The following is a 53,400-nucleotide window of genomic DNA, read 5'->3' on the forward strand; positions in this document are numbered from 1 at the left end:
ATCGATCTTCGACCCATCCAAATTCAGACGGGACATTGCACCTATGATAAAAGCAGTCTGCGGATATCRGCCTGACCCGCTTTCGAAATACGTCCAAGGCGCTCCTTTCCGCCCGAGGAGAATTGTCGCGGGACAAGACCGAGCCAGGCCGCGAAGTCCCGCCCGCATCGGAAGCTCTCCATTGATGGRGCGAAGGCCTCGACCGCTAAGGCTGTTAAAGGGCCAACTCCCGGAATCGTCTGTAGCCGCTTGGCCGCGTCAGTTTCAGCCGCCAGCGCTTTGATCTTCTTTGTCCGTATATTGATACGCTCAGTTTTCTCAGCGATCTGTGCCARTAGATCTCGGCATTCCTCCCCGCATCAAAAACGGGGCAAAATCGCTGTTAAGCTCATCAAGAAATGTCCGCAATCCTGCAGAGCTGATTTATGCCTTGGGGGGACAACATGACCATATTCATAGAGCGCCGCCCTTACGGCATTGACCAGTTCCGTGCGTTGATGAACCAGCCGTTCTCTTCCGCGAAATAGAATCGCCCTGCTTTGCTGCTCTTCCGACTTTGGATCAACAAACCGCATCTCTGGTCGTTGAGCCGCAATTACGATCGCTTCAGCGTCAGCGGCATCATTTTTTCTGTCGCTTCACGAACGGCTTAACATAGTGTGGTGCGATAAGTTTGACCTCGTGGCCAAGCCGGATCATTTCCCGGGCCCAATAATGCGCACTGCCACATGCTTCCATCACGATCACCGCCGACGGTTGCGCTGCCATAAATGCGGCGAAGGCTGAACGCGGAAGCTTTTTCCGAAACTTGGGTTCGCCTGTCATTGACGCTGCATGAAGCTGAAACACGGACTTTGCCAAGTCCACGCCGATCATTGTATCTTTTGACACGATTGCCGTCCTTTCCGCTCAGTGGTCCTAATTCCACTATCCTGGCACATCTCAGTGCCGTCTGGGGAGGGCGGCAACCACCCCATCTCGTCAAGCAGCTGCCGAGGGTGCCCGCAGTTTTTTGAGCGCCGCAGAATGGCCTCCTCTGGCCGCCTGCCTTTTGCAAATCGCTTTCCTATGCGGGACGCATACTGAAGTTGCGCGCGCGAGTAAGGGAACCAAGGCGGTAAACTCGACACCAGCGCCTATCAGTAACGCTGAGGCTTTGGTCATCAGTAATGATAGTGGAACACCTGTCCTTACGCTTGCCCAGATCAGTCCACCGGATTCGGAAGCTGGATGGCGCAAGGTCAGCAAGGATGACACCGGCATTAGCCGGTTAAATCCCCTTTTGCAGGTGGTACCTGGCATGGCGATGGCCGTAGAGGTTGGGACCAGCAATTACATGAATGTGAGCCCGGCTGGAACCAAATTGGTGGAGAGCGTCAAACACGGTGGCCTTATCGGCACACTCCGCAAAATCGGCACGAACGAACTCGCCGGAGCCACCAAACTCGATGTCGGGAAGCTTTTGGTCCTAGCCACTTCCGGCGCGGCTCTCAATATCGCATCTGCTGTGTTGGCGCAAAAACATCTCGCCGACATCAGCGAGAAGCTCTCGGACATCAAGGAAGCCATCGAGGATGTCGCTACGTTTCAAAAAAAACGAGCGTCGATCGGTCCTGACAGGATCGATCCGCTACTTTGAACAGATTGCTGGGTCCGTGCTGTCCGGAGAGCTCTCGGATGAGGTGGTTCACGTCATTGAAATGCACGAGACCAAGCTGCTGGAGGTGCAGGACCATCTTGCCATCGACATCCGCAGCCAAACCGAAGCCCTGAAGATCCTGAAAGATGAGGAGTGGGTCCGACAGGGTAAGTATATAAAGGCGTTGTATGAGCAGCAGTCAGCACTGGACAAACTCTATCGCGAAATGCTGCTGTGCTTACGCGCGCGCGCCTGTGGCTGGCAGCTCTTCTCTGCCTTCCCCGACCGAGAACAGTGTAAATGGGATCGGCTTCAGGATATCAGAGCCTCTGTACTAGCCTTGCTGCCGCAGGGCGAGGCAGCCATTGCGCTGGACCAACTCCTCCGCGAGAAAATCAAAGCCGTCACCAGTGCTAATGAACGCTCCAAAATTTTGCGCAACGAAAACGCTGTGTTAGACCGCATCTCCGCTCAAAGCGCGATTGTGTTCGATGGCCTCCAAACAATCGGCACGGATATCTCCACTCACGACGCCCCCCTCTCGATAGATTTGAAAATTGAAGATGGGGTCATCGTAGCAACGCGTATGCGTTGAGCTGCAAGCAACTCCTCAAATTTTCTGGAGCTGAACAAGGCATCGTGAGGAGCCCGGCTGCCAGTTCTCGGAAGGAAGAACGGTAGGTGTTGGCAAGAGCCGACATTTCCAGCACTGCAACGGAACGGCCTAAGCTGGTCGCACCTGTCGCCTGCGGGAACGGCATGGCGTGGGACATCAATCCTTTCCTAACCGAACTCGCATATCGCCGCGAAGTGTTAGGACAAGAGTGCGACCGCTGGTACCGTCGGCGTTGGCGCTAAGAACGGCATCGCAACGGGGTCTATCGTACGAGTCGAAGCGAAAACCGGCGTGCAGTTCGACCGCACGTCGTGGTTGCCAGGGATCAGGCAAGTCCGTCGTTGATCCATACTCACCTGCCATCTACTCTCGAAAGATTGGCAACAGTCGAAAGTGTCTCATGCAGCGGCAGACCTATATCGTACACGGTCGTCTCGCGTCCCGTGAGATCCGTCTCGACGCCGCCCGCAACCAGCACCACGGCACCCAGGTAATGGCGTTCGAGCAACTGGCGGCACGCCTCGCCGGCGGCTTCGCGCAGCCCATTGACGCCGAATCGCTCCGCGATGCGATCCAGCGCGTGCTCCCGGAAACCGATCTGGGCGAACTCGACACCATCAAGCTGCTGCCTGGCATGGTCGGAGCCACGGCCGATACGCTGCACAAGGTCTGGCGCACCGGGATCGATCTCTCGGCACGAGCGGCCAACCATCCCCGGCTCGCCGCTATGGCGACCCTCGAGGAGGCCGTGCTGGCCGTGCTGCCGCCCGCCATGCTCCGGCCGGTCGATCTGGCCTCTCACGCAATGGACCGTCTCCAACACGCGCCTGCGTTGTTCGGCGAGATCCATATTCAGGGCATCAGCGAGCTGTCGCCGTGTTGGCGCGACCTGTTGTTCGGTCTGGCGAAAGCGGTGCCGGTTCGCTGGCACGCCGGCCCGCGCTCTGTGCCCGCTTGGCTCGACGGCTCGCCGGTCGAGATCATCCGGTCAGCGCCGAACACACCGCAGATCGAGGCAGTGAGCGCTGCCAATGGTTACCACGAAGCGATCGAGGCTTTGCGCTGGGCTCGTGAGCTGATTGCGAGTGGCACGGCCAAACCGTCCGAGATCGCGATCGCGGCAGCGGCGCCTGCAGTCTATGACGATGAATTCATGGCACTGAGGGCCGACGCCAATATCGATCTGCACTTCGTCCACAGCATTCGCGTCGTTACGACGCGTGACGGTCAGACGGCCGCCGCGCTCGCTGACATACTGGTGCGGGGCGTGTCGCAGGCGCATCTGCGTCGTCTTGCGACGTTGCTGGCCGGAAGGGGATTGTTCAAAGCTCTGCCGGATGGTTGGCAACGCGTGCTCCTACCCGATGCGCCGCTCTCCTGCGCCGACGCCTGGACGCGGCTCCTTGGCGCTTTGACGCCCGATCGCTGGCCGGACGGTATCGACCATGCACCGGCGTTGCGCGCGATCGTCGACACGCTTTCGGGCGGCATCCCGCAGGCCGAAGAGATCGGGCGCGCGTTCCTCTCGGGCGGTGCCTTGCGCATTTGGCGCAAGGCACTGCTTGCCGGAAGCCCGGCAGCCATCGATGTCACCATCGACAGCCTTCGCCAGGAAGATGCGTGCGAAGCCTGCGTTTCGGTCGTCTGGATGCCGGCGTCGGCACTGGCGGCTTCGCCGCGCAAATTCGTGCGCCTCCTTGGTCTCACCTCGACCGGCTGGCCGCGGCGGATCTCGGAAGACCCCCTGCTATCGGATCACATCGTTCCGACCAGCGAACTGGATTCGCTGCCGGTGACCGCCGCCGATCGCCGCGACTTCGAGACGATCCTTTGTACTACAGCCGCGCAGGTCGTGCTGTCCCGGCCGCGTCGTGACGGCGAGGGTCGCCTGCTTGGCAAGAGTCCGTTGCTGCGTGGCCAGCCCGTGGCCCGCTATGTCCGCCGCAACTGTCGACCGGCACACGCGATGAGCGAGACTGACCGTCTCGTCGCGCGTCCGGTCGATTTCGGTGCCTTTGCGCAGGCGCTCTCGGCGACGGCATGCTGGCAGGATTGGCAGCGCCCGACCGTCACCGCCCATGATGGCCTGGTGCGCGGCGACCATCCGGCGGTGCTGGCGGCGCTTGAACGACGGCAGTCGGCGAGCTCGCTCGCCAAACTGCTGCGCAACCCGCTCGGCTTCACCTGGACCTACGCGCTTGGGATCAGGGCACCGGAGAGCGCGGAGGAGGCGCTGGTACTGGATGCGCGGCAGAGCGGCATCTTGCTCCACGATACGCTGGATCATGCCGTGCGGTTGCTCGAGGGGGAGGGAGGACTGGCCCGCGCGCGACCGGACCAGGTCGTCGCGGCGATCGAAGCTGGTGCCGCGACGGTCACGGCACGGTGGCAGGCCGGGCAGGCCACCCCGCCGCTCGTAGTGTGGCGGCGGACACTCGAGGATGCCAAGCAGACCGCGCTGAACGCGCTGCAGCATCCCGAACCACCGCTTGCAGATCAGAAAAGCTATACCGAGGTCCCCTTCGGCGGGCAGGCAGCGAAATCTGACGGCGCGATCCCATGGGATCCCGCCACACCGGTCGCGATCGCCGACACCGGGTTTCAGATCTCGGGCTACATTGATCGCCTCGACCTTTCGGGCGATGCCGCACGGGCGCGCGTGCTCGACTATAAGGGCGGAAAGCTACCGCCAAAGCCGGTCATCCTGCAGGGCGGCAAGGAGCTCCAGCGCTGCCTCTACGCTTATGCGGTCAAGGCGCTGCTCGGCGACGATATCGAGATCGATGCGGCCTTGCTCTATCCGCGCGATACCGAGGCCCGCCATCTCGACGCGCCGGCCGATGTCCTGGAGGAGCTTGCCGGGCATCTGCGTGCGGCGCGCGCGAGCCTGCTCGCCGGGCGCGCGCTGATCGGCCCAGACAATGGCGGTGATTATGATGATCTGAGCTTCGCGCTGCCCGCGAACGCCCCCAACGGGTATTGCCTGCGCAAACTCGAACACGCGCGAGTCGCTCTCGGCGATGCGGCCATCGTATGGGAGGCGATCTGATGACCGGTACTACACCCGCCCTGCACGACGAGACCGCGCGCCTCGCTGCAATGACCGCACATGATCGCTCCGTGCTTGTCGAAGCCGGAGCCGGTTCGGGCAAGACCGCTGTCATGGCCGGCCGTCTTGCCCTGCTGCTGGCCGGCGGCACCGCCCCCAAGGCGATCGCGGCAGTCACCTTCACCGAACTCGCGGCGAGCGAATTGCTCGCTCGCGTTCGCGACTTCGTCGACGAGCTGCTCGACGGTAGAGTGCCACGCGAACTGGCCATCGCCTTGCCGAACGGTTTGTCGGCGGAACAGCAAGCGAGCCTCGAGGAGGCGGCTGCCTCGATCGACGAGATCACCTGCTCGACGATCCACGGCTTCTGCCAGCGGCTTATCAAGCCATATCCGGTCGAGGCCAATATCGATCCAGGCGCGGCGCTGATGGATCCGGCGCAGGCCGAGCTGGTGTTCGGCGATATCGTCGATCGCTGGCTGCGCGATACGCTCAATGTCGGCGACGATAGCCTTGTCGCGGAACTCGTCTTCCAGAACCCGGCGAAGGCAACCGAGCTGATCGCAACGGCCGCCGCGGCCCTGCGCGACAACCGTGTGCTCGTACCGCCGGCCTCCGGCCCAATCCAGCCGCTGGTGGCGGCGTTCCGCACCGCCACGGAGGCATATCGCACCTTCGTCGTTGGCGCGGCCGCGCAAGAAGAGGAAAGCATCGCCGGCGCTTCGGCCTATGTCGAGATGGCCGCCGGTGTCGCGTTCGCCGAGACGGACGAGACGTCGTCGGCGCTCGTCGGGCTTCTGACGTCGCTGCCGCATCCTTCGCTCTGTACCGCCAAAGGGGCGTTCAGCGTCTACAAGAAAAAGGGGAAATGGGAGGCGGCCGCAAAGGCCGCGGGCCTCGCCAAGGCGGAAGGTGGTGTGTTGAATGCGCGTGCCGAGGAGCTGCATCTCGCCTGCTGCGAGGGCTGGACGCGTTTGCGGCAGGGCGCTGCGGCGCACGTTCTGGCGGAGCTGATCTGCGCGATCCAGCCGATCGCGGACGGCTTTCGCGATTATAAGCGCTCAGCCGCCCTGCTCGATTTCGACGACCTAATCTTTGCCGCGCGCGATCTCCTGCGCGACCATGGCGATGTTCGGGGCGCCCTATCGCGCCGCTACGCCCATGTGCTGGTCGATGAATTCCAGGATACCGATCCGTTGCAGACCGAGATCTTCTGGCGGCTGTGTGGCGATCCAGCTCTCGGCGCGGATCCGCTCGACTGGGTCAGCTACCGGATCCGGCCGGGCGCACTGTTTTTGGTCGGGGATCCCAAACAGGCCATCTACCGGTTTCGCGGTGCCGACGTCGCCGCCTATGTGCGAGCGCGCGAAGCCATCCGCGCGTTCAATCCGGACGATCTGCTCTCGATCTCGACCAATTTCCGGTCCTGTGCCGCGATCCTCACTTATGTGAACGAGCGCTTCGCGCCCCATCTTACGGAGGAGAAGGGGCAGCCCGGCTTCACCGCGCTCGACAGCTTTCATCCCGATAACGAGGAAGGACTGTGCGTCGCAACGCTTCCCGTTGCCTGTGCAGACGAGGACGGCAAGGCCAAGGCGGGCGTGCAGCGCGACTGCGAGGCCGAGGCGGTCGCTGAGATGTGCAGCCGCCTGATCGGCAGCCAGATCATCGTGGATCGCAAGACTGATACGAAGAGGCCGTGCCGCCCTGGCGACATTGCATTGCTGGCCCCGGGCGGGACCGAATTGTGGCGCTACGAGGAGGCGCTCGAGAAGCGCGGAGTGCCGGTAGCGACCCAGGCAGGGAAAGGGTTCTATCGCCGGCAGGAGGTGCAGGACCTCATCGCGATCGCCCGCGTACTGGCCGACAGTCGTGATACCCTCGCGCTTGTCGCACTCCTGCGCGGGCCACTGGTCGGGTTGAGCGAAGAGCAGCTGCTCGACCTCGTTTGGAGTCAGCCGCGTGATCCCGAGCGCCCCGATGCCCGACCCAAGCTTACCATCCATCTCGCGGCGGAGGCGATCGGGGACTCGTATGCGCGCGACATCGTCGAAAAGCTGCAGGCTATCCGTCGCGGGATCAACGCGACGACCCCGCACCAGCTTCTCGCCGAAGCCGTCGACCTGCTCCGCGTGCGTCCTATTCTGCTCCAACGACACGGCGGGCAGGCAGAGCGGCCGTTGGCAAATGTTGATCTCTTCCTGAGTCTCGCGCAGCCGTATGGCGTGCGCGGCATCAGGGCGTTCGCCGACGCGATGACCGCTGCCTGGGAGGGGAAGACCCGCTCGGCGGAAGGCAGGCCCGATGCGCAGGAAGAGGCGGTATCGCTAGTGACGATGCATGCGTCCAAGGGATTGGAATGGCCTATCGTCGTACCAATCAACACGATGACCTCGGGCAACGAAGTGCGCGATCCGATCATCGACGGCGAGACCAAGACAATCTTTCTGCCGATCTTCGGCGTCGCGCCCGCGGGCTATGAGGACGCCAAGACCGCCGAGGTCGCCGAGCGCGAGCGCGAGCGCCTGCGTCTCTGGTATGTCGCAGCGACCCGAGCGCGCGAGCTTCTCGTGCTGCCCAAGCTCGACGTGGCGCCGGCGCGAAGCAGCTGGAACGCCTGATGGACTTCGATCTCGACGGATTGCCGTTGATCGCGATCGATCACCACCCGCCGGGCTTCGAGACGGTCGATAGCGATCCGGAGAATAGCCAGACGCGCGAGACGTTCGCGGCCGAAGCCGCTGCCGTAATGGCAGCGACGCTGCGCCTCCGATGGATCGCACCGAGCCGTGACGAGGATCCGCAGGGACCTCTCGAGGTGGTCGCCGAACCGAAGATCGTCGTGGCCGCCGACAATGCGCCTGCGCCGGACGTGGCGATCTCGGCGCAAGGCGGACGCGAACGGGGTCTCGTGATCCATAAGCTGTTCGAAGAGGTGCTGACCGGGGAAACCGCGGACGATCTGTCCACACTCACCGCCCGGGCGGCGGATCTGGCGCGCGCGATCGGGCGCGAACCAGGAAGGGACGCGATGTCGGGTCTCTCTGCCGAGGAAATGGCGGGCACGGTCGCGAGGACCTTGCAGCTGTCGGAGATCGCGGCGCTTCGCCCCCGACTCCTGGCCGAACTTCCCGTCTACGGACTAAGCGAGGATGACGGCGTCGACCTTGCGACGTTCGGCATCGTCGATGCGCTATGCGTCGGCGAGGACGGAAAGCCCGAGCTAGTGATCGACTGGAAGAGCGACGTCAGCCCAAGCGCCGCAGCGTCGGATCACTACCGATCGCAGGTCCGCCGATATCTGGAGGTTACCGGCATTCCGAAGGGTTTAGTCGTGTTCGTGACTACAGGCGATGTGCTGAGGGTGTCGGCGCCCGTCCTCACACTCTCAAAGGCCCGGACTTGAGCCGCCAACCTCGCCTTCGCGTCGAGCCCGCAACCCTCATTGCGAACGACGCACCGGAGGATCATGCGAAGGCGATCGCTGAAATAATCGCTGACGCCGACGAGATCATGATCGCGGTAGCTTTCCTCAAGCTTGGGGGGGCTGACTTTTTGGCACCAAAACTGTCGAAACGTCTTAAAGCTGGCGCCGTCGTTGAGCTTTTTATCGGCACTGACTTCTACCTAACCCAACCCTCCGCTTTGGAGCGGCTCCTTGAACTCAAAAACCAGCATCCAGCCTGCAAAGTGAGCGTTGCGGACAAGGCATCGGCAACTTTCCATCCAAAGGCGTACCTTACGCGTCGAGGGAACAGCTACCGAACTCTCATCGGTTCGGCGAACCTCACTCAGGGCGGATTGAAGTCGAACGACGAATTGTCAATGTGCGTCACCCACACCAAGGGAGACGATTTTACACGCGCCCTGTTGGATACCTTCAATCGGTATCGGGTCGGAAAGCGCTTCCAAGATATAGATCCACTGGTCCTTCAGCAGTACGCCTCGAGGCATGAGATAAATGAGCGCGAACGGAAGAAGTTCGAGAAGGCGAGGGATGCCGCGCTTCCCGCTGGATTCGACCTCCGCGTAATCGAAGCCTGGTACGCGCGATACCTTGCTGATCCACAGGCGGTGTCGGATCTCGCCGAACGGAAGCAGCGTCGGTCGGAAGCCCTCAAGGTTCAGAGGCGCATTGCCGCGTTGAAAGATGGGCGGCTCGATCAAGCCTCGCGGATCGCCTTTCAGGATGGGTTGCGGGATCTGATGACCTCCAAGGGAGGTCGGCATCTATGGGGCTCGGGCGATATCCATCGGAGGGGCACCGAGGCTCTGTCCCACCCAAAGCCGATGATCGAGCTTTTCGCGTCAGCTCAGGCCGCAGCGCAACGGCCGCCTCGTGAGGGTTACGAAATGATCCGCAAGCTTGCCGACCCAATCCCAGGCGTCGGCCTCAACATGGCGACTGAGATCCTCTGCAACTTCGCGCCGGACCGCTACGCGATCTACAACGGCAACACGGTGGGTGCTTTAGGGGCTCTCGGCATTGCCGCTCCCCAGTTCGCCAATTTTCAGGCGATCGGACCGGCGCGATATGAGGGACTTTGTGCAACCATCAAAGCCTTAGGCGCGCGACTTGGCGGCGCAAACTTTTCGGAATCAGACGCCTTCCTCAACTGGCTGTACTGGAAAACCAAAAAAGCTAAGCCTCATGATCAGCGTGCTGCATCCTCGCGACATGGAACAGCCGGTGGTGACCTTGGATGAGACGAATGGCTGGTTCCAGCACAAGCGGCCGCTCACATTACGGCTAGTGAAGGTCGTGAGTTGGTCGATTGCTGCCGGGAGAACCTGTGGCTGGTCGGAGATAGCAGCATCTCGGGTGCCCAAGTGGCGCGCGAACTCGATACGCTGGTACGGCTCTATGGCAAATCGGCTTGCATTGTCAGCGATAGCGGAACCGAGTTCGTCAGTCGGGCGCCCCTAGAATGGGCTGGCAAGAAAAAGGTCGAGTGGCATATCATCGACCCGGGCAAACCTCAGCAGAATGGGTTCATCGGTCCTTCAACGGCTCGCTGCACGACGAACTGCTCAACGAGGAGTTGTTTGAGAGCCTGGCCGATGCGCGCCGGAAGCTGGCCATCTAGCGCTATGATTACAACAATGTCCGGCCCCACTCGTCGTTGGGAAATCGGACGCCTGCACAAACGCGTCGGGCGTTCGAGCAAGACGAGAGCATCACTCCCGACGCGCTTGTACACGCGCAGGGGCCATCGTGTTTAACGGGGGGCAGGTCATCTGGGTACTCATTCAAGCAGCGGTGTCGCAAGACTATGCATCATCTTGGCCATTTTTGCCCGCGTCCGGCCCGACAACCTGATGAAACTTCGCCTGCGATCAGGAGAATGGAGAATGCGATCAAGTAGATCATCACCCAACATTTCGATGGTCCTGCGATAGACACCCGCTGGTCTCGGATCGGCGGAATTGGGAAAAAATTGCCTCAGTACTTCATCCAAATTCCACTGCTCGATTATGAAAAGATCGAACAGCATCATCCAGTCAGACTCCTGATAACGCTCGAGACCCAATCAATTCGGAAGTCCGCCTGGTTCTCAAGTGCAAAAAGATCGATCGCACCGGAGGGGAGGCTGAGAGGGAAGATGAACCTATGCGAGACTATAACAATGAAATCTTTAAAACTTGAATTCGAGGGCGAAGCACTTTGCCGAAAGCTAGGCGGAACATGGCAAATGGATCGCGGTCTGTGCCTATGTCCCGCCCATGATGACCATAATCCCAGCCTGTCTATCCGTGTTGGCAAAAGCGCGCTGCTGTTCAAATGCTTTGCCGGTTGCGACACGAGAGACGTCCTGCGAGCAATCCGGCATTTACGCCTGCCCCATTCGGAGCAACACATTTCCGATTTGTCGCGCAACGTGCCCTCGCCTCACGCGGGTGCAGGGCCAGCCCTACGCATATGGAACGCATCCACATCCCTCGTGGGAACGCCCGCGCAAAGCTACCTGTCTGGGCGCCTGCTCACGCCGCCCTGGCATGATCTGCGCTATAATCCACGCACGCCGCTGGGAGGAGGCAGCCGCGCGCTGTTCCGGCCCGCCATGATTGCAGCCGTGCGGGAGAGACGACGGCTCGTCGCCATCCACCGCACCTTCCTTGATGCCGCAACTGCCACCAAAGCAAAGGATCTTGCCGATCCCCGCATGATGCTCGGACGTCCGGGGCGCGGCGCGGTACAACTCATGCCTCCCACTTCGGTGCTCGGCCTCGCCGAAGGCATCGAGACCGCGCTGGCGGCGATGCAACTGCACAAGATCCCGGTATGGGCGATCCTCGGGACAGAACGGGCCGGCCATATCCTGCTACCCGACAGTCTCGAACGCCTCGTTCTGCTGTTCGACCGGGATGAGGCTGGATGGAAAGCCAACAAAAATGCGAGCCTCGCCTATGAGCGTCCTGGCCTTGAGATCATCAGCGCGTGGCCGCCGCCGCCCAATAATGATTGGGCGGATGTGCTGGAAGGGCAGTCACGCGCTGCCTGATTACCATGATGCGGCTCCGCTGCCCTGCACCTGTTGGCAGCAGAGCAGCGATATAGGTCAGCCGTTAAGACGGTCCTTGATCACCTTGGCGGGGGTGAACGTCAGCTTCTTCGACGCCTTGATGGCGATGGTTTCGCCGGTGGCCGGATTGCGGCCCTCGCGCGCTGCAACGTCCTTGACCTTGAACTTGCCGAACCCGTTCAGCGAAATCTCGTCGCCTTTGGCCGCCGCGTCGGCAATGACCCCAAACAGGGCGTCAACGAGTTTGCGTGCGTCAGCCTTGGTCAGTCCATGATCGGCGCTGAGCGCTTCAGCCAGCTCGGAATTGTTCATAAAACGTCCTCCTGAAATTGTGCAGCTGCCGTGTCTAGCGTCACGGCACTGTGCCGTCACGCCTCAAAACGGCGCAAACGAAAGGAGAGGGGGAAGGAAGCGAATGCGCGGTTCGATGTGCGGGCCGCAGCTTTTGCGGAGTTTGTTGCATGACCAAGCCATCCATCCTCGTCCCGGCAACCCATCTCACCAAGTCGCCCGTCAATGTGCGCAAGCGGACCGATCCGCGCGCTGACGCTGAACTCGAAGCCAGCATCGCCGGGCATGGACTTATCCAGAATCTCGTCGGCGTGCCGGTCTCCCGTAAGAAAGGTCATTATCGCATCACTGCCGGTGGCCGCCGCCTCGATGCGATCCATCGCCTGATCGAGAAGGGAACGCTGCCTGCCGATTATGAGGTCCCCGTCCTTGTTCTTGCCAAAGCGAAGGACGGCCGCGAAATCAGCCTTGCTGAAAATTATGACCGGCTGCAGATGTCGCCTGCCGAAGATTGTCTGGCATTTCGCGATCTGATCGAGGTCGAGGGCCGCAGCACGGCGGAGATCGCCAAGCGCTTTGGCATCGAGGAACGCTTTGTTGTCGGGCGCCTGCGTCTCGCGAACCTCGCCCAGCCGATCTTCGATGCGCTCGAGGCTGACGAAATCACGCTCGACGTGGCCAAGGCCTATGCGACGACCGCGGACACCGCCCGTCAGACGGCGATCTGGGAGACGTTGCGAGGCAGCTATTCCCGCGACAATGTGAATGAAATCCGGCGGGCGCTCAATGGCTACAGCTATCGCGCAACCGATCCCAAGGCCCTGCTGGTCGGGCGGGATTCCTATATCGCGGCAGGTGGCCGTGTAGAGGACGCGGACCTGTTCTCCACTGCAGCGGACGAGCGCTGGATCGACACCCATATTCTCGATGATCTGGCGGAGACGAAACTCGCCGCGCACGCCGAGGCACTCCGCGAGCGTGAAGGCCTGGGGGAAGTACGCATCGTCACCGGCGCGCGAATCCCCTATATGGAGACCTATGCGATGCAACCGCTGACCGGCGTCGCCGAACCGCTCACGCAGGCGCAGGAAGCGCGTAAACTGGAGATTGAGGAGGAGATTGCCGAGATCGAACTGCTCGCCGAAAACGAGGCCTATGAGCCGGAAGAGGATGAGGAACAGCGCTATGCTGCCCTCCAGGCGGAACTCACGGCGATCGTAGAGCGCGAGGTTGTGATCGATCCTGAGCAGAAAGCGACCGCTCTAGGCTATGTGGTGCTCGGCCAAGACGGCACACCGCAAATCCATCATCAACTCTATATCGCGCCGGCGTCTGACGAGGAGAGCGGCGAGGCCGATGATGAAGGCGACGAGGGCGACGATAATGCCAGCGTTGAAACGCAGGAGAACGATGCTGCCGAAAACGCTCGCCCGGTGATGAGCCTGCGCCTTCGCGAAATGCTGGCGATGATGAAGACTGAGCTTCTTGCGGTCCACGTCGCCAGTGATCCCGCGTTCGCGTTAGATCTCGGCACCTTCATCATGGTCGATCGTGAATCCCGCCTGGCGGCCTTCGACATGCCGAGCGATCTGCGGGCTTCGGTGCCTTCCCGTCTCTTGCCCGATTTCAAGCCGGAAACAGCGGCGGCGGGTGAATGGACGAAGCTTGACGGGGCGCTTGATCGGAGCTGGCTCCACCACCCGGCAGTTCCAGATCGTTACGACGCCTTCTGCGCGCTGCCAGACGATGCACGAGCGGCCTGGCTCGGATGGGTGATCGCACGCACGCTTCATGCCGTTCCTGCCGGACAACGCGAGGCAGGCTTTCTCGATCATCTGGGGCGGAAGCTCGGGATCGATGTCGCTGCCTGGTGGCGGCCGACGGCGCTCACCTATTTCGACAAGCTGACCAAGCCTGGCATCCTCGCTTTGTTCGAGGAGATTGGCGGACTGGAGTTGCGGGTACGCTATTCCGGGTCGAAGAAGCACGATCTGGCCGCCTCGGCCGAGCGGTTGTTCGGTGGCGATGTCATCATCGAGCCCGAAATCCAGGAACGGGCGCTCGCCTGGCTGCCCGAGGAAATGCGGTTCGCCGCCCCCGAAAGCGGCGACGAGCTGACCTCGCCCGACAATAGCGACCACGACCTGGCGGACATGGTGAACAAGGAAGGTGGCAACGAAGGCGACCAAAGCTTCGCGCAAGCCGCCTGAACATGGCCGGGGGCACGGCTTAGTCCCCGCCCCCGGTTTCGGCCTTGGATGGAACTGTATAACGGTCTAAAATGAGCCGCTGCTCTCAATCGCCAGAGATAATGGCCTATGCATATTTCCATATCTGATGCGGCAGGCCAACTCATCGACCTTGTTCGGCGCGCGGAAGCAGGAGAAGAAATCATCCTGACCGGTGAGGGTCACGCTTCAGTCCGTCTTGTTCCGGTCAATATGCCTACTGACAGTGCCAGCCGCCGCGTTTTGCTGGAAGAGGTGCGCTTGGCCGCCACAGCCAAGACGACAACTGGCCCCAATGCGGCGCGTAGCCAGGACTTTCTTTATGGCGATGATGGCATGCCCGGATGATTGCGGTCGGAACGGGAAACAGCGAACATGTCTGCTGCATTTTGTCGGAGACGATTTCAGCCGGGCGGATGTCGATCGCCGTTTAACTTGATCGGGTTGACGGGTTTGGAAGCGCGCAGAGGAAGACCCAGCTGACGGTCATGCCGCGCCCGCAGTTGTCCGCGATCATTTAGTTCAAACCGCAGCACTTCTTGTATTTGGCGCCTGACCCGCAGGGACATGGATCGTTACGCCCTGTCTTTTCGCGCTTGATGGTGACCGGTCGGTAGGGGTCATTTTCAATTCGCCACTGGTGCAGCATCTCGACCCAAATCGGGATCAGGTCAGGTGCTTCCCGATCCCATTGGTCTTCCGCAGTGAGAGTCAACTTTTTCGTCCCATCGGCAAACGAGCGAAGTTCGCGAATACCCTCTATCGCGGCGCGGCAACCGGGATCATCGTCATTGAGGACACGCTGCCAGCCCGAAGGGGCAAGATCCATCGCCTGTCCGAAACCCTCGATCCACATCTCCCACAATGTCTCGTCCGACCGTGTGTCGATCTCCAGCACGGGTTCGAAGCTGCCCGGCTGACCCAGGCAGGCCAGGATGACATGATAATGGTGCATGACGAGGTCTGTGAAATGCTGGAAACCGCCCAGGTTGGTGAAATCCAGCATGCCCGTGCCGTCTTCGCCGACCCAGATCATCTTCAGCCATTGGCTTGGTGCAAGCAGGTCGGGACTGACAAGTATCCCTGTGAGGAAACCGTCCAGCTGCGACAGCAGCATGCAATCCTCGCCTTGATCAAGCAGCAGCCGATCGAGTTCGCCGAGATAGTCGAGTGGAATAGCCATGCTCTTCCATAGCCTCGAGCCGATCCCCCGTCACCGGGTCTGATCTATCCTTCCTGCAAAGTCAGGGGACGGAATGAAGGAGAGCGGGAAAAGGAGAGCCGGATCGGGCTGGATCCTCCCGCGGCGTAGCGCCCCCTGGAAAATTCCGGCTTATCCATTTGAGACGAACCGAGGTTTGGCCGTCGGCACTATAGTCGACGTGCAGCCGCTCCCTCGCTGAGCCCCGCAATCCTAGCCCAACAATCCAGCCCGTGCCCGCTGCACCCGGCTGCGTGGAGTCACGTCCATGGCACAATTCCAAATCCTGTCTCCCTATTCGGCTTCCGATTGGCGGCCGGTAACGATCGAATTCAACTATGCACCACATGGCGATCAGCAATATGTGTGGTCGAGCTTTGAAGATGCGCAAGCCGCCCTGCAGCGGCTTGTCGAGCGCGCGCCTGATGTCGGGTTCCGTGTCGCGCTTGTCGGCGCGGAGATTGGCGACCTCGACTGGCAGATTCGCGAGAAGCTCCGCTTTGCCGACGGTACGTATCAACCGACACCCTGGCACGACGAACCTTGGTACCAGTCGAAGCATGAGGCGCATTTTTGCCATGTCTCAATGGAGCAGGCGGGTAAAATCGCATTCACCGAAAATGCCGCAAAAGGGGCAATGGATCGCCAACTGGTGATGTCGCCGGGTCGCTACCTTAACCGCTTCTTCTGCGAGCATCTGGACAACAACGCGATAGAAGGCTGGTGCGCCAGATTGTCCGTCCAGTTACAGGAGGACACGCTCAAGATAACCCAGGACGCAGACGAGATCGAAGACGTCTATGTCGGCGGCCCCAGCAGCTGCATGGCGCATACGGCGTGCGGCTTTGATAGCTCATGTCATCCGACACGCGTTTATGCCGGGCCGGACACAGCTCTCGCTTATATTGGATCGCGCGAGGACGCCAAAGCCCGCAGCGTCATTTGGCCAAGCCGTAAAATCTACACCAGAATCTATGGAGATGTCTCCCGTCTGACGCTATTGCTTGAGGGCGCCGGCTACACCGAAGGCAGCCTGAACGGCGCTCGCATCCGACGCATCGAGGATGATGACCATTTTGTCGTTCCGTATATCGACGCAGGTGGCGACCTTGCCGATGATGGCGAATATCTCGTTATCGGCCACGGTAGTATCTCCTGTGAGAGTACGACCGGGCTGGCAAACGACCCTTGGTATTGTCCGCATTGCGACAGTGACGGCAGTCCCTATGATTCAGTATATCTCAGTGGCGGTGGATATGAGGAATGGTGCTACAGTTGCTTCCACAACCACAGTAGCTTCTGTGAGCATAACGAGTGCCACTATAGTGACGACGAAAACTTCATCACCGTCTATGCGGACGACAGTTCGCATAGCATAATTGAAGAAGATGCAGTGGCGTTCGGCGCCGTCTATCTCGAAGATCGCTGCCAATGGTGGATCAGCCGTTGCTGCCGCCAATGCGATGGCTCCGGCGGTTGGTTCCACATGGAGGACCTCACCGAATATCATGGCGAATGGCTGTCCGACGACCATCTCCCCGAGCCGTTTGACGATGACGATACCTCTTGCGCCAATGCGCATATCCTTGCTTACCGCCAGTTCCACGATGAAATGGCGGCGATCCATGCGGACGTCGCCAAGTGGCAGGCCGCTGGCGAGCGCGCCCGAGCCGCAAGGCTAGAGCGTGAGCGAGACGAGGCAGAGCGCCTTCGTCGCGAAGCGCTCCGGCATGATGTCGATAAGCCGCACGATGGTTCATGCTCACCGGGCGAGAACCACCTGTCGCCTGGCATTCCCGGAAGCCGCTTTCCCGCCATCGCGATGACAGCGCCGCTATCGAGCGCCGCCGCTTCCCAAGCAGGAGCCTGATCCCATGACCTATCATCATGTTGCAGGCCGGACCGGCCTGCTCGAAATCCTGTCTTGGGCACGTCCTCATAACAGCCCCGTCGAACGCGCCTTCTGCCAGGAATATCTCGATCGGATTCCTGGTATGAAGGCCGATGCCTTCGGCAACCGGATACTGACCATCGGGGATAGACCTCGGGTGATGTGGAGTTCTCATGTCGATACTGTCGCTGCACGCGGCGGACAGCAGGACGTAGGCATTGATGAACTCGATATCGCCAGCTTGTGTAAGGGCAAGGCCGGCATGTCGCTCGGTGCCGACGATGGGGCCGGGATATGGATCATGCTCAACATGATCGCGGCAGGCCGCCCCGGCCTTTACCTGTTCCATCGCGGCGAAGAGCAAGGCTGCCTCGGATCGCACTGGATTGCGCGCAATACGCCGGATCTGCTGAAGGATATCGACGCAGCAATCGCTTTCGACCGTGCCGGCCTCAGCGACGTCATCACCCATCAGAGCTACGGGCGAACATGCTCGGACGCTTTTGCTGCTAGCCTGGCGTCCGCTCTCAATGACCTTAATCCAGGCTTCCGCTATCGGCCTGACGATACGGGGGTCTATACTGACACCAACGAATATGCCGGCATTGTCCCTGAATGCACCAACCTGTCGGTCGGCTATCATGGCCAGCATGGGCCGAGGGAAACGCTTAACGTCGACCATTGCGAGAAGCTGCTCGCCGCCATGTTGCAACTCGACGCTTCCCTGTTGGTGATCGAGCGCGATCCCTCGCTACAGGACGATGATCGCTGGGGTTGGCACGAAACGTATCGTGGCCAAGCTGGCGACCTCGCGGACGCGGTGGAAAATCCGCAATTGGCCGCCCGGATGCTGGAGCAGTGCGGCGTCACGCTGGACGACTTCCGGATGATTGCTTGGGAGGAAGAGATGAACGATGAAACAGGCTATCGCCCGCTCATGGCATCATGATGTCTGACGCTGGCTGGCAGAATATCCCAAAGAACAATCATCGCCTCGCATGCGTGATCAGATTTGCCTTTATGCTGTTGAGGCGCTCCTTCACCAACGAACGGACGAGGTGCGGCTTATTTTGGCGCACCTCGTCCAGGATATCATTTGGTCGGCGCTGGTGCTGCTACCTTAGCAGCGCCTTTGTCCTCCGCAGATGCGCGTTGCCTTGCGGCTTTCGGCTTAGCGGTTGCCGCAGCCTTTGGCGTCGCGGCCTTTCCAGTTGTCTCTTTCCCGGTAGCTGACTTGGCGGGTTTGGCCTTTGCAGGCTCTGATACTGCGGGTTCCAACGGCTCTTTCAGGGCCGCTGTCGGGGCCTTCGCAATTCGCGGGGCCGTTTGTACGCCCAGTTTCTTCCTGGCAGGCTTTATCGTCGCGGCCTCCGCTTTTGCGGGTACAGTCGCAGGTTCAGGCTCTGGCTCAGACGCCACGATTTCGGCCTGTTGGCTGGGTTTGGCAGCGGCCGCCTTGCCGCGGCCGCGCTTGGGCTTAGCTTCCGTCGAAACTGCCGGTGTGGCTTCGACAACCGGTGTCGCTTCGACAACTGGCGCCGCCTCTACCACGGGTGATGCTTCCTCCAACGGTACCGCATCCTGTGCTTTCGCGCTAACCCGCCGTCCAAGGCCGAGTTTTTGCGCGACGATGCGCCGCTGTTCCGAATAAGCAGGCGCGACCATGGGGTAATCCTTGGGAAGATTATAGCGCTCGCGATATTCGGCGGGTGTCAGTCCGTTGACCGCCAGATGCCGCTTGAGGGTCTTGTACGGTTTTCCATCAAGCATGCTGATGATGTGCTCGCGTGAACCAAGGCTCTTGCGGACCGAGACAGCGGGAACATGATCGGGCGCTACTGGCGGGGCCTCCACCTGGGCCTTTCGTTCCAATGCGTCGCGTGTCGCTTCAATGATCCCGGCAATCTCGCCGGCTGGAACCTGATTGTTGGAGAAATAGGCGCTCAGTAACTGCACCGTCATTGCGGTGAAATCAGACTGCTCGGTATCGGCCACGAAAGGACTCCCGGTTGAGGAAAACATGCCGGTTATCGCCGGACTGGAACTGCGCTGTAGCTAAGCGGGAATCCGCAGCTCATGCAAGGCGGGAATGAGTGACGGTCATACGGTCCGGTAAAGGGGAGGGGGTGAGGATGGAGAGATCGACTGGAGTCCAGTAACTACGAAAGGCATGTCATGGCCGACCGTGTGTCCGCGCATATCATGATAGGCGGTGTGCTTTCCCGCGCGCAATATTCCCTTCTCGTTCAGGCGATCGGCAGCGACAATGCGGCTGTAGATTGGGACGGAACGCCCTTCGATCCCGCCGATCTTCCCGTAAATAATCCTCTCACCTTGATGGATCACGAAGTGGCCAATGGATGCTTCGAGAGAATCGAAGAAAGCTGTCGACGTCTTGGCCTTCATTATGTCCGATGGTCGGGCGGATATGCGGGAAGCTTCCCCTCTGTCCGCGTCATTTACAAGGGCCATGGCGAACCGCGACACTATCTGACGACTGAAGATGACCAGCAGCTCTTCTCGATCGAACGCATTCGGGAATTGGGAAGCATCGTGGCAGTCGAAAATGACTACCAGCTTGCACGCCAGAACCCGCCGCCGCTGGTGCTCATCGATGAAGAACCAATCGATGAAGCCATGATGGAGCCGGTCCATGGGTGACCATTATGTTCAAGCTTCCTTTGCCTTCACCTGCATGGCACGTGAAGCTGCGTTGATCGAGGAGGCGTGGCAGCACGCGTCCGATCTATTGGGTGATTTTGCCCCGGGGGAACCGAGCGCTGAATTCCTCGCCGCCTTCATGCCGACCGATCTCGCCAATCCGTTCAACGGCCTGCTCGAAATCTTCGATGATCCCGACTTCCCGCATTTCGGGGCTGAGATCGAGATTGCGGGTGCAGCCAAATGCATCGTCGCCATCTATGGCACGACCGACTTCCAGCCAGGTCCGATTGCGGAACTCATCCGGCGCTGTTGCCAGGAGAGCTTGCAAACCGCGCCTGTTGGGTTCGACTGGAGCTATGGCTGTTCGCGCCCACGTCGCGACAGTTTTGGTGGAGGATGGTGTGCGATATTTGCCGATCATGTCGAATTTGCCAGCACCCAGGAGGAACTGGCGCGCCGGTTGGGCCGATCTGCAGTGACGCCACCGGCGGAGCCGCCTGATCCATGGATCGACTATCCACAATATCCTTCGGTCAATTGGCAGACCGAAGTCGCCAACGGCGATACGCGTCTTGGCTATCTCGACTGGGTTCTCGCCCGAACTGAAGCAGACCACAGCTTGCCTCCCTCAATGGAATCGCCGTTGGCCTGACGCACTCGCCCCTCCAAATCTGATCGAGCCATAGGGATGACATCATGACCGACGCTAACGCGCCGGGGCGCGTCCGCGCGCCTGTATAGCCAGACCGACCATGACGGACGCGGCAATTTCCATTATGAAGGTGATCTCTATCGCGCCGGCGAAGCGTTGCCATCGCTCGCCTCCCGGATCGAACGCCATCTCGCCCGGCATTTTACTGGCACCAGCTTTGCGATCCGCACCGAGACATTTGCTGGCGGACGCAAGGTCATCGCGGAAATCCTCGATACACCTGACGACCTCACCGTCCGTGAAGCGCAGGACGCCTTTATTTGCGAGGGGCGCGATCAAATGGAACGGTTCGGGTTCACGCGGACCAATCCCTTGCAGGATTTCTGGTCATGCAGTTTCTACGGTGAGGTCCGCATTGGCCAGGCCTATTGGGCAGCATTGGCAAAACGTCAGGGTATCCGCAATCCCGTCGATAGGGTCCTATCACTGGCGGCGTTCAAGAAGCGCGTAAAGGCGGGTGATCGGCTGAAGCTTCTCGACGCACCGTCTGGTCATCGACTGCTTGGAACGACCCGCGACATCACCAAAGTGCGCTCGGGCGACCTGATCCTCGAAGGTCGTTCCTACCTGTCCTTTCCCAGGGCCTCTGCCTTCGCCTGCGACGGCCGTCTGATCCGGATCGCCATCGGCTCGCAATATGGTCCTGACGATCATCTGCTCTACGAATGGCTAAGGGCTTCCTGAGCGCCATTCCTCTCCGCCGAAACGCCGGTCGGGCGCAAACAGGGCTTGAGAAGAAAGCCCGTCGCTGTTCGGCCCTTCGGCGCCGTTCCATCTCATCGTCAATTGCGGAGGCATTCGTGCACAAGCCGCATGTCAAAGCCATGGCGGCGCTCTTGCGCCGTAGCCAGCCGCGCCATGACCTCTATACCGTCTTTGGTGACTGCATGGAGGCGATGGCGATCGCCATGGCGAACAGTATCGACCTGCGCGCCCGCGAACCGCGCGAGGCTCGTTATCTGGATATTGTCGGGCGCTACCCGCGCGAAATCCTCGAATTGTTCCCGCAACTTCTCGCCGAACTGGTGCAGGCTCTCGAAGCCGGGCCTGGCGACTTGCTCGGCACCCTGTTCCACGAGCTTGACCTTCACAGCAAGGCGCGCGGGCAATATTTCACACCCTATGCGCTCAGCCGCTGCATGGCGCAGGCCACTCTGGGGAGTCGCGAAAATGTGGAAGCGATGATCGCGCAGCATGGCTTCGTGACCGCCATGGAACCAGCATGCGGCGCGGGGTCGATGGTAATCGCGCTTGCCGAGGCCATGCGCGATAACGGGCATAACTATCAGCGGCACCTTCATGTGACGGCGATCGATATCGATCCGCGTGCGATCCACATGGCCTATGTTCAACTCTCATTGCTTCATATTCCAGCACATCTCATGGTCAGAAACGCCTTATCGGGTGAAACATGTGACCATTGGTTCACCCCGGCGCATATATTGGGGGGATGGACCGCTCGGCTCGCCCTTCGCCAACGTCGTGAACCCGTGGCTGAGACCGCCCAACGCGCGACCACCGTCACCGCCGCGACATCACCATCACAAGGCGCCGTTTCGCCATCGCACGAACCACGGGCATCGCAGCGATCCATGCCGCGACAGTTGAGCCTCTTCTGACATTCTCACGCCTCACATCATAGGAGATTGGCATGTCCCGACATGTCCATATCGACGCCCTGGGCCGGATGACGTCCGCCACAGCAATCATAACTTTGGCCATCTGCGGACCGCGCGGCGGCATGCGCGCCGTCGAGGATATTTCGATCGATGAAGCCGAGAAAATGGTAACGCAGCTTCAGGCTGCGGTCGCTCATGCTCGAGCCGGGGCCGCCATCGCTCCAGTTGATCGCTTCATGCAGGACGTCATCGACCGGCTCGCCGATCAGGGGCTCGCGCTCGATCCTTCCTTCCGTACATGGTGTGCCGGCAATCACGGCCTGCTCAGTCCACGGCAGGCCGCTGAACGCTGGTGCTGCTGGCATGTTGCCTGACCGATCCTGCCGGTCGCGAGCATGGTCGGTTTCCCGCGCCTATGTGACGGTTCAATACAGGATGACGCCCGTCCCGGGAATGATCTGATCGAAAAAATCGAAGTCGCGCCGGTTGCCTGTCAGCAGGTCACAGCCGGTCGCCGCCGCCTGCAGAAACAGCAGGGCGTCGTTGAGCAGGGCGATCGAATGGGGTTGGCCAGAAAGCCTCGTGACCATGCCTGCCAGCATACCGGCCTCTCCGAACATGCGGGAGGAGGGCGCGCTGAGGCGATGCTCCGGGATATCGTCGATTGTCCGTCCCAGCGTCTTGAGGACCGACGCGGTGCGTTTGTCGGCCGGATCGAGCGCGCCCATCAGATGGGTCATCTCGCAAGCGCCACGCAGGAATGATTGACGATCCGGTTTTCCAGCAAACAGTCTACTTCAACCGGTGTCTTGCCCTGGAGCACATCAATATAGACACACGTGTCGAGCAGAAGCTCGCGGCCTATGACAGCTGCCTTGTGAACCAGCGGCAATGCCTCTTCGGGTCGTCGCGCCAGCCTGGCAGCAGATCGCTGCGGCCTGATCCTGCGCAACGAGGCCTTGCGATCAAATCCCAAGCGCAATGTCCGCAGGGATCGCACCCTTCCGGCTCACAAGCCTGGTTCCGAAATCATCTTCGAGCGCCACTTTGGCGAGCGCATATTCGACAAGATCGGTGGTCGAGGCGATGCCGCTGCGCATCTTGGCGCGATCGATGAGTTCGCGTGGCACGCGGGCGCCGACCGCGCTGTTCGTGCCCGACAGCAAACCCGCCGCCTTGGCAGCGGCCACGACCGCTTCATGTCGCTGAGACAGATGATCCTCGTGCTTCGTTGCCATCATGGCCTCCTTTCGTTGAACATATACGCCAGTTTGTAAAACATACAAGCCGCCGTCGTACCTGCCGCCGCCGGTCGGGGTCTCGTGAACCCGATATCGCGGTGCGCGAAAGGGAAGGGAGGGGCGGAGATGTGACAGGGGCGGTGAAGCACCTGTCGCTCTGCATCTCAAGGAGACGATTTCCATGGCGACCCTTGCCCCCATGAACGAAAGCCCCCGCGTCACGGCGCCCTATCGGATCGATGTCTCGCGCGGACGCATGAGCAGCCGCGTATCGTCCGAGTGGTTCTCCCGTCCCGACGACGAGAAATATCTCTCGCTGACCAGTCTCTATGATGCCGTGCGCGGCCGCGCGGACCGTGCGACCACGCGTATCGTTGAAAGCCGGTCGATCCGGGTCGAGGCGAAAAGCGACAATCCAGAACGGCTGATGCTGGTGGCGCCTGGCGATGATCGACCGCTTGCACCCACCAACTGGTCCTTTGGCCAGGTGGCAAGTCTCGTCGGTGCTCCGGCTTCCTATCTGCGCCAGCTTCCTGCCGCGCTTGCCGGCATCAACCTGCAGCATGGGTTGATCAACCACCGGGGCGAGCAGGTCAAACTGCTCCAGACCGAGAATGGTCGCACCGAATTGCGGGCGGCGACCGGGTCGGAATATGGCAGGATCTTCGACTGGGAACTGGTCCAGGCGGTGATGGCCTTTGCCGGCGATGGCGTCGGCGACACGCGCTGGAAGGTGCCCGGAACGATCGACTGGGCCGGCATGACCTATAACCCGCATGTCGATATCACCAGGGAGACGACCACGCTCTACGCATCGGACCGGGACATTTTCCTGTTCCTCGTGGACGACACGCACCCTATCGAGGCTGGCAAACTTCCGAATGGCGATCCCGACCTTTATTTCCGAGGGTTCTACGCCTGGAACAGTGAGGTCGGGTCCAAAACCCTCGGGATCGCGACCTTCTATCTGCGCGGTGTGTGCGCCAACCGGTGTCTGTGGGGTGTCGAGAATTTCGAGGAGGTCAATATCCGCCACTCGAAATTCGCCGGCGCCCGTTTTGCCCATCAGGCCGCGCCCGCGCTCGAGCATTTCGCGAACTCCTCGCCGTCGCATTTCATCTCCGGCATCAAAGCCGCTCGCGAGCGGATCGTCGCGCGCAAGGAGGAAGAGCGCGAACCCTTCCTGCGCAAACGCGGCTTTTCCAAGGCCGAGACGGCAAAGATCATCCAGACCGTGCTGGCCGAGGAAGGCCGTCCGCCTGAATCCATCTATGATTTCGTCCAGGGCATAACGGCGCTGGCCCGATCGAAGCCGCATCAGGACAGCCGCCTCGATCTGGAGAACAAGGCCAGAAAGCTGCTCGAACAGGCGCTTTGAGGCCCGGCGCCGCCGCTCTCATGCCTTCTCCACCTCCCTCCTCGCCATCCCGGTCATTCGCCCGGGTGGCCATCGTTATGAAAGGATGCCGCCATGCGCGCCCATTCGTCCCCGCCCCTGCCGCAATTCATCGTCGACATCGCCTTCTTCAGCGGCGGCGAGCGATATGCCACCGAGACTTACACCGTTCCCGCATCCACCTGGTTTGCTGCGGAGCAACAGGCGCTGCAGATGTCGGTAAACAGCGTCTATGACGATGCGCGCATTCCTGACCTCAGCCGAACCGCCACTGTCCGCACGGCCTGATCATGCTCTGCGATCAATTTCGATGACAGCACTTGCGAACCGGAATCCTGGGACGGGTGTGCCGATCCAGCCGCTGTCCGAACCGTGGGCGCCGTGCCACCTCCCCCTGGAGCCATCTCCATGACCCGCTACACATTATCCCATCTCGAAACCGCTGCTTGTCTTTGGGAAGCGGTCCTCGAACTGCGCGATCGGCCAGAGACCACTCCCGATGCAAGCAGTCTGGCGCTCGCCTTGCGCAAATGCGTCGATACGCTCGGTACAGCGGCGCTGCGTCTGATCGTGGTAGGCTGGGTCGATGCGGTCGAGGCTGCATGGCGCACCGTCGAAGGCGAATATCCGTTGTCGTTCGATTGGGATTTCGTGCCCCGTTGGATTGCCGACATGATCGACTGGTCAGTTCCGCGCCGTCCCGTCATTCGCGCAACTGCGCCGGTTCGGTACGTCAGATCGACGTCGTTTCCACCTATAGGATATGACGCACCCCCCCCAACCGCGATTGGGACCAGCCATGAGGACCATCTGGCGATAGAGGTCCACACTGCCGTGATTGAACATCGGCATGGAATGAATATCCACGTCGCAGTCGATGCGACGGCTCTCGATGTGGAAATCGCTGCTTATTGCCGTGAATATTGGAGCGAGATCGACGACGCGCGCGACCCGGATAACCTGTCCGACACAGAGGCGATATCAAGCTATTTCGAATGTCATCCGTCGGAAAGCTGCACGAAGGATCGCATACGTATTGCGCCCGTCGCAAATCCGTCTCCCCTTGCTGCCGGATCGATCGAGCAGGGTCGCTATTGCGTGCTGTCGACCGCCCATCTCACGGTCTATACTGCCTCATGTCTCGATAAATGGGCGTCCTGGCCGCCCAGCGACCGACCGATCGATATTGCGGCTTCCGTTTATGGCTGGTTCGTGCCGACGCGTGCCATCAATCCTGATCGGAGCGCGCAGTTGCCGCAGGATCTGCTGCGGCTCATCGCCTTTGGCCGCGAGCGCGGCTTTCAGTTCCTGCTCTTCGACTGTGACGGCAGCGACATCGACGGGTTGCCGCTGCACGATTGGTAAGGGGCTTTCCGACTGGTCGGCTGTGGCTTTCAAGAAATTACGCGAATTTACCCGCGACCTGATTCCAGAAGCCGATCTTGCGTCCATGCACCTTGCGAAGATCGGCCAGCCAGTCATCATGCGGTACGACATCGACATCGCCTGCGATACGGTCGGCCAAATCCGTCGCGGCTGCAAAGTCCCGCGCGGCATAGGGGTAGTATTTCGAACTCGCCCGGTCGAGCACGCCAGTCACCAGTCGGCGATAGAGCAGGGTGGCCCCACCCGGATCGGCCTGAGCCAATGCCTCGGCGGCGGGACGGAGAACATCGTAAGTCCGGGCTTCCAGCTCTTCGAGCCTTTCCCTTGCCAGCCTGCCCGCGCGCTTGAGATCGGGCCAGGCAATGAGGAATTCCAGTGCCGATGTCGCTCGATCATAGGTCATGGCCTGATCGAGAGCCTGCCTTTCCGCAGCGACATCCTCGAAATCAGGCAAAGCCTGAGCCAGTCGCGCAACGCCTGAGCGTCGAGCCAGCGGTCGAAGATCGCCTTGCGCTGCGCCTGCACATCGTCCCTGTGGCCCAGCGTCTCAAAGGCGCGTAATTTGAGATCGGCGAGTTCGCGCTCGTTATGGCTGCGCTCAACCGGTGCGTCGATCCAGTCAAGGGCTTCTGCCGCACGACCATGTGCGATCAATCGGGCGGCCACCTGCGCATTGAGTACGGGGTTGCGACGATCGGGATCGACAGTTGCAATATAGGCGTCCACATCGCCGTCGAGGTCGGCGAGTTTGGGTAGCAGCCAGCCGACCTTATAGTCGAACTGTCGCCGGTCATTCCCTGTCTTCGCCGCCTGCCGCTCAAGCAGCATCCCGCGCAAGGCTGCGCGGCCCTTCTGCCCCAAGGCTGGAGAAGCCGCTTCCGGCAGATCGTCGAAGACGCCATAACCGTCGCCCTCGACAAGCATCAGAATGTCACCTGCCAGCAGCTCGACATCGGACATGTCCGCCTGGCACCATAGTCGGCCAAGATCCTCACCGCCCTGCCGGAATATCTCGCCAAGCGACCCGCTGCTGTCGTCCGACCTTTCGAACACCGGCTCGGCAAGGCTCAGGAACAGCCGCATGCTATCGATCGCCTGGCTCAGAGAGTGTTCGGCCAGCGGCCCCATGATCGCTTCGCGTAACTGATCGAGTTCGCGCGCGAGTGCAGGGGCCTTGTCCCATTCGACGAACCCGCGCGAACGCCGGATGGTCTTCAGTCGCTTGTCGATCTCGTGGGCCAGCGCGCCGCCATCGTGCCTGGCCGCCAGTTCCATGCGGACGGCGCGGGCGAATATGGCGTCACGCTCCGCCTGGGCCAGGACAATCCGGGCAAGGCGCGCTGGTCCCAGCGCTTCGATCGCCTCGAGCGTCATCCTGCCGGTGCCGCGTTTACCACTGCCAGAGGTCGCCATCAGATGTCTTCACCTCCCGACCGTCCTGCCCCCTTGACCAGCGCAAGCAGCATGGCGTGCAGCACCTCTTCCGCGCGCTCGCGCCGCGCCGGATCGGCGGCGGAAATGTCCCGGCGTATCCAGTCCGGCAGGCGGCGCAGAAAGTCGGTGAGTTGCGAATCCAGATCCTGAGGCATTCCCTGTCCTTCGCAGTCCGGGACCGCTGCCGCAATATCGGATGCATAGTGGCATCCGCGGCCCTGGAAGACGAACGGAGGGGAGGGAGCGGGGCGGGGTGAGGGTTCCAGTCCGGACCCAGGGAGATCACCATGCCCCTTCCCGCAACGATCCATAGCACTGTCAGTCCGGACGCGATCCGCCGCGCGTCACGCCTTTTTTCAGGCGACAGCCGGGACTGCCTTCATGAGATGTTCCAGAATGCCAGGCGCGCCGGTGCCACCTGCATCGCGGTCGATCTGACCGAACAGGATGGCCGATACCTTCTGCACATCCGCGATGATGGCTGCGGCATCGATGATCCCGCCGCCCTGCTGATGCTGGGCCATTCGGGCTGGGGCGATGACATTGCCCGCAGCGAAGACCCGGCCGGCATGGGCATGTTCAGCCTGGCCGGCCGCGCGGTCGAAATCCAGTCCTTCTCTCCCTCTGCGGGCACAGCCTGGAAAGTCCAGATTCCGGCAGACGCATGGGACAGCGGCGCGCCGCTTGCCATCGCCCCGGCCATGATCGGTTGGGGCACGCTGATCTCGATCGAACTGCCGCCCGACTGGAAGCAAGGCTTGTCTGCGGTCGTCGCCGATGCAGCCCGTCACTATCCCTTACCGGTCACCTTGAACGAAACGCTGCTGCCCCGCGAAGACTTCCTCAAGGACGCCATATTTGTCGAAAAACGCCTGCGGCTGCCGTATCGGTGTCTATGATCGGGATCCTGATTGGCCAAGAGACCAACGCATCAATTTTCACGGGCACCGCGTCAAATGCGCCTTGCCGACGGTGCGGGAAGAAAAGGATAGCGGCAGTCTCTGGACGGTCCGGATCGATATTATGGATGCGCCGGAAATTCATATGGTTCTGCCGGCGCGCAAGGAAGTTATCGACAACGCGGCATTGAAGGCCCTTCACGACGCTGCCGAGCAGATCCTGTACAAGGCCATAGCGACCCGGCCAGACCACCGGCTGCCTTTTACCGCCTGGCAGCGAGCCTGCGAGCTGGGCGTCACGCTGCCGCAAGCGCGCTCAGGGCTGGCGATCTGGCGGCCGCAGACAGCCGACGACTGTCATGGGCGCAGCAGCCGCATGATCGCTCCTGAAGGCGCAATGCTGATCGTGCCGGCGCTGGAGCCCGATATCGCGCAGGCGCTTGCGCTGGCGCGGGGCAAACCGCCCATCCAGGACGTGCAACTCGTCGAGGCGGAAGACGCGCTGCAAGGCTATGCCTGGTATGACAATCTCCCGGTGATCAGGGATATTTCCCTGCGCATCGACCGGGAAGGCTCCGTGCATCGCTATGACGACGATATGTGTCTCCCCGCCGATTTCGCTTGTGGCCTGGTCGACCGGATCGTCATCGACCTGCCGGTTTGTGAAACCGGTCGCACGGACGCGCCACGCAGCGTCCATTCCATCGAAATCCCGGCGCTCGTCTGCCGCAATGGCGGTTGGGATATTGAGGAGGCCATCATCCTGGCCACGCGCGATGATGGTATCACCCCGGACAGACTGAGCCGCATGATCTATGCGACGATCTTCTGTGGGGCTGATGATGGCGACTGCGACAGCTGGGACACCCAGTCGCGATCCTTCGAACGCGAGGCGCGGCAGCACGCTACGCATATCCTCCTTGGGGAGGACGCTGCCACCCTGGAAGCCATCAACATGAGCGCATGGGATAATCTGAGCTGGCTGATCCCGCTCGATCGCAAGATCGTCATTCACGCCGAGCGCGGTGCCATCACGGTCGATTTCTTGCCGAATTGAAAGGGCGCCTGAGTTTGCTCGCCGCGCCTGTCACCCCTGTCCCAACCCAATCAAGGAGACCGGCCATGCGCCGCTTCCCCGTCTGCGCCTGTTCGACAGCGCATCTTCCCCGCGCCGAGAATGACGCCATCGACCGGCTGATCCAGCACGCGCCGCGAAGGAGCGGCCGGATCATCGTCAATCATCCGATCCTGTCGATCGAGGCCCACCAATATGGCTTCTGGGTCCATCTTGCTTCATCGATGACTGGCCCGATCGCCCCGATGGGCTTTCGCCTGAATTCTGGGCTTTGCTGTCGGACGCCCGCAAGGCTGGAGCGAATTGGCTGAGCTTCGACCGTGATGAACCGCCTTCCGATCGGTTCCCGGTCTTCGCGGCCGGGCAGGGGGAGGCAACGGGCGACGCCGGGAAATCGGTCAATGCCGCAAACCCCGCTGCCAGGATCACGATCCGCTGTTCTGCATGTGGCAGCGCCGAGGTGATGCGCGATGCCTGGGCGCGCTGGGACGATGATGCCCAGGACTGGGCGCTTGGCGCTGTCTTCGACGCAGCTTTTTGCGAGGCCTGTGAAAAGGACGCCACGCTGTCCCAACAGCCGCTCAAAGGATGGCAGCACAGCCATTCCTGATTGCCAGGCCGCCAGGCCACTTATCGCGTCAAGCCCATTCCCTCGACCAGCATCTCCGGCCGCTCTGCGCGACGCCGGGTGAAGAAGGACATCAGATGACCATCGCCAACCATGATTTCACCCGTGACACGAAAGTCCCGCTCGGCCGCTCTTCAACGGGTCCGCTCGAACTGGATCTCGGCAAGCTGATGTCGGGGCGCTGTCTGATTCAGGGATCTTCGGGTGCGGGCAAAAGCCAGACGCTGCGCCGGATCATCGAAGAAGCCTTCGACTATCTCACCACCATCATTGTCGACCCGGAAGGCGAGTTCGCCAACCTTGCTACGCATATCGGCGCAACGACGGTCATCGCGCGCGAATATGCCAATGATGGTCTCACAGCGCTCGCGCTGCGAACGCGGCAGCATCGTATCGCCCTCCATCTCGACCTTACCGATCTGGAGCCCGATCATCGTATCGAGAAAGCGGCGGCCTTCTTTGCGGGCCTGCTCTCGACACCGCGCGAACATTGGGCTCACACCGTGCTGGTATGTATCGACGAGGCGCATCTGCTCGCGCCACATATGGCAGCCTCGGCCCGCGACGCGGAGACCCGCCGTCTGGGCGTCGCCACCTTGACGGATATGTGCGCGCGGGGTCGCAAGCGCGGCATTGGCACGATAATCGCGACCCAGCGTCTCGCCAAGCTCGCAAGTTCGGTGGTTTCCGAACTGCACAATCATCTGATCGGCCTCAATGTCTTCGACCGCGATGTTGCGCGCGCTGCCGATCTTCTCGGGTTCGGCAGCGACCAGGCGGCGCTGCTGCGCCAGCTTCCGCCCGGCGAATTCTTCGCCTTTGGCCCCGCGCTCGCGGCGATCCCAGTGCTGGCGAAGATCGATCCCACGATCACCCCCCATATCGGGCGCACGCCCGATCTCGTCGCTGCCGCCGATCTTGATGCCGATGAAAGCCGGACCCTGCTCGATCTTGACACCCTGCGCGAGGTCGCGCCGACCAGAGGGAACCAGGTGACCATGCGAGGCCAACGCGCGCTCGACGCCTTCCTCCTCGATCCCGCCGCCCCCGCCGCTGCACGGATTGTCGGCGCGCTGGGCAGCATAGCGCCCAACGCCACCACGGCGGACGATCTGGTGCGGCACCTTGCCCTGCCTGCGAACGATATCGATGCCGGGCTCGACCTGCTCGCCGCGATCGGTGCGTCCGACACCATGCCGCGCGGCGATACGCGGATCGCGCGGCTGTCTGCCCGGTTGCGCCTGCGTGTCGTCGATACGCCCGTTATCGGCCTGGTCTGAACGGAGAGTGCCATGAAAGAGACAAGCTTCGATCTCGACGCTGAAATCGTCGAACTCACCCCGTTCGTCCCTGACCAGCAAACGGGTACAACCGCGCCACTTGCCGAACTGGCTTTCCGTGCCGACGCATGGCTCCCCGATGAAATGCTGCGTTTGCGCGCCGCCTTCGCCGATGACTGCACGCTAGAGGAGATTGCCACAGTGCTGGGCCGATCGCGTGCCAGCATCGCCACGCGTATCTATGATCTTGGCCTCCGCCGAAACTCGCGGCGATCCTGGATCGCGTGGGAGGATGAGGAACTGGCGCGCTGCTATATGCACGAACCAACCGCGACACTGGCTGCCCGCCTAGGCCGCGCTGTCAGCGCCCTCTATGCCCGTGCGCAACTGCTCGGACTCTCCGAGCCCGGATCGCCGCCCTATAGCGGTTGGGAAGATGCACAGCTTCGCGCCGGGTACGCCAAGGGTGTTCCCGTCGCCCAGATTGCCAGCCTCATCGGCCGTCCCTTCGCTGGCGTCATCTCCCGCGCTTCGGCGCTGGGTCTGCGCCATGCCTGCCAGCCGGACGACTGGAGCGACGCGGAAATGGCTCGCGCACTCACACTCGCGGCCACAGGCGTGCCCTATGTCGTCATTGCCAGGGCGCTCGCTTCTGAGGGATTTCCGGCCCGGAACAGTCGCAGCCTTGGCCAACGCCTTCGCAAACTGGGTTACGGCAGAGGGTGGGGCAGGCCGTGGACCATCGAGGAAGACGAACTGCTGCGCCACGCCTACGCTACCGGGGCGAGCCTTACGCCCCTGCGGGAGCGGCTTGGCCGCAGCCCGCATTCCATCCGCTGGCGTGCAGAGGCGCTTGGCTTGCGCGGCACGCATGTCCGCCGCGACGGGTTTCGACAGGGACCGGTCTGGACGGCCGGGGAAGAAGCCCGGTTGCGAGCGGATTATGGCAAGGTCCCGACACGGGACATTGCCCAGAACCTTGGTCGCGGTGTGCGCGCTGTCCTCTATCATGCCAATCGCCTGGAGCTCGTGCATGGCTTCATGCGCGCGTTCAGTACGGACGAGGATTGCGCCATCCGCAACGCCTGGACCCATGGCGTCTCAATGGTTGATGTCGCCCAGGCGCTTGGCCGCGATCCCGCCGTCATCGGTAAGCGCGCCGCACGTATCGGCTGTCGGTTCAACGATCCGGCCAGACCGTCCCGAGGCCCCAGGACCCGGCGGGCAAATCGCACACCCGTCACGCTTCAAAGCCTGCTTGCACTTAAATCCGCTGAGGCGGTCGATGCAAACCGGTCAATCGCTGCCTGAACCTATTCCAGCATGGAGGCCATGATGCCCTCGTCCGATCTGCCCGCCCGGTTGTCACCTTGCCGGCGCCGCTTATGCTCATTCGATCACGCCTATAAAATCGCCCTCAATCTTCGGCGGGACACCGGCATCCCGCATTATGTCATCCGCGGGATCGTACCCTTGCAGGCCTATCGGGTGACGACAAGGCCGCCGGCCTGGCCGGATCGCTGGCTGGCGATGGCGGCATGATCTCACCATGCGCACCGCTACCGCTATTCACCCGACCGTAGCCCCACCGCGCCTTCAGCCTCGCGCGCCATCCACCAGCGCTGCCCCCGGCAGGGCTGTATTGGCGACCCGTCCTGCCGGGGTTTTGCGCTGAATTGTGGGCCGGTCGCAGGGCTGCGCGTGGCGGAGGGGCGAGCGTCGCGCGGGAAGGATGGGGAGCGCTGTCCTCCGGGCGGGCGGTGCGCGGGGCAAGGGCGGGACAGAGAGGAGAGAAGGGACGGGGAGGGTGTCGCCGGAAAATGGATTTCGAGCGACATTCGAAAGGTCAAGACGATGAACATCGGTGAAATCTTCAATCAGAACGGCCGCCTGACGGGCTCGATCGCCACTCGCACGATCGATCTCCCGCGCATCGGGCTGCGCAAGGTCATGAGCGAGAATGAGAAGGCTCCGGTCTACGAGATCCTTGCGCTCAACGTCGCGCGTCGCTGGGTTCAGGTCGGCGCACTGTGGGAGGCTGCGTCCAAGCGCACCGGCGAGGTCTTCCTTGCCGGCAATATCGACGATCCCAGCCTCCCTGAACCGCTGCCGATCGCGCTCTTCCCGGCCGATCATGGCGGCTACATGGTCGCATGGCGGCGCGACRCCATGCGCTCCGACTTCGGGGGGCAGCATGGGGACCAGCCGCACCAATTATGACGATCGCGGTTCGCGCGACGAAGGCGGCTTCGGCGACAGCACCGCAGGGGCTGACGGCGARCTGGCCGGTGCGGGTGCGCCGTTTGGCGAGGAGGACCCGTTCTGATCACCCGTTGATCGGAACCCGTTCCGGCCGGGGAGGTGTCAGGCCTYCCCCGGCCCTTTTCCTTTCTTCGCATGAGGAGACAGTCCATGCCGCTTCCTTCTTTTCATGACATCGCGCCGCTGTCCGATCTCTCGGCGCTCTGCGCCGCGATCATGGCCAGTCCCGCTATCCGGGATCTGCTGGCACCCCAAAACACGCTTGCGGTCCGCTCGCCGGAGATACCTGGCGGCGTAACATGCGGCGAGATCATCGCTGCTATCTATGACCTGCTCGAAGGCACGCCCTTTGCGCCCCATGCGGCGCAAATCGTCGATGCCGTCCTGACGCGCTCAGCCGCTTTCGCCAGCGTACGGGCGAACATGCACTGATCGACATAATGGGGCGGGACGCTTTTGCGCGTTCGCGCCCCTGTTTCCCTTTCCATGATGAGGAGAAGTCCCATGACCCACGACCATTCGCACAGTATCAACCACTTTGCAGACCTGCCGGCGCTGTTTGCACAGATGACGGCGACACCGGAATTCAAACGCGCCTTTGGCGACCCCATCCCGCTTTCGATCATCGCGCCGGGCGACGAGCCGGGCGAGCATGATATGCCCGAACCGCTCCACGCGCAGGCCGATTGCGCGGGTGTGATCGCCACAATCTTCGATCTTTTGACCGATACCCGCCTGGACGCGCTCGCGTCCGAGATCGCCTGGGGCATGGTCAACAGCTTCCACTTCGTCGCTGGCAAGCTTGAACGACAGGAAGACATGCTGGCTCATGAGCTGCGCGATATGATCCGGCGGATCGAGCCTTCCGAGGTCTTCAACAGCGAACTGGAGGAGAAACAGCTCCTGTGCCAGTCGCTGACCGAACAGCGCGAGGCGGTCGAGTGTATGCGCGATTATGCCGCCGAAACTTTCCACGTGCTATCGGGTCGTCCCTGGTCGCCGGCGCGTGGATCGCGCGTCTCGAAGGCCGCTACCGCTACGCAGGTGTCGATACAGGATTTCCTGCGCGCCCGGGAACTGGCCGAACGCGAGCGGTACCGTCCCCGTGGACCGATCGTTATCGCCTCAGGCCATGCGGAATGGCATGACTGGCAATTGCTCTGGGATCGGCTCGACACGATCCTCGAACGTATCCCGCATATGACGCTGGTGACGACTGCGCAGCGCAAGGGCTTCGACGCGATCGTGGCCTCTTGGGCTGGCAATCGGGAGGTGCAACTTGTGACATATTCGCTGACGGGGTCGGGGCGCGGTGCGCCCTTCGCCCGCAATCGCAAGCTTGTGGACCTGAAACCCGTCGAAGCCTTGCTGGGTGAGGGATCGGGTATTCAGGCCAACCTTTATCAGGCCCTGCGCAAGGCCAGTGTTCCGATTCATGCCTTCCGCAAGGCCGAACAGGTGCCGGTCGAAAAGGTCTCTCCGCCCCAACGCAGCCGACTTCGCCGCGCCGCCTGACATAACATCGTTCGCATTTCGTTCGGGGACAGCGCTACGCGCGCTGTCCCCTTTTTCATGGAACAGATGCTAACCCTGGCGATGAGGGCAAGCGTGGCTAGCTCTCTCCCGCAAGGGCAGCGCCTGGAGGCACCCAGTTGCGAATCAGGGGCATCGAGCCCCAGATTCGCAACGCCTCTTCTCTCTCTCAAGAATTCCAAGGGTGGCACGGGACCGCGTCGGCCTCAAGGACGACGGGGCCCCACCATTTTTCGGGGCGGCTCAGGCGCCGCGCTTCTCACTCGACCATGGTGGCCGCCCAAAAAATCGTGACCCCCATCGCCGGCTGCGCCGGTCGCGTTCCGCGATCCTTGACCCCGCCGCTCGGGGCCCGTGCCCAAGGGGGAACCTCTTTCGTTTCAACAGGAGGTTCACATGACGAAGATCAACCAGTCTGACCGCACATTTTCCGACATTGCTACATTCATCACGCAGGAGACAGCGGCCACCACCGACGATTTCCACACCGCCTTCGCGTCCGATCTCGATGGTGTCCGCATCGGGCGAGGCGGTGAGGAGATGGCGACCGATATGCCCGATCCGAGGGAAGCCCAGCTCGCCGTCGAACTGATCGTCACGACACTTTTCGATGTCCTGCGGGAGACGCGATTGGAACCCGCCGCGCAACGCCTGGCATGGGGTATCGTCAACAGCTTTCATCACGTCGCCGACCAGTGGGAGGGCCAGGCCGACAAGGCGACACGGCAGGTTCAGGACCTGCTGCGTCGCGCCGATGGCAGCGAAATCCACAGCGTCGAACTCGAGCAGGCACGCTACGAACTTGAATATCTCGACGAAGCTACCGATGCGCTGCGGTGCATGCGCGACCATGCCGCCGACGTTTTTCACGCCGAAACCGGGCGGCCATGGTCCGCGCCGAGGGGCTCGCTGGTGTCGAGCAAGCGCACCGCGTCGGTGATTGCCGCCACCGATTTCCTCGCCGCCCGTCGCCAGCGCAGAACCGACGCGCACAACCCGCAGGGACCCATCGTGATCTTCTCAGGAGGCGCGGAATGCTGGTTCGACGACCGCCTCATCTGGGAGAAGCTCGACGAAGCCAAATCCCGAAATCCGATGATGGTGCTGGCGACGACTGCGCAGGACAAGGGGTGCGACGCCATGGCCGCAGCGTGGGCAGCGTCGCGCAAAATCACGCTCATAACATTCCGGCTCAGCGCAAAGCTTGGCAAACGGGCGGGGTTCGTACGCAACGAGCAGATGGTCGGATTACGTCCCGTCGAAGCGCTGGTCTGCGAAGGATCGGGATTGCAATCGCACCTTGCGCGACTGGTCAGGGAGAAGCGTATCCCGGCGCGGTTTGTGAGGCTGAGCGATCAGGAATGGGAGGCGCAATGATGCCTCAAGAGGATCGGTCCGGTTTACCGGGCCGATCCTCATTTCTTTTTTCGAGCGCAGCACTCGCCCCCGCTCAGGGACCCGCAAGCGGGCCCGTCGCGGACGCGATGCGGAACCGCCAGCGCGGTCCCGGCCTCCTGCGCGCGGCTTCGCCGTGCTCGTCGCAGGGACACCCTTCGGGTGCGGTTTGGAAGGGCTGGTCGTCGCGGAAACGTCCAATGTGACGATCAGAGGAGGGGAGGGCAGTGGCGAGGGATGCCTCCTGTGGCATTGTGATCGGGGAAGGTCGGCGCAGGTGAAGTCTCGCCGATATCCGTCGGTGTGGCGACCGGGGATGCTTCATCATTATCTGATTTGCGCCGGAAGACCGCATCGTCATCCTGCGCTCCGATACCGACAGGACTGGGTTCCTTATGCTCCACCCCTGCCGGTTATCATCAGATTGCCGCTTCGCGGCGGGTCAGGTCACTGGCGGCAACTTTTTCAGGGCCGTCAGCGCTGCGCTGCCGCCAACCCGGATAGCCTGTGTCAGAAGTTCGCGAAACTCGCGCTCCGTCAGGGTTTCTATCGGCACATCGTTCACCATGGCCGCATATTTGCCGCGCAGAGCGCGGCGGGCGGTTTCCAGATCTTCCGTCAGCTTACGCTGACGTGTTTCGAGATCGGCAAGCCGATCCCTTTCGGTCATCTTTGGCATTTCCATCGTCCTTCCCCGATGGCCTGCCCGTCACACGCAACTTTGCCATTTCGACGGGCCAAAGCAAGAGTGGCTTGCCCCTTACTGCGGAACTGGCGGGGTGAAGGGCGCGCCGACGAGGCGGCGATGAGCCTGTCGTTAAATCCCCTGAAGAAGGTAATCCCGCTCGCGGGACCGGCCCTGATGCACGTCCCCCTTTTTTACATTCTGGGAGAACAAGCCCATGAGATTTACCCCTCGATCCACCTCAATATCGACCCCTGAAAACCAGCAGAAAGGTAGCCCCGCGCCTACCGGCACGAGGCTGCGCAGCGCGAGCGCGCTGCGTAAGGCGGGACGCACGGCGCAAGGCCGTATTGTAATGGACCCTACGCACGGGTGCTGCGGGCGCATTATGCCCTGAAAACATCGAGATAAGTCTGTATCACATGTCACACGTCGAACCGGTGGGCTGTCGTACGCGGAACACAGGGCTCACACGGGGCCACATATCGTATTGAAATGACTTCGGGAATTTCGTGATACGCGTCGTACGCCATTGCGGATCCCAGAATGCTGTGACGGCAGGTCACCGCCCGTTGAATCCTGGCCGAATTCATGGTCTTTTTGCCGCGGCAGAAAGGATAGCGCCATGACGGAATTGAACGAGGAATATATCAGCGACCTCCGCCGGGCGGTGGTCAAGGCCATCTGCGAAGTGTCGGCGCAAAGGCAGCACTCTCCGGAAGCGGGGAAGGGGGACACACTCTATATCGGCTCAGCCGAAGTCTGTCAGATGCTCACGATTTTGCTGGCCGAGTTTCTGGAGGGCGTCCCTGGTCTCGATACGCCCAGTGAGGTGCGGCGCATGTCGGACGTTGTAGCCAAGAAGATCAGACTGGGGATCGGCGAAATCCGTCGATACCGCGACGAGACAGGCGGAACGCCGCCGCCGTCCATCATCATCAGAGGCAACTGATTGAGCTGCTCAGCCTGTTCCTGTCGGCACATATCCTCAGCGCTCAATCTCTGGATCAATCTGGTGATAGGGCGGCTTGCGCCAATATTGCCATTCCGGTAATATGCGACCGCTTCATGATATTTTCGAAGGTCTCTGGATAAGGAGACCCTTCGCTTGCCCAAGCTTAATTTCCGCCTCGATGAATCGCTGCATGCCGCCTTGATGCGCCGTGCGCTCGGTGCGAACCTGTCCTTATCGGGGTTCATCCGTCAGCTCCTTGAACAGGCGGTCGATGAGCGCAAACGCTATGTTTTCTCCTCCCAGGATGAAATCCTCGCCACGTCGATCCAGATCCTATCGATTGTCGCGACGTCCGTCGGCCAGCAATCCCCCAAAGCGCTGGAACAGGGCATGGCGCAAGCCCGAATGATCCTTGCCGAACGCGGACTGCTTGGCGGGGAGGAGATCCCATGAGCATCTTTCGCAACGACACATTAGGCTCCTGGACGCGCGGTGGCCAGGCGATCGTCCACAATGTCCGCATGACGACCCAGGTCTTTTATCAGACCATATTAGCGGGTTTCATCATCTGGATCATCGGCACACTCTGGTATGCGTTCGAGAAATCGACCGAGTATGAGCGGTTCGTTCTGGTCAAACTGGCTGAGGCGACGATCAAGGTGGATGCGGCCGCCGGGACCAATGATCCGGTGCAGTTTCGCACCCCCGAAGGCCAGGCTTACTGGACCTCGGCGGACTGGCTGGTTGCCTCCACCCTTGCGAAAAAGACCATGCATGCATTTGAAGTCTATCTGCTGCATGGCGCACTGCTCTCTGGCCTGTTCACCCTTGTTATGCTCGCCTGGGCCTGGTTCTACTTCACCCGGACGGGTAGGGGCCTTGGCTCCAACGAATATCTGCGAGGGGCAAGGTTCGGCACGATCCGCCAGGTGAAACGTGCGCTATGGCGACAGACCAAGGGACCTCTGGTGATCGGCAATGTGCCGGTGCCTGAGGCCTATGAGCCTGAGCATATCCTGCTGTGCGGTGCGCCTGGCACGGGAAAGACAAACCTCATCGTCGGCATGCTCGACGGCATCCGCAAATCGGGTCGGCGCGCCATCGTCTATGATACCGCCGGTACCTTCGTCGAGAAATTCTATCGGCAGGGCACTGACATGTTGCTCAACCCACTCGACCAACGCGCGGCGCGCTGGTCGCCCTGGGTCGATGTGCCACGCGATTATCATTATGATCAGATCGCGGAATCGACCATTCCCGACAAGCATGGCGATCCCTTCTGGGCGAAGGCGGCGCGGGGCACGCTGGTTGCGGTCATGCGCAAGCTGGCGCGCCAGAAACATACCTATGTATCGGTGCTGCTCGATCGTCTGCTGCGCTCCAAACTGAAGGACCTCGCCGCCTTTGTCACCGGCACTGATGCCGCCGCCTTCATCAGCACCGAAGGCGAACGGACATCCGCCGGCATCCAGGCCGAACTTGCATCGGTCATGCGCAGCTTCGGCTATCTCGATGATACCGAAGACGGCTTCTCGATCCGAGACTGGGTGGAAAAGGGCGCTGATGGAAGCTGGCTCTTCATCACAGTGAAAGCCGACCAGCTTCCCTCGCTACGCCCGCTTATCACCGTCTGGCTCGACATCGCAATCAGCGCGATCATGAGCCTGGCGCCCGATCGCGACCGACGGCTTTATTGCGTGATCGATGAACTGCCGACGCTGCATAAGCTGCCGTCGCTCTCGGACTTTCTCGCCCGTGCCCGCAAATATGGGGGGTGCGGCATATTGGGCTTCCAGTCCTATCCCCAGCTCAAGGCGACCTACGGCAAGGACGATGCGGCCGCTATCACTGGCTATTGCTCGACCTGGGTGGCGCTGCGCGCGAACGACACCGATACCGCCGAGCATGTTTCGATCAACCTTGGTCAGGTCGAACAGGTCGAAGCCAACGAGGGCATGTCCTATGGGGTCAACGACATGCGCGATGGGGTCAATCTGTCGCGGATGCAGGTGACGCGGCCACTGGTCATGTCGACCGAGGTCACCAACCTGCCAAACCTGGTGGGCTTCCTGCGCTTCGGCCGCAATTTGCCCGTGGTGAGGTTCGATAGCCGGTTCAACAATGTACCATCGTTGGGACCAGCTTTCCTCGAACGCACGACGCCCCCCATTCAGATCGACAAGGCCGGGATGCTCGTTCGCATCGCTCACGCCGAAGCGCGTGTTCGCGAAGCGATGGAGCGGGAAGCCACGCAGTCATCTCCGCCGGCGACACATGGCGAGATCAAGCCAGCGAAGCCTTCGGTATCTTCAGAATCCGTCCCGACGCCACCACCGCAGCCGGAACTGTTTACGCTTCCAGCGCAGAACATCGACCCGCAGCGCGTGGAAGATATATTGCTCAATGACGAGAATGCCGAGCTTCCTGCGCCCGCCCGCACCCTTTGGACGATCCTTGCCGGCAGGCAGGGAGAAATCCGGTCCGATCTTGTCCAGCATGGCCGGGATGACGGACCGCGTGAGCGGGCGAGGCCAGCATGATCCAGCCGCAACGTCTCCATGGTACACCAGCCAATATCGCCCGCTACTACACGGTTGGCGATTACTACACCAAGGGCGGCAATGAACCGTCTGCATGGAGTGGGCAGCTTGCAGCCGATCTCGGCCTCTTCGGCGCTGTTGATCCGAAGCTGCTGCGCGACCTTCTTGCTGGAAAAGTCGGCGATCAACAACTCGGGCGGCACCGCGCGGATGGCGAAATTCAGCATCACCCCGGTTGGGATTTTGCGGTCAATGCGCCAAAGTCGGTTTCGATCATGGGGCTGGTGGCAGGTGACGAACGCGTGCTTGCCGCCCATGAGGACGGGGTGACCGCAGCTATTTCCTATCTGGAGGAGCAGGCGCAGTTGCGCCGCCGCGATGAGGGCAAGATTGTTCATGAAACAACGGGTCGGATCCTGGTTGCTCGCTTTACCGAGCATGGCAGCCGGGAACTTGATCCGCATCTGCATACGCATCTCGTCGTGCTCAACATGACGAACCGCGAGAATGGCGATCCCATGGCAAGCCTCGAAAGCCGGGTCATGTATGGCGAACAGCGCGTGGCCGGGCAGATCTATCGCAACGCGCTGGCTTTCGGCTTGCGCGAAGCGGGCTACGAAATCGATGCTGATCCGCGTTCCGGATTGTTCGAGATACAAGGCGTGCCGAAGGACCTGATTGACCAATTCTCGCAGCGCGCCGAAGCGATCGAGGATCATGCGCGCGAGCATGGTCTGGTGGGACAGAAAGCCCAGCGTGCTTCCTTCTACGCCACCCGCAAGGCGAAGGTTAAGATCAGCCAGGAAGAACTCGGCGCGCAATGGCATCAGCGGACAGGCCAGCGTCTCGAAACGCTGCAGGAGATTGCTGCGCTGGCGCGGGGTCGGGAAGGGGAGCATCCGGCGCCCACGGAACGCGATGCGTCGCGTGCGGCTCTTTTCGGCTTGCGGCAACTGGAGACATCCGAGGCGGTCAACAATTTAGGCGATATATTGCGCACTGGTCTTGCTGCCTATGTCGGTGAAGTCCGGCTCGACCATATCCGTCCCCGGATCGCAGCACATGAGGTCCTGCGCAAATTGCTGCCGACCCCTGATCAGACCGGTGACAGGTTGTTGACCCGTGGCCGCACCAGCCGGAAGTCGTGGCGTCTGGAGCTGGCATTGACCCAGCATATCGCGCTTGGCCTTGATGACGCGCGTCCAATCGCCACCAGCGATCGCTTGCTGGCCGTGCTCGACGGGACGTCGCTCAACACGCAGCAGCAGCGCGCACTTGTCGAGACGGCGCTGACGCGGGATCGGGTCACGGCGATTCACGGTGTTGCCGGTTCTGGAAAATCTACGCTGGTGAGAGTTCTCGCTGAGGCGGCCGAGCCGGGAACGTCATTGATTGCATTAGCACCCACATCATCGGCCGCTGCGGAACTGGGAAGTAAGGCGAACATCATGTCTCATACTGTCGCCAGCTTCGTCGCGCGCGGCGGGCAGGGGATCACGGACCGCCATGTGCTGGTTCTCGATGAAGCAGGGCAGCTCGGCAACCGGCAGGCCCAGCGGATGCTGGAGATCAGCAGGACAACCGGCGCACGGCTGCTTTTCCTTGGAGACGAGAAACAGACAGGGGCAATCGAGCAGGGTAAACCCTTCTGGTTGATGCGAAGGCTGGGCTTGCCAACGGTCGAGTTGACGCACGCCGTGCGGCAGGAAACCAAATCAATCAAGGCCGCCGTCACAGCCGCGCGGACGGGGAACTTTGCCGAGGCATTGGCGAAGCTCGATAGCGTCAACACCGTCGACGACAATGAAAAGATGGCGGAGCAGGTCGTCAATGCCTGGATACGGCTCAAGCCGGAATCACGGACAGGGACCAATATCCTTGCTCTCGACAATGCGACCCGGCTGATCGTCAACAGTAAGATTCGCGATGTGTTGAAAAACGAGAATGGGCTGGCTGCCGAGGACAGCCGGTTTTCCATCCTGGCCCCGGCGGGCTTGACCGATATCCAGAAGCATATGGCCCGCTTCTACGGGGCGGGGCAGGTGGTGCGCTTTGATCGGGACATCGCTGGCCACGGTATCGCACAGCACGCCGATTATCGCGTCGCAGGACTAGGCCGGGAGGTCAATGGGCGCCAGGTTGTGCGTTTTGTCGACGATCAGGGGCGCGTCATACGCTGGGATCCGCAGACGACAAGGGCCCGTCACATCAATGTGTTCAATCCTGAAGAACGGGAAATCGCCGAGGGCGACCGTATCCAGTGGCGGCTCGTCAGTCGCGAACTTGGTCTGCGCAATGCCGAGCGCGGCACCGTGGAGAAACTTGACGGCCCCTTAGCGACGATACGATGGGATCGAGATGGGCGCGTGCAGCGGGTTGATCTGTCAGAACACCGGACCTGGGATCATGGTTATGCAGAGACGGTCTATTCCGCTCAGTCCAAAACCTATCCGCGCGTTTTCGTGCTAGCGCCCGTCGAATCTCCGCTGGTCAACGCCCAGAATTTCTACACGGCTATCACCCGCGCGGCATTCGGCGCCAGGCTCTGGACCAACAACGTCAAGGAACTGATTGCCAAGCTTGAGCGCCAATCAGGAGAGAAGACGTCTTCGTTGGAAGGGTTGGGCCGGTTGAAGACTGACCGCGTAGATGCCTTTTCGAAACGCCGGGAAGACCATTTGGCAAGTCTGAGGGCCGAGCAGGAGCGAGACCGAAACGAGCGGCGCGATTGGGCTCTCGATCGACAACACCACTATCGTGACCGCTCACCCCGTGGCGCGGCTGAGCATCTTGCCGACGGTGCCCGGAGCATCGCGCAGGTGCTCGACAGGTTTCTCGCAGGCATTCCCGACCATGCGCGCGCCGAAGGGAGAGCGCCGAAAACCGGCATCAACCGGGAAAATCACTCTCCTGCACCTCGACCCGAACCCTCCCATGGCCCCGAACGATAAGGTCACTGCCCATGCTTCGCTCCAAATTTGCCCTTCAGCTGACCCATGCAAAGCGCTTAGCAGTTGCCGTCCCGCCTGAGTATCTATTTGAATTCAGTACTTCGCGCCAGACCAGAGGGTGTAGAGTCTCCCTGAGCCGCATTGGATGGACCAAACCGCACAGCAGGACTTCTGTCAGTCGTAGCGCCGCCGCCGAGATCAATTCGGGGAGAGCGCTCTTTGCATTTCTCAAAGGTGGCCCAGCTGCGGCGCTGTCACTTTACAGTGATCCGACCAATTCGATCACTACGCCTGGAACCGCTATCCGGAGGGTCAGATGACGTCATACGGCATCCCCAGGCTGTTATGCACTGCCGTCATCAGTATGGCATTGTACACCACCCCCACACTTTCGAAGTAACTACCAACCTCCTCGTAGGGTCGCTCAGGCGGAGATAGCGCCCAGGATGGTGCGGAATGGCAGTTGTCCGGTGAGGCGCGCGGTGTCGACGGTTGACCGCAGTGCGGCCTCCGCGTCCGCAGCCCATTTGGCGCGATAGCCGTTGGTGACTTTTCGCTGGATGACGCTTGGCCTCAGCGCCCGCTCGCTCACGTTGTTCGTGGCATCGACCTTTCCGGCAAAGTCGCAGAAGGTGAGCAATTGGTCACGGGCACGGCGGATTTGGCCGAGCAGTTCACTGGCCAACGGACAATCGGTCGCGCTGGCGAGGATGGCGCCGAGGTCGCGCTCAAGCTTACGCTTATGGCTTCTTACGGTGGAAGAGGCCAGTTCGGCGATACTTCGGGCGAGGCTGAAGGCACGATCAAGCCAGAGCTGAAGACGCACGCCTGTCAGATCGCTGCCATGTTCGGCAACAAAGCGGGCCTTTCGGTCGAGGTGGGCGAGACACGTCTGGTGCAGCCGGCCATGCCCTTGCTGGGCGGTATAACGGTCAGATATCCAGACGTCGGGCTGGTGGCCATTCATGATGTCACGCACGACTTGGCCTGCCCGGGTAAAGTCGGCGGTATGGACGATGGCCTCAGCCGAGCAGAATACCCACTGGTAGGCATTGCACCCTTCGATCCGCACACCTGTTTCATCGCAAGCGACGACATCGGCTCGGCGCAATGCGGCCAGCGCGCTGTCGCGTCCCGTCTCCGCCTGTATTCGGCAAGCCTCGCTTGGTCAGCCCTGGCTCGAGAAAACGCTTTGGGGATTGCGTGATCAGGAAGCGGGCTGGATTGGCGCTGAAGTTCGTAACAGCAATGGCTCTTATGATCTTGGTCCCTTGCAGATCAACAGTTGGTGGATACCTCGCATCGCTGCGCTTGTTGGGCGTGCACCTGTTCAGGTTCGACATTGGCTGCGGTTTGATCCCTGCTTCAATGCGCAGGCTGCAGGGTGGGACTGTCAGGATTTCCGTGTGCGGCCGGGCGGTTGAACATTACGCCGCCATGGCCCTGATGAAGCGCTCACCGAAGATTACGGCGAACTGGGCCTTGGCCATGGTCCACTCACGTGGCGGCATTTTCCACTCTTTTTCCGACCTGTTCAAGATCAGATAGAGCAATTTGGTGGCAGCTTCGTCGCTGGGGAAGTGGCCCCTGGCCCGGACCGCGCGCCTGAGCTTCGAGTTCAGCGCCTCGATCGCGTTCGTCGTGTAAATGATCCGCCGCACGTCGTCTGGGAAGGCGAAGAACGGGATGACCTCACCCCAGGCACGCCGCCAGCTCTGGCCGATCGCGGGATAGCGCTGGCCCCAGGGACTGGCCTCGAACGCCGTCAGCGCCTTTTCGGCAGCGTCAGCATCTGTGGCGCGGTAAATCTCCTTGAGCGCGGTTGCCAGCCCTTTGCGGTCTTTCCAGGATACGAAGTCCATGGAGTTGCGCAGCAGATGGACAATGCATATGTGGACGGCCTCCGCCTTACAATAGATTTAACAGACTATGACCGATCGCTTGCGTTCATATGTCCGGCCTCAAAGGTGCAGCCGCAAATGACCGCGGGCCAAGATGGTTTCCGCCACATGAGTTCCAAACACGTTTCCGGCATTGAGTAGCCATTGCATCGTACGGAGTGTCTCACGCCCGGAATGATCGATCCCATCTGCGCATTCTATTGCAAGTTCAGGCCTTAGCTCAACACGGGTTCTTGCACATCAGCACCCTTGTTTCGCCAAGCTCTATGCCGCTACCTCGCGTAGCGGAATACTGTTTGCCCGGTAGCGCTCGCCGGTCACCATGAGCTTCCAGGCAATGCGCGCAATCTTGTTCGCAACCGCCACGGCAACGAGCTTTGGCGGCTTGCGCTTGAGCAGTTCAAGTAGCCAGGCGTTTGCATTGTTGCCCTTTCCTGCTCGAACATGCCGTAGAAGCGCGGTCGCACCGGCCACCAGCACACTTCGCAGCAGTTCGTCCCCGGCGCGTGTTATAATGCCAAGCCGAACCTTGCCGCCGGTAGAATGGTCCTTTGGTGTCAGGCCCATCCAGGCGGCAAATTGTCGCCCTGAGGCAAACAGCTCGGGCGCTGGCGTTTTCATCATGAGGAGCGACGCTCCGATTGGACCGACACCGGGGATTTCCGCCAAGCGTCGGCTGCATTCGTTGGCGCGGTGCCATGCCGCCAACTCCGCTTCGACCTCTTCGATTTGGTCCTGAAGCTGAGAATATTCCTTCGCCTGCGCGGCAAACAGCGTTCGCGCAAGCGCCGGCACAGTTGGGTCGATCGCGATACGATCGAGCAGCGTAACGATCCGGCACTTGCCTTGGGCAGCAATCAGCCCGAACTCGGCTGCATAACCGCGGATCGCGTTGACCAGCTGCGTACGGGTGCGGATCAACCGATCGCGTACGCGATCAGCATGAGCGCTGCCTGCTGCTCGGCAGTTTTTCATGGGCACAAAGCGCATCGTGGGTCGGCTCATTGCTTCACACAGAGCCTCAGCATCAGCCGCATCGTTCTTCCCGGCGCTTACATAGGGCTTCACCAACTGCGGCGCGATCAGCTTCACTTCATGGCCGTACGACGTAAGGAGCCGCGCCAGATGGTGAGACGCCCCACACGCCTCAATTGCAATCACCGTTGGCGGCAGCTTCTCGAAAAACGCCATCATCTCGGTACGACGCAGCTTTTTGCGTAAAATTGGCTTCTCGGCGGCGTTGACGCCATGCAACTGGTAAACGTGCTTTGACGTGTCGACGCCAACTCGGATAAGGTGTTCCACGGACGGTCTCCTCCTTGAGATTTGCAACAACCTCAATCTGGCACATTGTGATGCCGTTTGGAGGCCGTCCACACCAACACGTTTGAACAATTGCCTCCGGGAACACGGCGGTGATCGCATCAGGGAAGCCCTTCAAGCCATCGACGACAGCGAGAAGGATATCTTCGACGCCGCGGTTCCGCAGTTCGTTCATCACCCGCAGCCAGAACTTGGCGCCTTCGTTTTGCTCCAGCCACAGGCCCAGAACCTCCTTGGTGCCATCAGCACGGACGCCCAGCGCGATATGGATCGCCTTGTTGCGGACCATGCCTTCATCGCGGATCTTGACCCGGATCGCGTCGAAGAAAACCAACGGATAAACCGGGTCGAGCGGCCTTTGCTGCCAGGTGGCAACTTCGTCGAGGACAGCATCGGTCACCGTGCTGATCAGATCCGGCGATACGTCGATACCGTACAGATCGCGCAGGTGCCCGGTGATCTCCCGCGTGCTCATGCCCCGCGCATACATCGACACAATCTTCTCATCGAAGCCCGGAAAGCGGCGCTGATACTTGGCTATCAGCTGCGGGTCGAAGCTAGACTGGCGGTCGCGCGGGACATCAATCTCCAGCTTGCCGGTCTCGGTCATTACGGTCTTCCGGCCATAGCCGTTGCGCGTGTTGCCGGCACCTTCGCCTGTCGCAAGATGGTGATCCATCTCCGCGTTTAACGCGCGCTCCGTCAGCGCCTTCTTCAGCGAATCCAGCAAGCCACCTTGTTCAAATGCCGCACTGGCAGCGCCTCCGGCCAAAAGCTCGTCGAGAAGCGCATTGGGAATAACGGATTCTTTGCGTCGTGACATAGTGGGACTCCTTGTTACCCATTAAGCCCGGCCACACACGGAAATCCTGACAGTCCCTGCAGGGTGGATAACACCAGTTCCGAGGTCCACCCACGCAGGCCCTCAAGTTCTTCGACCAGCTCTACCGGATCGAAAGGCAGGCGCGGGACGAAATACCCGATGAGGGAGAAACGCAGGCCAGCTACACAGGCCAGCTACACAGGCTTGCGATTACCCACAAGTGGCAAGCTCCGCGCCTATTTGGATATCGACGAGGCGTCGTAGGCCGCGCCAGACAACGGTGTTGCCAGGCGGGGGGTCAGACATCCGCGCAAGATAACCGCCAAGGCGGGACAATTTGGTGAGATATAGCTGGAGCGTTCCCGGCTTTGCTCGGCGGTTCCCGCTATCGGTAACGAGGCGGTCGAGGATTGCAATTTCCGTTGCTGTAAATGCGATCGCCGGATCGGCATCGGGGGCAGCACGTGCCATCATGGTCATCCACATCACGCGCCAACTGACGATACAAAACAGCGCGACAAGGTTGGCTAAACGATCGGCGGTGCGAAGCTTGGCATCTTCAGCACGACATCCTGACTTCAGAATCTTATGAAAAACTTCGATCTTCCAGCGCGTCGAATACCAACGTATTTTCTCGATCGCTGCGTCGAGGTCGGCAACTTCCAGATCGGTGACGAGCTTCCACAGTATCGGCTTCCGGCCCAATGGGACACCGACTTCCGACGCATGGATCACCGTCAGATCGAGCGCCGGGTAGCGTTTTTGCTTCCCGATCGGCGGGCAGACGTGGATTCGTTTGTACCGTATATCAAGGGTTACACGTTCGACCGTGTCATTATCGACCCTCACTTCGATGCTATGCATGCCCGCGCTTGGAGCCTCTTGCATTTCGATTTTCACGGTGTGATCGCCGTTGCCAGCGAGCCTGTCGACAACGGTGCGGACGACGAAGTGAGTGCCGAGATCTTTGGCGAGGCAATAGAGTTCGTAAATGTCGCTCTCTCGATCGCCGACATGGACACACCGATCCGGCTGCCCCAACAGAGCGACTGACTGGCGAAGATTATCGAGCCAACGAACGCTCTCCTTCGCTTCGATCGGAACCCGCGTCGGGTTTATTCTCCGCTTGAGCTGGGCAGTACCCTTGAACTTATCGCGGTTCCAGAATTTGACCGCGGCCAGGCCGAGGGGCAGTCCCTCATCCGTGACAACGAGGCTGGAATGCATAAGTATTCCGCAAACCGCATGATGGCGGAGCCGACCACTCTTGTCGCGACCACTGTTGACGCTTTTGGTGAAACCGATGTCGTGCGGGTTCCGCCGCTGATAGGTGAACTCTGTCGTATCCTGAAGCACCAAGATCGGTCCGTCAGATGCGGCATACCGCGCCTTCGTCGCCTCGATATGGCCTGCAAGGATGTCCCCTTCCTCGACCTTTGGGTTGGAAAAGAACCGATATGCGGCTTTGGTGCTCGCCCAGTCCTGACAGGCCAGAGGAATTGATCCTCCCATTCTGTCGCTCAGGCGGCGAAGCAAATCGCCGAACCGGCGCCCGAGACGAGCATCTCTGAAAGCTGTTTCATCGACCTCGCTGCGCGACCAGTGGTCACCCAAAGGCAGCAGTTTTTCGCTTTCGGCCTGCATCGCGCACCTCACGAACACAATCACGGTGCTCGTGAATGAATCACAACTGATTCATCCGATTCAACAATTTTCTCTCGGAGACACGCAAGCGATTCAAATACTTGTGGGTAATCGCAAGCCGGTAGCGGCCGCATTGTCGGTCGGATGTAGCCGGCGCATTGCGCGGGCATGGATGAGATAATCAGCGATGTGTTTCCGGGCGTTCGTCGCCTGGATGTATTGGAGACGGGCCGGCGTAGGCGTTGGACCGATGACGCAAAGCAACGGATCGTAGAGGAGGCGTTTCAGCGCGGCGTTTCAGTTTTGACGGTAGCGCGGCGCCATGATGTTGATCCATCCCAGATCTATGATTGGCGCAGACGGCTATTTCCGCAGATTTCCAGAGGGATATCCGGCTTTGCGCCGGTGGTTGTGACCCCTGATTGCCCAGTTCCGTCGTCACGCGGCCAGATGGAGATTGTTTGCGGCAATGGCCGCCGGATCATCGTCGACCGCGACGTCGATGTCGCCGCGCTGCTTCGGGTGCTGGCGGGGCTTGAAGGATGATCCCCGTGCCGAGCGATGCGAAGATCTGGATCGCGCTGGGTCACACAGACATGCGACGTGGCATGCGCGGTCTGGCGCTGCAGGTTCAGGAAAGTCTGAAGCGTGATCCTCATCAAGGGGATCTGTACATTTTCCGGGGGCGCAGCGGATCATTGATCAAGATTTTGTGGCACGACGATTTCGGCATGTCGTTATATGCAAAACGGCTCGAGAAGGGGCGTTTTTGTTTGGCCTTCTGCGAAGGACGGTACGGTGCCGATTTCGGCCTCGGCACTGGCCTGCCTGCTAGAGGGCATTGACTGGCGCAACCCGCAGAAAGCCTGGCGTCCGAGCAAAGTTGGGTAGCATTTTTCTGGCGATTTTCCTTCGGGCTCAGGGCCGATTCTGCTAGGGATTCCGGCGATGGAGACGCTCTCGGCCCGCGATATGCAAGACCTGCGCGAGGCCGTTGCCCGCGCGGATCTGCGCGCCGTCGAGGCAGAGGCCAATGCCGCCCGCGTCCTGGCAATCAACGCTGATCTGATCGCCCGCAACGCCCATCTTGAGCTGCAAAACGAGAAGATGCGTCGCGCGCTGCACGGACCATCTTCGGAGCGTTCGCGCCGCCTGATCGACCAGATGGAACTCGAGTTCGAAGAGCTAGAGGCCACTGCAACCGAAGATGAGATCGCTGCGCAGCAGGCAGCTGCAAAAACGACCACTGTCGAAGCCTTCACACGCAAGCGTCAAACGCGCCGGGAGTTTCCGCCAGGTCTTCCCGTCGAGCGGGTCGTTATTCCCGCCGAGAAGAACTGTCCTTGCTGCGGTTCGGATAACCTGAGCAAGCTTGGCGAGAGCGTCATTCGTGCGCTTGAGACTGTGCCTGCCCAGCACAAGATCATCGAGACCGTGCGCGAGCGCTTTTCCTGCAGATCGTGCCAGACCATCACGCAGCCGCCAGCGCCGTTTCACGTCACGCCGCGCGCCATGTTTGGCCCGCATTTCCTCGCATGCCTTGCGTTCAACAAGTTCGGGCTGCACCAGCCACTCAATAGCCAGCGCGATCGCCTCGAGAGCCAGGGCATCCCGCTCAGCCTTTCGACGCTTGCCGATCAGATCGGTGCGATCGCTGCCGCTGTGAAGCCGGTTTTTCTGCTGCTCGAAGCGCACACGCTCGGTGCCGGGCGCCTCCACGGCGACGACACCACCGTGCCGCGCCTGGCAAAGTACAAGACCGACATCGCCCGGATGTGGACTTATGTCTGCGATGATGCGCCGTTTGCAGGTGGGCGGGCACCGGCGGCACTGTTCTACTATTCTAGGGACCGCAAGGGCGAGCACAGCCGGGGGCATCTCACTGGCTATCGGGGCATCCTTCAAGCCGACAATTATGCCGGCTATAACGCGCTTTATGACCCCGGTCGGGCCGAAGGGACGATTACCCACGCTGCCTGTTGGGCCCATGCGAGGCGATACTTCTTCGAACTTGCCGACATCGCCACCCAGCTGAAGCGTAAACCTGGCAAGCGTGTCGTCATCTCGCCACTTGCGATTGAGGCCGTACAGCGCATCGACCGCATCTTCGCTATCGAGCGCGATATCAACGGCAGTCCTGCCGCCGAACGGCATGCCGTGCGCCAAATCCTGTCAGCCCCGCTGGTCGCGGAGCTGGGTGACTGGATGCGTGAACAGCGCGGGCTGCTCTCCTCTAAGGACGCAGTCGGCAAAAAGATGGATTACATGCTCAACGCATGGCCCGCTTTTACCGCATTCCTCGAAGATGGCCGGATATGTCTCACGAACAACGCCGCCGAACGCGCCCTGAGAGCCATTGCAAGAGGAAGAAAAGCTTGGTTGTTCGTCGGTTCTGACCGTGGCGGTGAGCGCGCCGCAATGATGTACACCCTCATCGCCACTTGCAAACTCAACGATGTCGATCCCCTCTCTGGCTAACCGACGTGCTCACGCGGATCGCTGACATATCCCAGAACCGCCTCCATGAGTTGCTGCCATGGACCTGGAAACACCTGCGCGAAAAGATCGATACCGCTCAGGCGGCCTGATTTGCCAGCAGCGTAAACCCGATCTCACAGGAATATCGGTAGCGATACTCCTATGAGGTCTTACCTCAAAAATGCTGCGCGCCTGCGGTCCACACCGGATGCGTACGGTCATATCGACATCAGCACTTCACTTAATGAGGCAACAGCCGAAGCGCTTGCGGATAAGATACTCGCCGAAAATGAGCATCCCCGCCTGTTTGAGCATCAGATTGAGGGTTTGCTCTGGCTGGACTTCTTCATTGATGGCCCTCCCCTCTGGCAAGTGGTCGCAGACCATGATGCGGTCGATGAACCCATGAAGGGCATCAGCACATCAATCGACTTCAACGAGGGCATCTCAACCGTGGAGGTGCGAGGATGATCGACAGGGGAACAGTTTTCGTCCTGCCCAAGAGCGTGTCTATCGCGCCCAGCAGCACGGCCACCGCTACGAGCGCGTCCAACATGCTACACGACGAGAAGGCGCTTGTATGGCGCTCCACGGGGGTGACAGGGGTAAATCTCGTGCTGTCGCAGACCGGCGCTTGGGATACGATTGCGCTTGTGGGAACGAACTTGCGCGCAACCGATACAATCCGCATTCGTGCTGCCAATGACACCACGACAGTCACGACCGCACCAGCAATCGACCAAACTATTCCGGCTTATTCAGGTGTAGCGAAGGCAACCGGCGGCATGGTGGTATTTCGACTGAGCAGCGCAGTTACCCACACAGTTATCCACATTGAAATAACATCGACCGGCAACCCAGCGGGTTATGTTCAAGTGAGCAATCTGATCCTTGGCACCGCTGTTGAATGGGATGGCATCGACGTAGGCGCGGAAGTCTCATACGAAAATCAAGGCCAGAGCTATCTGAGGAAGTTCCTCACGAAGCCGACTTGGAAGATCAATCTGTCGGGTATGGATACCACTTCATATTATGAGGTGTGGGAGGACTTCTGCTTAGCTGCCAGTGATCGACGCGGCTTTCTATTCATTCCTATCTACGGCGACACTTTCCAGCAGAAGCGCAGCGCTTTCGTGT

Annotated in this window: 51 protein-coding genes and 7 pseudogenes; 41 read left to right on the forward strand and 17 right to left on the reverse strand. The window is 60.9% G+C overall.

Annotated features, from left to right (window positions below; genetic code table 11):
* Positions 1 to 47: 47 nt before the first annotated feature.
* Both BF95_RS31105 and BF95_RS31110 read right to left on the reverse strand, forming a co-directional pair.
* Positions 48 to 248: pseudogene (locus BF95_RS31105) on the reverse strand (transposase); the annotation flags it as partial.
* A 191-nt stretch (positions 249 to 439) separates the two neighbouring features.
* Positions 440 to 729 (reverse strand): annotated as a pseudogene (locus BF95_RS31110) (IS110 family transposase); the annotation flags it as partial.
* Between the two features lie 283 nt (positions 730 to 1,012).
* Here BF95_RS31110 and BF95_RS27420 point away from each other — a divergent pair.
* From BF95_RS27420 to BF95_RS15355, 7 genes and pseudogenes are all read left to right on the forward strand, one after another.
* Positions 1,013 to 1,639, forward strand: a complete 627-nt coding sequence (locus BF95_RS27420; protein ID WP_152542747.1) for a hypothetical protein — start codon at positions 1,013 to 1,015, stop codon at positions 1,637 to 1,639.
* Positions 1,575 to 2,234: a hypothetical protein gene (locus BF95_RS15335; protein WP_152542749.1), complete on the forward strand. Its 660-nt coding sequence runs from the start codon at positions 1,575 to 1,577 to the stop codon at positions 2,232 to 2,234. The genes BF95_RS27420 and BF95_RS15335 overlap by 65 nt, the downstream gene beginning before the upstream one ends.
* Positions 2,235 to 2,655: 421 nt before the next feature.
* Entirely contained in the window at positions 2,656 to 5,304 is a 2,649-nt protein-coding gene (locus BF95_RS15340) for a PD-(D/E)XK nuclease family protein (RefSeq protein ID WP_043152318.1), read from the forward strand.
* Positions 5,304 to 7,925, forward strand: coding sequence for a UvrD-helicase domain-containing protein (locus tag BF95_RS15345; protein ID WP_200866979.1), 2,622 nt, complete (start codon positions 5,304 to 5,306; stop codon positions 7,923 to 7,925). The genes BF95_RS15340 and BF95_RS15345 overlap by 1 nt, the downstream gene beginning before the upstream one ends.
* The gene (locus tag BF95_RS28330; protein ID WP_200866980.1) at positions 7,925 to 8,710 is read left to right on the forward strand and encodes a hypothetical protein; all 786 of its coding nucleotides are present in this window, start codon (positions 7,925 to 7,927) and stop codon (positions 8,708 to 8,710) included. The genes BF95_RS15345 and BF95_RS28330 overlap by 1 nt, the downstream gene beginning before the upstream one ends.
* Positions 8,707 to 10,011 carry a phospholipase D-like domain-containing protein gene (locus tag BF95_RS15350; RefSeq protein ID WP_043152320.1) on the forward strand — a complete coding sequence of 435 codons (1,305 nt, stop codon included), beginning with the start codon at positions 8,707 to 8,709 and terminating at the stop codon, positions 10,009 to 10,011. The genes BF95_RS28330 and BF95_RS15350 overlap by 4 nt, the downstream gene beginning before the upstream one ends.
* 66 nt (positions 10,012 to 10,077) lie before the next feature.
* Positions 10,078 to 10,499: pseudogene (locus tag BF95_RS15355) on the forward strand (integrase core domain-containing protein); the annotation flags it as partial.
* Positions 10,500 to 10,550: 51 nt separating this feature from the next.
* On the opposite strand, the gene BF95_RS28105 reads toward BF95_RS15355, so the two are convergent.
* Positions 10,551 to 10,802: a hypothetical protein gene (locus BF95_RS28105; protein WP_162472458.1), complete on the reverse strand. Its 252-nt coding sequence runs from the start codon at positions 10,800 to 10,802 to the stop codon at positions 10,551 to 10,553.
* 195 nt (positions 10,803 to 10,997) lie between these two features.
* Between BF95_RS28105 and BF95_RS15365 the strand changes: the two genes are divergently transcribed.
* Positions 10,998 to 11,807 carry a DUF7146 domain-containing protein gene (locus BF95_RS15365; RefSeq protein ID WP_235209780.1) on the forward strand — a complete coding sequence of 270 codons (810 nt, stop codon included), beginning with the start codon at positions 10,998 to 11,000 and terminating at the stop codon, positions 11,805 to 11,807.
* A gap of 57 nt (positions 11,808 to 11,864) precedes the next feature.
* Here BF95_RS15365 and BF95_RS15370 read toward each other — a convergent pair whose 3' ends face one another.
* A complete protein-coding gene (locus tag BF95_RS15370) occupies positions 11,865 to 12,140 on the reverse strand; it encodes an HU family DNA-binding protein (RefSeq protein ID WP_043152326.1) in 276 nt (91 codons plus the stop codon).
* A gap of 149 nt (positions 12,141 to 12,289) precedes the next feature.
* On the opposite strand from BF95_RS15370, the gene BF95_RS15375 reads away from it, so the two are divergent.
* Together BF95_RS15375 and BF95_RS15380 are read left to right on the forward strand one after the other, a co-directional pair.
* The gene (locus BF95_RS15375) at positions 12,290 to 14,329 is read left to right on the forward strand and encodes a ParB/RepB/Spo0J family partition protein (RefSeq protein WP_043152328.1); all 2,040 of its coding nucleotides are present in this window, start codon (positions 12,290 to 12,292) and stop codon (positions 14,327 to 14,329) included.
* A gap of 108 nt (positions 14,330 to 14,437) precedes the next feature.
* Positions 14,438 to 14,695 (forward strand): type II toxin-antitoxin system Phd/YefM family antitoxin, encoded by a 258-nt coding sequence (locus BF95_RS15380; protein WP_043152330.1) that lies wholly within the window; start codon positions 14,438 to 14,440, stop codon positions 14,693 to 14,695.
* Between the two features lie 169 nt (positions 14,696 to 14,864).
* Here the strand turns inward: BF95_RS15380 and BF95_RS15385 are convergent, their stop codons facing one another.
* Positions 14,865 to 15,530: a UPF0149 family protein gene (locus BF95_RS15385; protein WP_043152331.1), complete on the reverse strand. Its 666-nt coding sequence runs from the start codon at positions 15,528 to 15,530 to the stop codon at positions 14,865 to 14,867.
* A 382-nt stretch (positions 15,531 to 15,912) separates the two neighbouring features.
* On the opposite strand from BF95_RS15385, the gene BF95_RS15390 reads away from it, so the two are divergent.
* Positions 15,913 to 17,418: a hypothetical protein gene (locus tag BF95_RS15390; protein WP_152542751.1), complete on the forward strand. Its 1,506-nt coding sequence runs from the start codon at positions 15,913 to 15,915 to the stop codon at positions 17,416 to 17,418.
* A 4-nt stretch (positions 17,419 to 17,422) separates the two neighbouring features.
* On the forward strand, positions 17,423 to 18,388 hold the full coding sequence (locus tag BF95_RS15395; RefSeq protein ID WP_043152335.1) for a M28 family peptidase: 966 nt from the start codon (positions 17,423 to 17,425) through the stop codon (positions 18,386 to 18,388).
* 143 nt (positions 18,389 to 18,531) lie between these two features.
* On the opposite strand, the gene BF95_RS15400 is transcribed toward BF95_RS15395, so the two are convergent.
* Complete coding sequence (locus BF95_RS15400) at positions 18,532 to 19,434, reverse strand: MucR family transcriptional regulator (RefSeq protein WP_043152337.1); 903 nt, start codon at positions 19,432 to 19,434, stop codon at positions 18,532 to 18,534.
* A 180-nt stretch (positions 19,435 to 19,614) separates the two neighbouring features.
* Between BF95_RS15400 and BF95_RS15405 the strand changes: the two genes are divergently transcribed.
* The 5 genes from BF95_RS15405 to BF95_RS27425 all read left to right on the forward strand — a co-directional run bounded on the left by BF95_RS15405 (position 19,615) and on the right by BF95_RS27425 (position 22,808).
* A complete protein-coding gene (locus tag BF95_RS15405) occupies positions 19,615 to 20,100 on the forward strand; it encodes a hypothetical protein (RefSeq protein ID WP_043152339.1) in 486 nt (161 codons plus the stop codon).
* Entirely contained in the window at positions 20,093 to 20,755 is a 663-nt protein-coding gene (locus BF95_RS15410) for a hypothetical protein (RefSeq protein ID WP_043152341.1), read from the forward strand. Before BF95_RS15405 ends, BF95_RS15410 begins: the two co-directional genes overlap by 8 nt.
* An 81-nt stretch (positions 20,756 to 20,836) precedes the next feature.
* Complete coding sequence (locus tag BF95_RS15415; RefSeq protein WP_051520055.1) at positions 20,837 to 21,499, forward strand: hypothetical protein; 663 nt, start codon at positions 20,837 to 20,839, stop codon at positions 21,497 to 21,499.
* 116 nt (positions 21,500 to 21,615) lie between these two features.
* Complete coding sequence (locus BF95_RS15420) at positions 21,616 to 22,434, forward strand: N-6 DNA methylase (RefSeq protein WP_235209781.1); 819 nt, start codon at positions 21,616 to 21,618, stop codon at positions 22,432 to 22,434.
* A gap of 32 nt (positions 22,435 to 22,466) precedes the next feature.
* Positions 22,467 to 22,808, forward strand: coding sequence for a hypothetical protein (locus BF95_RS27425; protein WP_152542753.1), 342 nt, complete (start codon positions 22,467 to 22,469; stop codon positions 22,806 to 22,808).
* Positions 22,809 to 22,859: 51 nt separating this feature from the next.
* Here the strand turns inward: BF95_RS27425 and BF95_RS29310 are convergent, their stop codons facing one another.
* Genes BF95_RS29310 through BF95_RS15435 form a run of 3 tightly spaced genes read right to left on the reverse strand, consistent with a single transcriptional unit; the run spans position 22,860 to position 23,672 of the window.
* Positions 22,860 to 23,162: a hypothetical protein gene (locus BF95_RS29310; protein ID WP_235209782.1), complete on the reverse strand. Its 303-nt coding sequence runs from the start codon at positions 23,160 to 23,162 to the stop codon at positions 22,860 to 22,862.
* 8 nt (positions 23,163 to 23,170) lie between these two features.
* Entirely contained in the window at positions 23,171 to 23,410 is a 240-nt protein-coding gene (locus BF95_RS29315; protein WP_235209783.1) for a hypothetical protein, read from the reverse strand.
* The gene (locus BF95_RS15435) at positions 23,400 to 23,672 is read right to left on the reverse strand and encodes a hypothetical protein (RefSeq protein WP_043152347.1); all 273 of its coding nucleotides are present in this window, start codon (positions 23,670 to 23,672) and stop codon (positions 23,400 to 23,402) included. Before BF95_RS15435 ends, BF95_RS29315 begins: the two co-directional genes overlap by 11 nt.
* Positions 23,673 to 23,856: 184 nt before the next feature.
* Here BF95_RS15435 and BF95_RS15440 point away from each other — a divergent pair, with 184 nt between their 5' ends.
* The 3 genes from BF95_RS15440 to BF95_RS15450 all read left to right on the forward strand — a co-directional run bounded on the left by BF95_RS15440 (position 23,857) and on the right by BF95_RS15450 (position 26,436).
* Positions 23,857 to 25,053, forward strand: a complete 1,197-nt coding sequence (locus BF95_RS15440) for a hypothetical protein (protein ID WP_043152350.1) — start codon at positions 23,857 to 23,859, stop codon at positions 25,051 to 25,053.
* 93 nt (positions 25,054 to 25,146) lie between these two features.
* Positions 25,147 to 25,359, forward strand: coding sequence for a hypothetical protein (locus tag BF95_RS15445; protein ID WP_043152351.1), 213 nt, complete (start codon positions 25,147 to 25,149; stop codon positions 25,357 to 25,359).
* 120 nt (positions 25,360 to 25,479) lie between these two features.
* Entirely contained in the window at positions 25,480 to 26,436 is a 957-nt protein-coding gene (locus tag BF95_RS15450; protein ID WP_043152353.1) for a DUF5983 family protein, read from the forward strand.
* Positions 26,437 to 26,473: 37 nt separating this feature from the next.
* Here BF95_RS15450 and BF95_RS15455 read toward each other — a convergent pair.
* Together BF95_RS15455 and BF95_RS28335 are read right to left on the reverse strand one after the other, a co-directional pair.
* Positions 26,474 to 27,870 (reverse strand): annotated as a pseudogene (locus tag BF95_RS15455) (DUF6880 family protein).
* Complete coding sequence (locus BF95_RS28335; protein WP_182914032.1) at positions 27,870 to 28,046, reverse strand: hypothetical protein; 177 nt, start codon at positions 28,044 to 28,046, stop codon at positions 27,870 to 27,872. The pseudogene BF95_RS15455 and the gene BF95_RS28335 overlap by 1 nt, the downstream one beginning before the upstream one ends.
* Before the next feature lie 132 nt (positions 28,047 to 28,178).
* Between BF95_RS28335 and BF95_RS29320 the strand changes: the two genes are divergently transcribed.
* The 11 genes and pseudogenes from BF95_RS29320 (at position 28,179) to BF95_RS15500 (ending at position 36,945) form a co-directional block, all read left to right on the forward strand.
* Positions 28,179 to 28,790 carry a hypothetical protein gene (locus BF95_RS29320; RefSeq protein WP_235209784.1) on the forward strand — a complete coding sequence of 204 codons (612 nt, stop codon included), beginning with the start codon at positions 28,179 to 28,181 and terminating at the stop codon, positions 28,788 to 28,790.
* 145 nt (positions 28,791 to 28,935) lie between these two features.
* Positions 28,936 to 29,847, forward strand: coding sequence for a hypothetical protein (locus tag BF95_RS29325; protein ID WP_235209785.1), 912 nt, complete (start codon positions 28,936 to 28,938; stop codon positions 29,845 to 29,847).
* 65 nt (positions 29,848 to 29,912) lie between these two features.
* A complete protein-coding gene (locus tag BF95_RS29330) occupies positions 29,913 to 30,176 on the forward strand; it encodes a hypothetical protein (RefSeq protein ID WP_235209786.1) in 264 nt (87 codons plus the stop codon).
* Positions 30,137 to 30,475, forward strand: coding sequence for a hypothetical protein (locus BF95_RS31115; RefSeq protein ID WP_443018376.1), 339 nt, complete (start codon positions 30,137 to 30,139; stop codon positions 30,473 to 30,475). Before BF95_RS29330 ends, BF95_RS31115 begins: the two co-directional genes overlap by 40 nt.
* A gap of 95 nt (positions 30,476 to 30,570) precedes the next feature.
* Entirely contained in the window at positions 30,571 to 31,773 is a 1,203-nt protein-coding gene (locus BF95_RS15470; RefSeq protein ID WP_051520058.1) for an ATP-binding protein, read from the forward strand.
* A 12-nt stretch (positions 31,774 to 31,785) separates the two neighbouring features.
* Entirely contained in the window at positions 31,786 to 33,084 is a 1,299-nt protein-coding gene (locus BF95_RS15475) for a hypothetical protein (RefSeq protein ID WP_043152354.1), read from the forward strand.
* 12 nt (positions 33,085 to 33,096) lie between these two features.
* Positions 33,097 to 33,315: a hypothetical protein gene (locus BF95_RS15480; RefSeq protein WP_043152356.1), complete on the forward strand. Its 219-nt coding sequence runs from the start codon at positions 33,097 to 33,099 to the stop codon at positions 33,313 to 33,315.
* Positions 33,316 to 33,627: 312 nt separating this feature from the next.
* Positions 33,628 to 34,099, forward strand: a pseudogene (locus BF95_RS15485) (DUF736 domain-containing protein).
* A gap of 86 nt (positions 34,100 to 34,185) precedes the next feature.
* Positions 34,186 to 34,467, forward strand: coding sequence for a hypothetical protein (locus BF95_RS15490; protein ID WP_043152358.1), 282 nt, complete (start codon positions 34,186 to 34,188; stop codon positions 34,465 to 34,467).
* A gap of 72 nt (positions 34,468 to 34,539) precedes the next feature.
* Entirely contained in the window at positions 34,540 to 35,550 is a 1,011-nt protein-coding gene (locus tag BF95_RS15495; RefSeq protein WP_043152360.1) for a DUF2493 domain-containing protein, read from the forward strand.
* Between the two features lie 414 nt (positions 35,551 to 35,964).
* Entirely contained in the window at positions 35,965 to 36,945 is a 981-nt protein-coding gene (locus BF95_RS15500; RefSeq protein ID WP_043152361.1) for a DUF2493 domain-containing protein, read from the forward strand.
* A 460-nt stretch (positions 36,946 to 37,405) separates the two neighbouring features.
* Here the strand turns inward: BF95_RS15500 and BF95_RS15505 are convergent, their stop codons facing one another.
* Positions 37,406 to 37,633, reverse strand: coding sequence for a hypothetical protein (locus tag BF95_RS15505; protein ID WP_235209789.1), 228 nt, complete (start codon positions 37,631 to 37,633; stop codon positions 37,406 to 37,408).
* A 640-nt stretch (positions 37,634 to 38,273) separates the two neighbouring features.
* Here BF95_RS15505 and BF95_RS15515 point away from each other — a divergent pair.
* From BF95_RS15515 to mobF, 4 genes are all read left to right on the forward strand, one after another.
* Positions 38,274 to 38,600, forward strand: coding sequence for a hypothetical protein (locus tag BF95_RS15515; RefSeq protein ID WP_043152364.1), 327 nt, complete (start codon positions 38,274 to 38,276; stop codon positions 38,598 to 38,600).
* Between the two features lie 156 nt (positions 38,601 to 38,756).
* On the forward strand, positions 38,757 to 39,056 hold the full coding sequence (locus BF95_RS15520) for a CopG family transcriptional regulator (protein WP_043152366.1): 300 nt from the start codon (positions 38,757 to 38,759) through the stop codon (positions 39,054 to 39,056).
* The gene (locus BF95_RS15525) at positions 39,053 to 41,143 is read left to right on the forward strand and encodes a type IV secretion system DNA-binding domain-containing protein (protein WP_043152368.1); all 2,091 of its coding nucleotides are present in this window, start codon (positions 39,053 to 39,055) and stop codon (positions 41,141 to 41,143) included. Before BF95_RS15520 ends, BF95_RS15525 begins: the two co-directional genes overlap by 4 nt.
* A complete protein-coding gene (gene mobF / locus BF95_RS15530; protein WP_043152370.1) occupies positions 41,140 to 44,094 on the forward strand; it encodes a MobF family relaxase in 2,955 nt (984 codons plus the stop codon). The genes BF95_RS15525 and mobF overlap by 4 nt, the downstream gene beginning before the upstream one ends.
* A 424-nt stretch (positions 44,095 to 44,518) precedes the next feature.
* Here mobF and BF95_RS15535 read toward each other — a convergent pair whose 3' ends face one another.
* The 5 genes and pseudogenes from BF95_RS15535 to BF95_RS15555 all read right to left on the reverse strand — a co-directional run bounded on the left by BF95_RS15535 (position 44,519) and on the right by BF95_RS15555 (position 49,785).
* Positions 44,519 to 45,166 carry an IS66 family transposase gene (locus BF95_RS15535; protein WP_235209790.1) on the reverse strand — a complete coding sequence of 216 codons (648 nt, stop codon included), beginning with the start codon at positions 45,164 to 45,166 and terminating at the stop codon, positions 44,519 to 44,521.
* A gap of 355 nt (positions 45,167 to 45,521) precedes the next feature.
* Positions 45,522 to 45,992, reverse strand: a pseudogene (locus tag BF95_RS15540) (transposase); the annotation flags it as partial.
* Positions 45,993 to 46,259: 267 nt separating this feature from the next.
* Positions 46,260 to 47,300 carry an IS110 family transposase gene (locus tag BF95_RS15545; protein WP_043152374.1) on the reverse strand — a complete coding sequence of 347 codons (1,041 nt, stop codon included), beginning with the start codon at positions 47,298 to 47,300 and terminating at the stop codon, positions 46,260 to 46,262.
* A 76-nt stretch (positions 47,301 to 47,376) separates the two neighbouring features.
* Positions 47,377 to 48,141, reverse strand: a pseudogene (locus tag BF95_RS15550) (IS256 family transposase); the annotation flags it as partial.
* 210 nt (positions 48,142 to 48,351) lie between these two features.
* Positions 48,352 to 49,785, reverse strand: coding sequence for an IS4 family transposase (locus tag BF95_RS15555; protein WP_043152376.1), 1,434 nt, complete (start codon positions 49,783 to 49,785; stop codon positions 48,352 to 48,354).
* Between the two features lie 168 nt (positions 49,786 to 49,953).
* On the opposite strand from BF95_RS15555, the gene tnpA reads away from it, so the two are divergent.
* The 6 genes from tnpA to BF95_RS15580 form a co-directional block, all read left to right on the forward strand.
* The gene (gene tnpA, locus BF95_RS15560) at positions 49,954 to 50,331 is read left to right on the forward strand and encodes an IS66-like element accessory protein TnpA (protein WP_043152377.1); all 378 of its coding nucleotides are present in this window, start codon (positions 49,954 to 49,956) and stop codon (positions 50,329 to 50,331) included.
* Between the two features lie 5 nt (positions 50,332 to 50,336).
* On the forward strand, positions 50,337 to 50,630 hold the full coding sequence (tnpB, locus tag BF95_RS15565) for an IS66 family insertion sequence element accessory protein TnpB (protein ID WP_235209791.1): 294 nt from the start codon (positions 50,337 to 50,339) through the stop codon (positions 50,628 to 50,630).
* Positions 50,590 to 50,676, forward strand: a complete 87-nt coding sequence (locus tag BF95_RS31120) for a hypothetical protein (RefSeq protein WP_443018377.1) — start codon at positions 50,590 to 50,592, stop codon at positions 50,674 to 50,676. The genes tnpB and BF95_RS31120 overlap by 41 nt, the downstream gene beginning before the upstream one ends.
* Positions 50,677 to 50,733: 57 nt before the next feature.
* Positions 50,734 to 52,373 (forward strand): IS66 family transposase gene (gene tnpC / locus BF95_RS15570; RefSeq protein ID WP_152542755.1). Its coding sequence is split into 2 segments (ribosomal slippage): positions 50,734 to 52,252 and positions 52,252 to 52,373, totalling 1,641 coding nucleotides; the frame shifts between segments, so codons are not numbered across the junction.
* 52 nt (positions 52,374 to 52,425) lie between these two features.
* On the forward strand, positions 52,426 to 52,734 hold the full coding sequence (locus BF95_RS15575) for a hypothetical protein (RefSeq protein ID WP_043152380.1): 309 nt from the start codon (positions 52,426 to 52,428) through the stop codon (positions 52,732 to 52,734).
* Positions 52,731 to 53,400: hypothetical protein (locus tag BF95_RS15580; RefSeq protein WP_043152382.1), on the forward strand; the 670-nt coding region annotated here is incomplete at its 3' end. The genes BF95_RS15575 and BF95_RS15580, both read left to right, overlap by 4 nt.

Origin of the sequence: Sphingobium sp. Ant17 (genome assembly GCF_000588875.1) — a bacterium.
In the GTDB taxonomy this organism is placed as follows: Bacteria; Pseudomonadota; Alphaproteobacteria; order Sphingomonadales; family Sphingomonadaceae; genus Sphingobium.

Coding starts and splice junctions, on each gene's coding strand:
- BF95_RS15480 (WP_043152356.1), top strand. CDS start 33,097: ATGGAGGCCATGATGCCCTCGTCCGATCTGCCCGCCCGGTTGTCACCT.
- BF95_RS15340 (WP_043152318.1), top strand. CDS start 2,656: ATGCAGCGGCAGACCTATATCGTACACGGTCGTCTCGCGTCCCGTGAG.
- BF95_RS15575 (WP_043152380.1), top strand. CDS start 52,426: ATGAGGTCTTACCTCAAAAATGCTGCGCGCCTGCGGTCCACACCGGAT.
- BF95_RS15555 (WP_043152376.1), bottom strand. CDS start 49,785: ATGCAGGCCGAAAGCGAAAAACTGCTGCCTTTGGGTGACCACTGGTCG.
- BF95_RS15375 (WP_043152328.1), top strand. CDS start 12,290: ATGACCAAGCCATCCATCCTCGTCCCGGCAACCCATCTCACCAAGTCG.
- BF95_RS15380 (WP_043152330.1), top strand. CDS start 14,438: ATGCATATTTCCATATCTGATGCGGCAGGCCAACTCATCGACCTTGTT.
- BF95_RS15475 (WP_043152354.1), top strand. CDS start 31,786: ATGAAAGAGACAAGCTTCGATCTCGACGCTGAAATCGTCGAACTCACC.
- BF95_RS15490 (WP_043152358.1), top strand. CDS start 34,186: ATGCCGCTTCCTTCTTTTCATGACATCGCGCCGCTGTCCGATCTCTCG.
- BF95_RS29325 (WP_235209785.1), top strand. CDS start 28,936: ATGGTTCTGCCGGCGCGCAAGGAAGTTATCGACAACGCGGCATTGAAG.
- BF95_RS15505 (WP_235209789.1), bottom strand. CDS start 37,633: ATGACCGAAAGGGATCGGCTTGCCGATCTCGAAACACGTCAGCGTAAG.
- BF95_RS15495 (WP_043152360.1), top strand. CDS start 34,540: ATGACCCACGACCATTCGCACAGTATCAACCACTTTGCAGACCTGCCG.
- BF95_RS28105 (WP_162472458.1), bottom strand. CDS start 10,802: ATGATGCTGTTCGATCTTTTCATAATCGAGCAGTGGAATTTGGATGAA.
- BF95_RS27425 (WP_152542753.1), top strand. CDS start 22,467: ATGTCCCGACATGTCCATATCGACGCCCTGGGCCGGATGACGTCCGCC.
- BF95_RS15470 (WP_051520058.1), top strand. CDS start 30,571: ATGACCATCGCCAACCATGATTTCACCCGTGACACGAAAGTCCCGCTC.
- BF95_RS29330 (WP_235209786.1), top strand. CDS start 29,913: ATGCGCCGCTTCCCCGTCTGCGCCTGTTCGACAGCGCATCTTCCCCGC.
- BF95_RS15335 (WP_152542749.1), top strand. CDS start 1,575: ATGTCGCTACGTTTCAAAAAAAACGAGCGTCGATCGGTCCTGACAGGA.
- BF95_RS15515 (WP_043152364.1), top strand. CDS start 38,274: ATGACGGAATTGAACGAGGAATATATCAGCGACCTCCGCCGGGCGGTG.
- BF95_RS15500 (WP_043152361.1), top strand. CDS start 35,965: ATGACGAAGATCAACCAGTCTGACCGCACATTTTCCGACATTGCTACA.
- BF95_RS15440 (WP_043152350.1), top strand. CDS start 23,857: ATGGCGACCCTTGCCCCCATGAACGAAAGCCCCCGCGTCACGGCGCCC.
- BF95_RS15370 (WP_043152326.1), bottom strand. CDS start 12,140: ATGAACAATTCCGAGCTGGCTGAAGCGCTCAGCGCCGATCATGGACTG.
- BF95_RS15435 (WP_043152347.1), bottom strand. CDS start 23,672: ATGGCAACGAAGCACGAGGATCATCTGTCTCAGCGACATGAAGCGGTC.
- BF95_RS15345 (WP_200866979.1), top strand. CDS start 5,304: ATGACCGGTACTACACCCGCCCTGCACGACGAGACCGCGCGCCTCGCT.
- BF95_RS15450 (WP_043152353.1), top strand. CDS start 25,480: ATGACCCGCTACACATTATCCCATCTCGAAACCGCTGCTTGTCTTTGG.
- BF95_RS15525 (WP_043152368.1), top strand. CDS start 39,053: ATGAGCATCTTTCGCAACGACACATTAGGCTCCTGGACGCGCGGTGGC.
- BF95_RS28335 (WP_182914032.1), bottom strand. CDS start 28,046: ATGCCTCAGGATCTGGATTCGCAACTCACCGACTTTCTGCGCCGCCTG.
- BF95_RS15405 (WP_043152339.1), top strand. CDS start 19,615: ATGGCCGACCGTGTGTCCGCGCATATCATGATAGGCGGTGTGCTTTCC.
- BF95_RS15385 (WP_043152331.1), bottom strand. CDS start 15,530: ATGGCTATTCCACTCGACTATCTCGGCGAACTCGATCGGCTGCTGCTT.
- BF95_RS15445 (WP_043152351.1), top strand. CDS start 25,147: ATGCGCGCCCATTCGTCCCCGCCCCTGCCGCAATTCATCGTCGACATC.
- BF95_RS28330 (WP_200866980.1), top strand. CDS start 7,925: ATGGACTTCGATCTCGACGGATTGCCGTTGATCGCGATCGATCACCAC.
- BF95_RS15410 (WP_043152341.1), top strand. CDS start 20,093: ATGGGTGACCATTATGTTCAAGCTTCCTTTGCCTTCACCTGCATGGCA.
- BF95_RS15395 (WP_043152335.1), top strand. CDS start 17,423: ATGACCTATCATCATGTTGCAGGCCGGACCGGCCTGCTCGAAATCCTG.
- BF95_RS29320 (WP_235209784.1), top strand. CDS start 28,179: ATGCCCCTTCCCGCAACGATCCATAGCACTGTCAGTCCGGACGCGATC.
- mobF (WP_043152370.1), top strand. CDS start 41,140: ATGATCCAGCCGCAACGTCTCCATGGTACACCAGCCAATATCGCCCGC.
- tnpA (WP_043152377.1), top strand. CDS start 49,954: ATGGATGAGATAATCAGCGATGTGTTTCCGGGCGTTCGTCGCCTGGAT.
- BF95_RS15365 (WP_235209780.1), top strand. CDS start 10,998: ATGGATCGCGGTCTGTGCCTATGTCCCGCCCATGATGACCATAATCCC.
- BF95_RS29310 (WP_235209782.1), bottom strand. CDS start 23,162: ATGGGCGCGCTCGATCCGGCCGACAAACGCACCGCGTCGGTCCTCAAG.